Genomic DNA, 57,671 nt, shown 5'->3' with positions numbered 1-57,671 from the left:
TTGGGGAACTTAGGTATATATACAGTAGGAGACTTACTCGAATATTATCCATTTCGTTACGAAGATTATCGTATTAGAGAAATTCATGAAGTTAACCATGATGAACGAATTACATTGGCTGGAGTAATTCATAGTGAGCCTTCGGTTCGTTATTTTGGTAAAAAAAAGACAAGGCTGTCGGTTCGGGTTTTAATTAACAATGTGCTGATAACAGCAGTTTTCTTTAATCAAGGATTTATTAAAAAGCAATTGCAGGTTGGCAGTTCTATTACAATAACAGGAAAATGGGACCGCCACCGGCTTACATTGACAGTCAATGAATTTAAAATCGGTGATGTGACGAGACAAAATGAACTTGCACCTGTATACTCTGTTGGCGGAAACTTAAAAATTGCGACTCTAAAGAAAATTATCTATCAAGGGTTAAAGGAGTATGCGAATGAAATACAAGAAATACTCCCACCGTTTATACTCGAAAAATATAAACTACTTCCTAAAAAAGAAGCTGTATTAAGGCTTCATTACCCTCAATCGACAGAACTTGTAAAACAAGCTCGTAGACGCATGGTGTACGAGGAATTTCTCCTTTTCCAATTAAAAATGCAATCGTTTCGAAAATTTAAGCGTGAACAAACAAAAGGTTTACCAATGCCGACAAACCGAAAAAAAGTTGAACAGTTTATCGATTCTTTGCCTTTTCCTTTGACAGGTGCACAACAACGAGTCGTTAACGAAATCATGAATGATTTAAGTGCAGATTACAGGATGAACCGACTCCTGCAAGGAGATGTTGGGTCAGGTAAAACGGTAGTGGCAGCAGTTGCGATGTATGCTACTGTGGACGCTGGTTTTCAAGCGGCGTTGATGGTGCCGACTGAAATACTTGCTGAGCAGCATGTTAGTTCAATAAAAGAACTATTATCTCCTTTAGGTATAGAAGTTGCCTTGTTATCAGGTTCTGTAAAAGGTAAAAAACGACGCGAACAGCTTGAAAAAATAAAAGCTGGTGAAATTCATGTCGTGATTGGAACGCATGCTTTAATACAAGATGATGTTCATTTCCATAAGCTGGGTCTCGTAATTACGGATGAGCAGCATCGATTTGGCGTGGAGCAGCGCCGAATTCTTCGTGATAAAGGAGAAAACCCGGATGTGTTGTTTATGACGGCAACACCTATACCGCGGACGTTAGCCATTTCAGTATTTGGTGATATGGATGTATCGGTCATTGACGAAATGCCAGCAGGTAGAAAGACGATTGAAACGTATTGGGTTAAACATGACATGTTGGAAAGGGTATTACATTTTATTGAAAAAGAAATTAAACAGGGGCACCAAGCGTATGTCATTTGCCCATTAATTGAAGAATCGGAAAAACTAGATGTTCAAAATGCAATTGACGTTCACGCAATATTGCAAACGCATTTTAAAGAGTACAAAGTAGGATTAATGCATGGGAGACTCCACCCGTCTGAAAAAGATGAAGTGATGGAGGCTTTCAGTAAAAATGAAACACAAATTCTTGTCTCAACAACGGTTGTAGAAGTGGGAGTCAATGTACCTAATTCGACCGTGATGCTTATCTATGATGCGGAAAGGTTTGGTCTAGCCCAGTTACACCAACTTAGAGGCCGTGTAGGTCGGGGAGAGCATCAGTCCTATTGTATTTTATTAGCTGATCCTAAATCAGATGTAGGGAAAGAGCGCATGAGGATCATGACGGAAACAAACGACGGATTTACTCTTTCTGAACGCGACCTGGAACTGCGTGGACCGGGTGATTTTTTTGGTCAAAAACAAAGTGGACTTCCGAACTTTAAAGTCGCTGATGTTGTCCATGATTATCGAGCACTAGAAGTTGCAAGACAAGATGCCGTTGAATTTGTTAACTCTACTCATTTTTGGGAAGATAGAGAGTACAAGGCACTTGTTTATTATTTAGAAGAGCAAGGGATATTGAGTGGAGAAAAACTAGATTAACTATTGCTATTTAGTAGTTGGAATTATATACTACTATTAGTACCTAGTCATATATTTTGGATGGTGGCGTACATGAAAAAGTCTAAGAAAGAACGCCAAAAGCTGTTACTAGAAACGATTGAGACTAATCCTTTCGTAACAGATGAGGAACTAGCAAAGAAATTTCTAGTTAGTGTTCAAACGATTAGATTAGACAGAATGGAATTATCTATTCCTGAATTAAGGGAAAGAATTAAAGATGTTGCTAAACAGCAACTCGATGAAGTAAAAGCATTACCGATTGAAGAAGTAATTGGTGACATTATTGATCTTCAACTAGATGAAAGCGCGATATCAATCTTACAAATAGGAAATGAACAAGTTTTTTCTCGAACAAAGATTGCACGCGGTCATCATTTGTTTGCCCAAGCAAACTCTTTAGCTGTAGCAATCATTAATGATGAGCTTGCATTAACGGCTAAGGCGACCATTCGGTTTACAAGGCAAGTAAAAGTCGGGGAACGGGTAATCGCAAAAGCAAAAGTTCTAAAGCATGAAAAGGATCGAACGATTGTAGAAGTTAATAGTTTTGTTGACCAAGAGAAAGTATTCTCAGGAGAGTTTGTTATGTATAGGTCAACCCAATCTTAACCGCTTAAAAATCGAATGTTGACCTTTTATAAGTAGCTTTGTCGTAAGGTTTTCATTATAAAAAAGCAGGAAAAGCGGCAATTGATATATAAATTAGTATTGACCGATAAAGGAAAAGAGGGTTATCTAATATGAAACTCGCAATTGATGCTATGGGCGGAGATCATGCACCTAAAGCTTCTATAGATGCAGCCGTAAAAGCGTTAAAAGAATTTCCTGATCTATCTATTACATTAGTAGGAAATGAACAAGAAATTGTAAAACATATTCAACCTAACGACCGTATTACGGTCTTACATACGGAAGAAAAAATAGAAGATGATGATTCCCCTGCTACGGCTGTTCGTCGTAAAAAAGATGCCTCAATGGTATTAGCTGTTAAAGAAGTGAAGGAAGGTCGAGCCGATGCTTGTATTTCTGCAGGAAATACAGGAGCGTTAATGGCTGCTGGACTGCTATATGTTGGAAGAATAAATGGGATTGACCGACCGGCATTGGCCCCCATGTTACCAACGGTGTCTGGACAAGGCTTCTTAATTCTTGATGTCGGAGCAAATATGGATGCTAGACCTGAGCACTTAAATCAGTATGCGATCATGGGCAGCATCTATATGCAAATGGTTCGAAAAGTCAATCGACCAAGAGTAGGTTTACTCAATGTTGGAACTGAAGATGGTAAAGGAAATGAGTTAACAAAATTAACATTTCCATTGCTAAAGGAATTAGATCTTAATTTTATAGGAAATGTTGAAGCTCGAGACTTACTGAACGGTGCCGTCGACGTTGTCGTTTGTGATGGTTTTACAGGGAATATCGTTCTTAAAGCAACTGAAGGAGCAGCCGGTTCCCTTTTCACGATATTGAAAAGAGAATTGACTAGTAATATATTCAATAAGCTGGTTGCGGGACTACTAAAACCAAGTTTCCTAAAAATCAAGAAGACGATGGATTACTCCGAATACGGCGGGGCTGCATTATTTGGTTTAAAGGCGCCGATTATTAAATCTCACGGTTCATCGGACGAAGTAGCTTTTTATCATACGATTGTGCAAGCAAAGGAAATGGTAGATCACCAGGTGGTAACGACCATAAAAAATGAAGTGGCAAAGTATAATCGACAAGCTGAGTAAAAGGAGAAAAAAGATGGGAAAAATAGCGTTTATCTTTCCAGGACAAGGATCACAATTTGTAGGGATGGGACAATCTCTAATTGAAAATAAACAGGAACTCCAGCGAACTTTTAACATAGCTGATGAAAAACTAGGATATTCACTTTCTGACATTATGTTAAACGGTCCAGAAGAGATGCTTAAGCGTACTGAAAATACACAGCCAGCGTTGCTGACAATGAGCGTTGCGGTTTTAGAAGCTTTGAAAGAATATGATATTACTCCAGATTTTGTTGCGGGACACAGCTTAGGAGAGTACAGTGCTCTAGTATGTGCGAAAAGCTTGTCATTTGAAGATGCTGTACATACAGTAAGGCAACGTGGATTATTTATGGAAGAAGCGGTGCCAGCTGGGGAAGGGGCGATGGCTGCTATTCTCGGCATGGATCGAGAGGTGTTGCTAGAAGTTACAGAAGAGGTTTCAAACAATGGTGATGCTGTCCAACTCGCAAATTTAAATTGTCCAGGTCAAATTGTAATAAGCGGTACAGCTGAAGGCGTCCGCAAAGCTTCTGAAACTGCAAAAGAAAAAGGGGCAAAGCGTGTCATTCCTTTACAGGTAAGCGGACCGTTTCATTCATCTTTAATGAAGCCTGCTGCTGAAAAGCTATCAAATGTACTCGATGAAATCACAATATCAGAAGCGGAAGTACCAGTAATTGCGAATGTGACTGCTGATGTTGTGACAGGTGCTGCAGACATAAAAGAAAAATTAATTGAGCAAGTCTATTCTCCAGTTTTATGGGAAGATACTGTTCGTCGTTTACTTGATCTTGGTGTAGATACGTTTGTGGAAATTGGTGCAGGTAATGTATTAAGCGGGTTAGTACGAAAAGTTCAACGAAGAGTTAATGTTTATGCAATTAGTGACATCGAGTCAATCGAAGCGATGGTAACAAAAATGAAAGGAGAGTAGTATGACTATGTTAAACGGAAAAGTTGCTCTTGTTACAGGCGCTTCTAGAGGGATAGGAAAATCGATTGCTCTAGAACTTGCGCAAAATGGTGCTAAAGTGGCAGTCAATTATGCGGGCAGCAAAGAGAAAGCTGAGGCTGTAGTCAGTGAAATTGTCGCGAATGGCGGAGAAGCGATTGCTATTCAAGCAGATGTAGCGGATAGTGATGCAGTTCAGTCGATGGTAAAAGAAGTCATTTCTACATATGGTTCACTAGACATTCTAGTAAATAATGCGGGGATTACTCGTGATACGCTCGTTATGAGAATGAAAGATGAGGATTGGGATGCAGTTCTTAACACGAATCTCAAAGGCGTATTCCTTTGTGCTAAAGCAGTTACTCGTCAAATGATGAAGCAACGTTCAGGGCGTATTATTAATATTTCATCGGTAGTTGGAGTGTTAGGTAATGCAGGTCAAGCGAACTATGTTGCAGCAAAAGCAGGGGTCATTGGTTTAACGAAATCGTTAGCACGTGAACTAGCAAACCGCAACATTACCGTAAATGCTGTTGCACCTGGGTTCATAGAAACGGATATGACTGACCAATTGACTGATGAAATTAAAGAAAGCATGTTAAGTCAAATTCCACTATCTAAACTAGGGCAACCGCAAGAAATTGCTCGTGTTGTACGCTTTTTAGCGTCAGAAGATAGTAGTTATATGACAGGCCAAACACTTCATGTCGATGGCGGAATGTACATGCCGTAACAAATGTTTCTATTTTTATACAGAAAGGATTTGCTTTTATCCATCCTTTCATGCAAAATAGATACGATGTTATTTTGTACATAAAACAAGGTTGTTTAGCATTTGAGAGGAGGTGAACGGAAGATGGCAGAAACTTTAGAGCGTATTACTAAAATTATCGTTGACCGTCTTGGTGTTGAAGAGTCAGAGGTAAAGCCTGAATCTTCATTCAAAGATGATCTAGGTGCAGATTCATTAGATGTTGTTGAGCTTGTTATGGAACTTGAGGACGAGTTTGACCTTGAGATTTCTGATGAGGACGCTGAAAAAATTTCTACTGTACAAGATGTAGTTAGCTACATTCAAAGCCAGCAGTAGTTCATATTAAGGTTATAGAACCTATATTGAGAGGCTGACTTCGCAGGCATGTTTGGGTACCTAAAATGTACATACATAGGGAGTCATCACCTGCGAGGAAGCCTCTTACTTACATCATAGCTAAAGGCAGTTTGGAGGTAAGACATGCCAAATTCTTCAAGACATTATCGGAAAAGATATTCAAACCATCATAGTGATCGCAAAAGAGCACCACGAAGATTAACACTATCTTTAAAACAAAAAGAAAAATTTGATGCATTGCTTCAAAAAATCGGTTTAGAATTTCAGAATAATAAATTGCTTATTCAAGCTTTCACTCATTCATCCTATGTGAATGAGCATCGAATTAACTCGAGTCAAGACAATGAACGACTTGAATTTTTAGGAGATGCAGTTTTAGAGTTAGCAGTTTCTCAATATTTATATAAAAAGTTTGAGACGATGAGTGAAGGAGATATGACCAAGCTGCGTGCTGCCATTGTCTGCGAAGCTTCCTTGGCTAACCTAGCAAATGAGTTATCATTTGGTGAATTAGTCTTGTTAGGGAAGGGCGAAGAAATGACAGGCGGAAGACAACGACCTGCGCTGCTTGCTGATGTTTTCGAATCCTTTATTGGATCACTTTATCTTGATCAAGGACTTGATGCTGTATACTGTTTTCTCGATAAGACGATATACCCTAAGATTAATGACGGTGCTTTTTCGCATATGATGGATTTCAAAAGTCAGTTGCAAGAATTTGTCCAGCGAGATAATATTGGCCAAATTCACTATGAAATTGTTCAAGAACGAGGACCGGCGCATAGCCGTGAATTTGTATCAGAAGTACTATTAAATGAGCAAATCCTTGGAGTGGGAGTAGGTCGTTCAAAGAAAGAAGCAGAGCAACATGCTGCCCAGCAAGCTTTGTTGAAATTAAGTGAACAGTTATAGGAAAGGGGTTGGCTATCTAGCCAGCTCTTTTTTTGTACATTAGGAAAGTATAAAATGTTAGCAAAGCTGCTTCTCGACGAGGGTGGAAATTTAAAAGTACCAAGTATAGGGGCAACTCCGCCTCGGTCTTCGCCCCTAAGGCTCGCAATCGGCGAGTTTTTTTGCTGGATAAGTAAAAGAGGATGACGAACGTCATCCTCTTTTATGTACTATTTACGTAATTTTCCTAACTCAGAGACAATCGCATCTAATTCACTTACACTGAAATTATTTTGACGTTGAACTAAATCGTAAATATCTTTTAAATCTTCGTATTTATCCGTTTCAAAACTTTTAGCTTTTAAAGCCCCTGCATTAACAATTTGTAATTTCTTTTTGATTTCCTCTAACATAAACTCGATGTTTTCACGATTGCAAACAGATAAGTCCATTCGAGAACTCCCTTCCTTATAAAAGGTATTAATGCCGTAATCATATCATATAATAACTCATTTGTCTTAAAACATTCATTGTATAAAAACGAAGAGTCTAACTCATGTGGAAACAATTTTTTTCATAGACTTTTTGAACAACTTCTATTAGTGGTATGATAAAATAGGAAAGTTGTTATTTTTTTGTACTAGCTTGTATTAAAAGCACATTGGAACGTGGTTACAATTTAATTCAAGTGTCTAGTATAGGAAAAGAAGAAAGGCTAGCCCGTACATAGGATGGTCAGACAAGTTTATTGAATTGAGGGGGAAGGAAACATGTTCCTCAAACGTTTCGAGGTCATGGGTTTTAAGTCATTCGCTGATCGGATGACAGTAGAATTCGACTCAGGAGTGACAGCAGTAGTCGGCCCAAATGGAAGTGGTAAAAGTAATATATCTGATGGAATCCGGTGGGTACTTGGTGAACAATCGGCTAAATCATTACGCGGCTCAAAAATGGAAGATATTATTTTTGCAGGCAGTGATACGAGAAAGCCGTTAAATTTTGCAGAAATTACGTTAGTTCTTGATAATCAAGATCAGCATTTAGCGATAGATTATACTGAAGTTAGTGTGACTAGACGAGTATATCGTTCTGGAGAAAGTGAGTACCAACTTAACAAACAAACTTGCAGATTAAAAGATATAGTAGATTTATTTATGGATTCTGGTCTTGGTAAGGAAGCTTTTTCAATTATTGGACAAGGAAAAGTTGAAGAAATATTAAGTAGTAAAGCCGAAGACCGTCGCGTTATTTTCGAAGAGGCTGCGGGTGTTTTAAAATATAAAACCCGGAAGCTGAAAGCGGAAAAAAAACTTTGGGAAACACAAGAAAATTTAAACCGCGTGGAAGATATTTTACACGAGTTAGAAGGACAGATTGAACCGCTACGTATTCAATCTTCCATTGCAAAAGATTATTTGCAGAAAAAAGAAGAATTAAAAGAAGTTGAAGTTGCGCTCATGGTTTATGAAATAACCGACCTTCATGAAAAGTGGACGAAAGCACAGGAGCAATTGCAATCATTAGAGCAACGGCGTGATGAGCTCTCATATAAGATTAAAGATAAAGAGATAACTACTGAGAAACTTCAATCGGAGCTTCGTCAACTTGATACGTCTCTGAACGAGCTTCAGGACGAGTTGCTCCAAGCAAGTGAAGCATTAGAAAAAAGTGAAGGCCAGAAGGAAGTTTTAAAAGAGCGAAAAAAGAACTTTCATTATAATCGTGACCAACTTCTAAAAACAATTAATGAGCTGAAAGAAAAAAAGCAACTTCTTGATAAGACGCTAGCAAGTGAAAAAGAAGTACTTCGTAAATTGGAAAGAGAGTTTCAAACCAAAACAACAGAATTATTAGATCGTCAAGAACGGTTAGCGCTAGCCCAAGAAGATCTTGAAGGTGAACTTGATCGACTAAAATCGGATTATATCGAAATTGTGAATGAACAAGCGTCGATACGCAATGAGATTCGTTATTTAGAAGATCAGGTTGCTAGTACGAAACGTAAGGAGAAAATATTAGTTGACGATAATGATCAACTTTTACAATTAAGAAAACAAGTGTTAGACAAGAAAGGTGAGTATGAATTACTTGTTCAAACTCGGCAAAAAGAACTTCATGAAAAAGTAGATCAATTTCGAGCATTAGAAGCAAAAATAGAGAAATTAAATAAAGAGTATGATACAAGACAATCTCAGCTCTATGAAGCGTTCCGTTTAATTCAACAGGTGAAGTCCAGAAAAGATGTTATTGAGGAAATGCAAGCTGATTTTTCAGGCTTCTTCCAAGGTGTTAAAGAAGTTCTAAAAGCACGAGACAGAAATCTACAAGGAATTGTAGGTGCGGTAGCAGAATTAATAAACGTTCCAAAGCAGTATGAAACAGCGATAGAAATTGCTCTTGGAGGGGCAACTCAACATGTGGTGGTTGAATCAGAAGGGGCTGGTAGACAAGCTATTACCTTTTTGAAAAAGAATGGGTTTGGTCGAGCGACATTTTTACCATTACCTGTTATTAAAGGTCGGACAATTAGAGGCGACCTTATTCATCAAATTAACAGCCATGAGGCATTTATCGGTATCGCTTCTCAATTAGTAGGTTATGACGGACGTTATGAACAAATTATGGGTAATCTTTTAGGGCACGTTATTATTGCAAAAAATTTAGAAGGTGCTAATGATTTAGCGAGAAAAATTGGCTATAGCTACCGGATTGTAACTTTAGATGGAGATGTGGTTAATCCAGGTGGTTCAATGACTGGTGGTGCTATTAAGCAGAAGTCTACCCCGTTGTTAGGGCGCCAACGAGAATTAGAAGACTTAACAGAAAAGCTTACTGGAATGGAAGAAAAAACAATTAAGCTCGAAACATATGTTAAAGAGCTTAAGCAACAGCTGCAAAAAAGCGAAACGATGTTGCAAGAACAAAGAGAAGCCGGTGAAACTGCCCGTGAACTAGAACGCGAAGCAAGAAATCTTCTGCGCGAAGTTGAGTTAGAAGAGAAAAGTGTCAATGATCGACTCGCTTTATTTGATCGAGAGCAAGCGATGCTCACCAAAGATGAAGACGCAGCGGTACGACGATTAGAGGCGTTATCGACAGAATTAAAGCAGTCAGCTGCAACAACTTCTCTTCTGGAAAGTCAAGTCAAAGAAATTGAAGCGAAACAAAAGCTCCAGCAAACTTCTAAAGAAACGATGCAAGATGAATTAACGGACTTAAAGGTCCATATAGCGAAAGAAGAAGAACGATTGGCAAACCAACGTGATAAAGTAGAACGTTTAGTACATGAGGTTGAAGAAATAGGCACAGTATTAAGAGATAATGAGGAACAGTATTGGTTACTTGAAAATGAAATGAGTGACAGTACGAACGGTGAAGGTCATCTAGAGATGAAAATTGAAGCCAGTCGAAAGAAAAAAGACGATACGATTACTATTATTAGTAACCTGCGTCAAGAACGAACAGAGAAACAACAGTCACTAGACGGTCTAGAAGTAACATTAAAAGTTGAAAAAGGTCACTTAAAGTTAGTACTCGATGAATTCCATCAATGTGAGGTTCAAAAAAACCGCTACGATGTTCAGTTGGATAATCTTTTATCACATCTTCGTGAAGAATATGAGTTAAGTTACGAAGCGGCTCAAGATGAACATCCTTTGTTGATGCCAGCTGAAGAGGCTAAGACAAAAGTAAAGTTAATAAAGTTAGCGATTGAAGAGTTAGGTACTGTCAATTTAGGTGCAATTGAAGAATACGATCGTGTAAGTGAGCGCCATCAATTTTTACATGAACAAAAAGAAGATTTAGTAATGGCAAAAGAAAACCTTTTTAATGTTATTATGGAAATGGATGAAGAAATGACCAGACGCTTCAAGGAAACGTTTGATCAAATAAGTGCCCATTTTAAAGTCGTATTTAAGCAGTTGTTTGGTGGTGGACATGCTGACTTAGTATTAACCAATCCTGATCAGCTTTTAACGACCGGAGTAGAGATCATGGCGAGACCGCCTGGCAAAAAACTTCAAAATCTTGCACTCCTGTCCGGTGGTGAACGAGCATTAACAGCCATCGCTTTACTATTTTCTATTCTAAAAGTAAGGCCGGTACCGTTTTGTGTACTAGACGAAGTTGAAGCAGCTTTAGATGAAGCGAATGTCAATCGATTTGCTTCTTACTTAAAGGCATTTAGCGGACAAACCCAGTTTATCGTTATTACTCATCGAAAAGGAACAATGGAGGAGGCAGATGTCCTCTATGGAGTAACAATGCAAGAGTCTGGTGTATCTAAACTTGTGTCCGTTAAACTAGAAGAGACAAAAGAATTAGTTGAAAGCTAAGGAGGAATTAACATGAGTTTTTTTAAGAAATTAAAAGATAAGATTACAGGTCAAACAGAATCAGTAACAGAAAAGTTTAAAACTGGTTTAGAAAAAACGCGCGATTCATTTGTTGGTAAGATGAATGAATTAGTTGCACGTTACCGTAAAGTAGACGAAGATTTCTTTGAAGAACTAGAAGAGTTGCTGATTAGCTCAGACGTAGGTGTCGCAACAGTGATGGAGTTGATTGATAACCTAAAAGATGAAGTGCGTCTTCGCAATATTAAAGATACTTCAGAAATTCAACCTGTCATCTCAGAAAAGTTAGCAGAACTCTTACAAAAAGATGAAGAAGACGCATCGCTTAATATTCAAGAGGGTGCCATGACAGTCATTCTATTCGTTGGAGTCAATGGAGTAGGTAAAACGACGACAATTGGTAAAATGGCCCATATGTTTAAAGAAGAAGGTAAATCTGTACTCTTAGCTGCAGGTGATACTTTCCGTGCAGGTGCCATTGAACAGCTTGAGGTATGGGGTGAACGTGTAGGCGTTGATGTGATTAAACAACAAGCGGGCAGTGACCCGGCAGCTGTTATGTTTGATGCTGTACAAGCTGCGAAATCAAGGAATGCTGATGTTCTATTATGTGATACAGCAGGTCGCTTGCAAAATAAAGTTAATTTAATGAAAGAGTTAGAAAAAGTAAAGCGTGTGATTGAACGGGAAGTACCGAATGCGCCGCATGAAGTTCTGCTTGTACTTGACGCAACAACAGGTCAAAATGCAATGAGTCAAGCCAAGCAGTTTAGTGAGACAACTGATGTCAGCGGTATCGTTTTGACGAAGCTGGATGGAACAGCTAAAGGTGGAATTGTGCTTGCGATCCGTCATGAATTAGATATCCCGGTGAAGTATGTTGGTCTTGGTGAAAAAATGGATGATTTACAACCGTTTAATGCAGAGCAGTTCGTTTATGGACTTTTCAAAGATGTATTAGAAGAGAAGCTTGAAGAAGAGGAAAACCAATAAGTTGTAGTTAGATTTTAGTCTTTCAAGAAAAAAACTTGACACTCATTTTCTTTTCGTGTAGTATGATCTCTTGTAAAGGGAATTCACTTAACAAGGGGATGGTCCGTTTGCTCGATAAAACATTAAGGATGAATTACTTATTTGACTTCTATCAGTCCTTACTTACATCTAAGCAGCGACAATATATGGAACTCTATTATTTAGATGACTTCTCCCTAGGTGAAATTGCCGAAGAATTTGAGATTAGCCGTCAAGCCGTCTATGATAACATAAAACGGACGGAGGCAATGCTAGAGGAATATGAAGCCAAACTATCGCTTCTCGAAAAATTCGAGCAGCGTTCCAACTATATTGCAAAGTTAAAATCGGCAATCTTAAAACCAGAAGCGACTCCTGAAGAGATCATGAGCGTCATCGAAGCTCTTGAAAAACTAGAGTAGGAGGCGACGGCCAATGGCATTTGAAGGTTTAGCGGAACGACTGCAAAGCACGATGCAGAAAATCCGTGGTAAAGGAAAAGTATCTGAAGCTGATGTAAAAGAAATGATGCGAGAAGTTCGACTTGCATTATTAGAAGCTGACGTTAACTTTAAAGTTGTAAAAGAATTTATCGCCCGTGTAAAAGAACGTGCTATCGGACAAGAAGTACTAAAAAGCTTAACTCCTGGTCAACAAGTTATTAAAGTTGTAAATGAAGAATTAACGGCTTTAATGGGAGGAGAGCAAAGCAAGATTGCAGTTGCTAATAAGCCACCAACAGTAGTTATGATGGTCGGTTTACAAGGTGCTGGTAAAACAACAACAACGGCAAAATTAGCCAATCACTTACGAAAGAAACATAATCGTACACCGATGCTAGTAGCTGCCGATATATACCGTCCAGCAGCCATTAAGCAGTTGGAAACGCTAGGTAAACAGCTTAGTATGCCAGTGTTTTCACTTGGTGATCAAGTAAGCCCGGTTCAAATTGCTGAAGAAGCGATTAAGAAAGCGAAAGAAGAACATAATGACTATGTTATCATCGATACTGCGGGTCGTCTTCATATTGATGAAGAGTTGATGGATGAATTAAAACAGGTTAAAGAAATTGCAAAACCTGATGAAATTCTTCTCGTTGTTGATGCAATGACGGGTCAAGATGCAGTTAATGTTGCTGAGAGCTTTAACGAGCAATTAGACATTACGGGTGTTGTTCTAACAAAGCTTGACGGGGATACACGTGGTGGTGCTGCATTATCAGTTAAGTCAGTAACAAATACTCCAATTAAGTTTGCGGGTATGGGTGAAAAAGTTGACCAGCTAGAACCATTCCATCCTGAACGAATGGCTTCAAGAATTCTCGGTATGGGTGATGTTTTGACTTTAATCGAGAAAGCACAAGCAAACGTTGATGAAGAGAAAGCGCGTGAGCTTGAAAGAAAAATGAGAACGATGGATTTTACGTTCGATGATTTTCTAGAGCAGCTTGATCAAGTTAAAAGCATGGGACCACTAGATGAACTTCTAGGTATGATGCCAGGAATGAATAAAGTAAAAGGCATGAAAAATCTACAGGTTGATGATAAACAAATTGGTCGTGTAGAAGCGATTGTCCGGTCAATGACAAAGCAAGAAAAGCAAGATCCTAGTGTCATTAATGCTAGTCGTCGCAGAAGAATTGCTAAAGGAAGCGGGACGTCAATCCAAGACGTGAACAGACTTTTAAAGCAGTTTGAAGATATGAAGAAGATGATGAAGCAAATGACGAATATGGGTAAAGGGAAGAAGAAAGGAAAAATGCCTTTTAAATTCCCATTCTAAAGTCGTTTTTCATTTTTTCCTAGTTGCAAGCTAGTGAAAATTACTATAATATAAATTATTGTGTTAAATTATTTGGAGGTGTACAACGAATGGCAGTTAAAATTCGTTTAAAACGTATGGGTTCTAAAAAGGCCCCATTTTATCGTGTAGTAGTAGCAGATTCTCGCGCACCGCGTGATGGACGTTTCATTGAGGAGATCGGTACTTACAACCCGTTAACTCAACCAGCAAAAGTTGAAATTAAAGAAGAGAAAGCTTTAGACTGGATGTTAAAAGGTGCTAAGCCATCTGATACAGTTCGTAACCTTTTCTCTAAAGCTGGTTTAATGGAAAAGCTGCACAACGAGAAAAACAGCAAGTAATCAGCATTTATAATATGTGTTCATAATTTGAACAACTTTATTATGTCTGAAGAAACGAAAGGGAATGCAATGAAAGAGTTAGTTGAACATATTGCAAAAGCTCTTGTTGACCATCCCGAAAGAGTTCATGTCACAGAAACGACTGACAACCAATCGGTTCACCTTGCATTGTCAGTTCATCCTGACGATATGGGCAAAGTCATTGGAAAGCAAGGGCGCATAGCCAAAGCTATTCGCTCTGTCGTTCATGCGGCTGCTACGAATACAAACAAGCGAGTCCGTATTGATATTGTTGACGAAGTAAAAGGGTAGAGGGAAACCTCGCCCTTTTATTTTTGTATAAGCTTCTATACAATAGAAGGTGTACGTCATTTTTATTATGGTGCAAGCTTAACTTTTCTATCGGAACTAGGTATAAGAAATATATCGCTTTCGATATTCATATACAGGTGAGAAAATTGTTTTTTTCTAATAGACGAGGTGAACTATGAAAGTAATTAAGTCAGTTGCCATTAAGCAAGTGTTAACCGAAAAAAGAAAAGATCAACTGTTAAATGAACTCCACTTCGAAAAAGAACAAGTAGTTAAAGAGCTTGAACAATTGAAGTTTCAATTACATAAAAAAATAAAGCAACATACAAGTCATGAACAAAACCATACTCTAAGAAATAATTTCCAAAAAGAAATTAAGCAGCGTGAAGAAAAGTTAAGAGGTATTGACTTTAAAGTACATCAGCTTAATAAATTGGAGATTGGAACGGAATTACGGGATGGTACAGTTGAATCGATTTGTGAAGTAAAGATCGGTGATAATTGGGATGATATTTTCTCAGAAGCAGAAATTATAATTAAGGACGGAATCGTTCATGAAATAAGAAAAGGATGAAACGGTTATGAAAAATTGGTTTAAAGTAGGAAAAATAGTGAATACACATGGAATTCGAGGCGAACTGCGTATTATTTCAACAACGGATTTTGAAGAAGAGCGATATGCTCCCGGCTCAGAGCTATACATTGAACATCCCGACCTCAGGGAAATGATACCCGTCATTGTGGAATCTCACCGTAAGCATAAAAACTTCGATTTATTAACATTTGAAGGGTATACAAATATTAGCCAGGTTGAGAAATTTAAAGGCGGCACTTTAAAAGTATCTGAAGATGCCTTAGGTCAGTTAGATGAGGGTGAATTTTATTATCATGAAATTATCGGTTGTCAAGTTTACACTAATGATGGTTTGGAACTTGGCAAAATAAAAGAAGTTCTTTCACCAGGAGCAAATGATGTTTGGGTGATTCAATCTAAAGCTGGTGGAAAAGATATATTAATACCTTACATTGATGATGTCGTAAAAGAAGTGAATGTCGCTGAAAAGAAAATTACAATCGAATTACTTGAGGGGTTAATTTAAGTGAAGATTGATATACTGACATTATTTCCAGAAATGTTTACTGGTGTATTTGGTTCTTCCATTCTAAAGCATGCCGCAGAAAAAGGACAAGTTACCTTTAATGTTGTTGATTTTCGGAATTACGCAGAAAATAAACATAGAAAAGTCGACGACTACCCATATGGCGGTGGAGCAGGGATGGTCTTAATGCCTCAACCTATTTTCGATGCGGTTGATGATCTAGTTAAAGATAAACAGACAAAACCAAGAGTTGTCCTGCTCTGCCCACAAGGAGAACGCTACACACAAAAAAAAGCTGAAGAACTGGCAAAAGAAGAGCACCTCATTTTAGTGTGTGGTCATTATGAAGGTTTTGATGAACGAATTCGTGAGCATCTCGTCACTGATGAGATTTCGATCGGAGATTATGTTCTTACTGGCGGAGAGCTTGGTGCTATGGTCATTACGGATAGTGTTACAAGGCTATTGCCAGGTGTGTTAGGAAATGAAACGAGTGCTGTAACCGACTCGTTTTCTACAGGCCTGCTAGAGCATCCGCACTATACAAGGCCTGCTGACTTTAGAGGTATGAAAGTACCAGATGTGTTATTATCTGGTCATCATGAAAATATAAAAAACTGGCGTCACGAACAATCAATAGAACGAACAAAGAAACGCCGTCCCGACCTATTAAATGACTAGTTTATCATTTTATAGGAAACTTTCTCTATCACCTTGTTCTAAAGAAAGAAATATGTTATTATATTCGTTGTGGCTAAGGCCCGTGATTACGATGTTCCGCTGCAGAAGAAAGACTGTTATGAGCATCTTGGATGGAAGGAGGGGAATAGGATGAGCAATATTATCCGTGAAATCGCAAAAGAACAACTACGCACTGATCTTCCAGCGTTCCGTCCTGGAGACACTTTACGTGTACACGTTAAAGTTGTTGAGGGTAACCGTGAGCGTATTCAGGTGTTTGAAGGTGTAGTAATCAAGCGTCGTGGAACAAGTGTCAGCGAGACTTTTACTGTACGTAAAATTTCTTATGGCGTAGGTGTTGAGCGTACATTCCCATTACATTCACCGAAAATCGATTCGATTGAAGTGAAGCGTCGCGGTAAGGTACGTCGTGCCAAACTTTATTACCTACGTGCACTACGTGGTAAAGCAGCGCGTATTAAAGAAATTCGATAATTGTATGAAAAAGAAAGGGGCTTGGTTATCAAGCTCCTTTTTTTACACTAGTTGTGATATGATCTAAAGTAGGGAAGATCTTAATTCCTCATAATAGATAACTTTATATTGTGGAGGATGATTTATGAATTTCGGAAGAAGTGAAACGTACGAGTGGATAAAAGCAGTATTAATTGCGTTACTCTTAGCTGTTCTTATTCGTTTTTTCTTATTTGCACCGATTGTAGTTGAAGGAGAATCGATGGTTCCTACTTTGCATCATAGTGACCGTATGATTGTTAATAAAATAGGGTATACCATTGGGGAACCTGATCGTTTTGATATTATTGTTTTTCATGCAAGTGAAGAAAGTGACTACATAAAACGCGTCATTGGTTTACCAGGTGATACGATTGAATTTATTGATGATACACTTTATATAAACGGAGAGGCTTATGAAGAGCCTTATTTAGAAGAATTAAAACAAGAGCTTAACGGTGCAACGCTTACATATGATTTTTCTTTAGATGAAGTGACTAACTCTGTTATTGTTCCTGATGGATACCTTTTCGTTATGGGGGATAATAGACGAAGAAGTTTAGACAGTCGTGATATTGGGTTTATCCCGTATGAAGAAGTAGTTGGAAAGGCCAATTTTGTTTTTTGGCCATTTACAGATATTCGAATAGCAAAGTAGGTGTTAACGTGACGATACAGTGGTTTCCAGGTCATATGGCAAAAGCACGTAGAGAAGTAACGGAAAAGCTGAAGCTGATTGATGTCGTCATCGAGCTTCTTGATGCACGTGTTCCGATGTCATCAAGAAATCCAATGATAGATGAAATCGTTGCTCACAAGCCTCGATTGGTTTTGTTAAACAAAGCTGATTTAGCTGATCCAAGAGTAACGGATGAATGGAAAAATTACTTTACAAAGCAAGATGTAAAGGTCTTATCCATCGACAGTCAATCCGGTAAAGGAGTATCGGCGATTAGCCCAAGTTGTAAAGAACTTGCAACTCCCTTACTGGAAAAAATGAAAGCACGTGGAATGAAACCAAGAGCGATTCGTGCAATGATTTTAGGTATTCCTAATGTCGGAAAAAGCACTTTAATTAACCGCCTTGCTGTTAAAAAGATTGCAAAGACTGGGGATCGCCCAGGTGTAACGAAACAGCAACAGTGGATTAAAGTAGGCAACGAAATGGAACTTTTAGATACACCTGGGATCCTATGGCCTAAATTTGAGGACCAAGCGATTGGTTTTCGTTTAGCTGCCACAGGTGCTATTAAAGACGAATTACTTGATTTTCAAGACGTGGCTCTGTTTGTGCTGAATTATCTTAAAGACCGTTATGAAGGACAAGTAAAAGAGCGCTTTAAGCTAGATGAAATTCCAATAGAAGGACTCCAGCTTTTTGATGAAATCGGAAAAAAACGCGGTTTTTTGCAAAGCGGCGGATATATTGATTATGACAAAACAGCAGAGATCATCTTACGTGAATTACGATCAGGAAAATTAGGGAGAATTACTTTAGAGACGCCTGAAGAGTATCAATAAACTCAGGGTTCAGAGAGCGCAGTTGGTCTTCCACACGACCACCTGCGTTTTTTTCTGTCTCTTTATAGGCAGCTTCGTTTACTGGAGTACAAAAAAATATTTCACGGTTGCTAGTAAAAAATTAAAAGAATTTGACCGATATACTAAGTAAGTCATTAGAGGAGAAACGTGATTATGAGCCAACTAACCATTAAACAAATCGAGCAATTACTTTTTAAAGATGAAACTGAGCTTTCTGAGGAGCTTTTTACGAAGATTAAGACAGATGATCGAAAAGGTGTCCAAAAGTTAGTTGATCGATATGAAAAACAATTGCAAAAAGAACAGGCATTACGTGAAATGTTCCTCCACATGAGCACCTATGAGGCTAACCTTAGAAACAAAGGGATAGAATGGATTGCCGGTGTTGATGAAGTAGGTCGAGGACCGTTAGCTGGTCCTGTTGTTTGTTGTGCGGTTATTTTACCGAAAGATTTTTATTTAGCAGGACTTACTGACTCGAAAAAGCTATCGAAAGAAAAACGAGAGATTTTTTATCATGTAATCATGAAAGAAGCGGTTTCAGTCCATACGAGTGTTATTTCTGCTGCTATGATTGATAAAGTAAATATTTATGAAGCAACTAAACTAGGAATGACAGAAGCTATAGAAGGTTTAGCAGTAAAACCCGAACATCTGCTCATAGATGCTATGAAACTTCCAATTGCCATACCACAAACATCAATCATTAAGGGAGATGCAACAAGTATATCAATCGCTGCAAGCTCAGTTGTTGCAAAAGTGACGAGAGATCGATATATGGAGGAATTAGGTAAGACATACCCTAATTACGGCTTTGAGCGACATATGGGATATGGGACAAAAGAGCACTTGCTAGCGATAGAAAGGTACGGAGTTATTTTGGAAGAACATCGTATGAGTTTTAGCCCAGTAAAAGAGAGTATAGCAAAATAGTAAATATGAAGGGAGATGTACGTTTTGTTTAGTAAAATTCAAGAAGCAACTCAGAAAACACCGATCAGAAAAACTCAAACACTACATCTTTCCCAAGGTCAACTGTTTCAAGGAAGAATACTCAAATTTTTTCCGAATCACTTGGCATCCCTTCAATTAGGAAATAGGACTGTAACCGCAAAACTTGAAGTACCTCTTACAGCTGGACAAAAATACTGGTTAGAAGTTGTTCGTGCAGGAGGAGTACCGCAACTCAAAATTCTTGACGATAATGCTGTGCGGCGGGACGGTCAGCAAACACAAGCTCAAGTACTTCAACAGTTAAATATACCAGTAAACAAAGTTAATGATTTATTAATTCGCCACTTGGCAACTGAACAAATTCCTTTTACTAAAGAAGTTTTTGAAAAAGCAGCTCACTTATTGCAACAAACAGGACTTACGAATAAAGAGGGCTTACAGATTTTATCGACATTGTTGCATAGAAACTTGCCACTGACACTAGAAAGTTTTAATGCAATGCAAGCCGTGGAGCGAACACAGGGAACTTTATTACAGCAGATTGCCGAACTGCAGACACAGCTTCAAACGTTGCAAAAAGAACATCCTTCATTACGGTCTTATACGAATGGAATCGATGCCGTTTTAAAAGAAACACAAATTTCTGAGGGGAAACATCCAGTTCTTCAATTACTTCACGCAGCTTCGTCACAAGCAATGTCAAAAGATTTGAGAGAAGGAGCAGTTCAACTTTTACAAAGGACTGGTTTAATGGGTGGAAATGTTTCGGCAGATCAGTTATTTGAAAACTTTAAGGCGCAGTTAATTGATCCGTCAAACCGCCAAACCGTAAGTCAATTATGGCCATTTTTATTGCAAAGCGCTGCAGGTGGCATACCACTCGATTCTTTAGATGGTAAAACACTGTTTCAATTATTATTTTCACGCCTAAACCAACCTCATACAAAAGCAGAACAACAACAACAATTTCAATTACTGCTGCAATTATTTTCGAATAACACGAATGCCCAAACTATCACGAACAACCTATTTAATTTACAGAATACATTCGGTCAATTATCTGCTCAAGAAAGAGAATCTTTATCCCATTTGTGGAGTCAAGCTGTACAAAATGAACAGCAGGGTGAACGCTCATCTATTGCTAATCAGTTGCTTCGAATCGTTTCTGGATTAGGGTACTCACAAGAAAGAGAGCTTCTACAATTCTTTCAAGGACAAAACAGTTCTAATGATATTAAACAAGGAGAACGCCTCAAAAGTTTGTTATTACAGCTCAACCAATTACAGCTCCCAAAGACGATGAAGGACAAAGTCGATTCAGTTATTAATCGAATTACCGGGCAACAGTTACTGGCACAAGAACAAAACGGACCTATTCAGCAAACTGCATTACAAGTGCCACTTCAATTAGGAGATTGGCAAACAGAGCTTACTGTTCAATGGGAAGGAAAAAGAAAAGCTGATGGAAAAATAGATCCTGACCATTGTCGGATTCTTTTTTATTTACATTTAGCGCAATTAAAAGAAACGGTAGTGGATGTTCAAATACAAAAAAAGATCGTCTCCGTTCAAGTGTTCAATGAACATGAAAGGCCAGTCTTGTTGTTAAATGTACTTCAACCTTTATTAAAAAAGCAACTTTCGACGATGGAATATACGTTATCTTCTGTAAATTGGATCCAGTTCACAGAGCAACAGTATAAAAAGGGTACGTCAGCTCATAAGGCGTATACTCAGAGGAATGGCTATGAAGGAGTCGATGTGAGAGTATGAGAAACGAACAAAAACTTCAAACTGCGATCGCTCTTTCGTATAATGAAACACTGGACGAGGCTCCTCGAGTTAAAGCAAAGGGAAAGGGCTTTGTCGCTACAGAAATTATAGAGCGTGCGAAAGAACATCATATACCTATTCAAGAGGATCCATCGTTAGTCGAGCTGCTGAGTCAATTAGAAATCAATGAAACCATCCCAACTGAATTATTTGAAGTCGTTGCTGAAGTGTTTGCTTTTATATATCGAATTGATAAAAATCACAATAAGGACAGCGGTAGTAGTGAATAATAAAAAATAGAAATGTATTTTTATTAGTACAGTCAAGCAAATTTGCTTGGCTTCTTTTTTTGGAAATTCTCATGGTTTAATACACGTTGGACATACTATGTGGAGATAATGAAAGGAGTGATACGATGTCCAAAAGGAATTTGTTAGTCGTTCCTGAATGTGAGCAAATGTTAGAGAGTTACCGTGAAGAAATAGCCATGGAATTTGGAGTTCATCGAAGTGTTCAAGAGATGGATGCAGTCAGCCGAAGTATGACAAGAAAAGTGTTGGACAAGACAGAGGAAACTAATAGTATGGAGGATTGTGAGTAATGGGGAAGGACAGAGAATTTAACCCTAACCCAAAAACGCCATTGGATTATTGGGATGAAAATATTGATCCTGCCCAAATGTCAGGCGATCATTGGGTCCAAGAAGAGAATGCCCCTATTGAAAATAATGGGTTTGCTGATCCAACAGAATGTGAAGTAGTAGAAGAAAAAATGACTCCGCCTGGAGCTATGTTCATGCATCCGTCCATTAATGTAAGCTATGGTAATGATGGCTTAACAGGAACGAGACCAAAAACAGAGAAAAAAACAGGAAAAGACGCGAATAAGAGTGAAAAATGAAGAAAATGTGTCTAATTTATTAAAATTTGGAGGGGAAACCCCTCCAAAAAATTTTAAAAAGTGTTAAAATAAAAAAGGAATTTGACAATTCATCACGAAATATCTGTATTGGACAGACTAATTATTCTATGTCCTTTAATATGGATACAATTGATAGGAGGATGGAGAGAGAATGAATATCCACGAGTATCAAGGTAAAGAGCTTCTTCGTAAGTACGGAGTGGCAGTGCCAAACGGAAAAGTGGCTTTTTCTGTAGAAGAAGCAGTAGAAGCTGCAAAAGAATTAGGTTCTAGCGTTTGTGTTGTTAAAGCACAAATCCATGCTGGTGGCCGTGGTAAAGCTGGCGGTGTCAAGGTTGCTAAAAATCTTGATGAGGTTCGTACATACGCACAAGATATTTTAGGGAAAGTTTTAGTTACTCACCAAACTGGTCCCGAAGGTAAAGAAGTAAAGCGCTTACTTATCGAAGAAGGTTGCGATATTCAAAAAGAATATTATGTTGGTCTTGTATTAGATCGTGCAACTTCTCGCATCGCTATGATGGCTTCTGAAGAAGGCGGAACTGAAATCGAAGAAGTTGCTGAAGCAACTCCAGAAAAAATCTTTAAAGAGTATATTGATCCTGCTGTAGGTTTACAAGGATTCCAAGCTCGTAGATTAGCATTTAATATCAATATCCCTAAAGAGTTAGTAAATCAAGCTGTTAAATTTATGATGGGCTTATATCAAGTATTCGCTGATAAAGATTGCTCAATCGCAGAAATCAACCCGCTTGTTACTACTGGAGACGGTAAAGTAATGGCACTTGATGCGAAATTAAACTTTGACTCAAATGCATTATATCGTCAAAAGGATATTTTAGAATATCGTGACTTAGACGAGGAAGATGTTAAAGAGATCGAAGCTTCTAAATATGACCTTAGCTATATCGCGTTAGATGGTAATATCGGTTGTATGGTTAATGGTGCTGGACTTGCTATGGCAACGATGGATATCATTAAGCACTACAATGGTGACCCTGCTAACTTCCTTGATGTTGGGGGCGGTGCTACTGCTGAGAAAGTTACAGAAGCATTTAAGATCATCCTTTCAGACCAAAATGTTAAAGGAATTTTCGTTAATATTTTCGGTGGAATTATGAAGTGTGACATCATTGCACAAGGTGTAGTAGAAGCTACAAAACAAGTAGGTTTAGAATTACCGCTTGTTGTTCGTCTTGAAGGAACAAACGTTGATAAAGGTAAGAAAATTCTTGAAGAGTCTGGTTTAAACATCACTTCAGCTGACTCTATGGCTGATGGTGCACAAAAAATCGTATCTCTAGTGAAATAGAAAGGCGGGACGTGGAGAATGAGTATCCTTATTAATAAAGATACAAAAGTAATTGTACAAGGGATTACTGGTGCTACTGGTTTATTCCATACGCAGCAAGCGATTGAATATGGTACAAACATTGTAGGTGGAGTTACACCAGGTAAAGGTGGAACTGAAATCGAAGGTGTTCCTGTATTTGATACAGTGGAACAAGCAGTTAAAGCAACAGGCGCTAACGCAACAGTTATTTATGTACCACCTGCATTTGCTGCAGATGCGATCATGGAAGCTGTAGATGCAGAGCTTGATTTAGCAATTTGTATCACTGAAGGAATTCCTGTAAACGATATGATTAAAGTTAAACGTTACATGGAAGGTAAGAAAACTCGTCTAGTTGGACCAAACTGCCCTGGTGTTATTACTCCAGAAGAATGTAAAATTGGTATTATGCCAGGTTATATTCATAACAAAGGTCACGTAGGTGTAGTATCTCGTTCTGGTACATTAACATATGAAGCTGTTCACCAACTTTCAACTAATGGAATTGGTCAATCTACAGCTGTTGGTATCGGTGGAGACCCTGTTAATGGAACAGACTTTATCGATGTATTAAACTTATTTAACGAAGACCCAGACACTTATGCAGTTATTATGATTGGTGAAATCGGTGGAACTGCAGAAGAAGAAGCTGCTGAGTGGGTTAAAGCTAATATGACTAAGCCTGTTGTAGGTTTCATTGGCGGACAAACAGCACCTCCAGGCAAACGTATGGGGCATGCTGGTGCTATTATCTCTGGTGGTAAAGGTACTGCTGCTGAAAAGATTAAAACAATGGAAAGCTGCGGTATTAAAGTAGCAGAAACTCCATCTGTTATGGGTGAAACGTTAATCTCTGTTCTTAAAGAACAAGGACTTCTAGAAAAGTGTATTACTCATAAAAATTAATAATCATAAGAGGCTGACACATGTTTATATTGGTCAGCCTCTTTTCTGTATTCAAATTTATACGAATATAGGTGATCCAATGGACATTATAAAAAGAAGGTTAATTCACTTTACACACTGTAGAGGTGCAGGTTGGAAAACAATCTATTCTTTCATTCAACACGATCCTACGTTAGATGGAATTTATAAGTACAATCCGACTGACCTCATTCATCATTTTCGTATGAAAGAAAATCACGCAAACGCTTTTTACTTTGACGTTCATCACCTGAATATCGATAAGATCATTAAGGAACTTTCACTTCATCAAATCACTCCAATTACGCCTTTTGATACTTTATATCCTCCCCTTTTATTAAACACATATGATCCACCATGGGTACTTTATTGTAAAGGCGACATGAACCTCCTAAAATCTGCTCAGACACTCGCCGTTGTCGGTACGAGATTCCCATCACAACTTGGATTGAAAAGTATAGATAAACTTCTGCCCCCTATTATTAACGACGGTTGGACGATTGTGAGTGGACTTGCAGAAGGAATTGATACGAAAGCACATGAATTAACGATGAAGTTAAAAGGAAAAACAATCGGTGTTCTGGGATCTGGTCTTTTGCACATATACCCGAGAAAAAATTTACCTCTAGCACAATGTATGTCTAAAGAACAATTATTAGTTTCTGAATACCCTCCCCACCAAAAACCACAAAGATGGCAGTTTCCTGAAAGAAATCGAATTATTAGCGGTCTAAGTCAAGGTATATTAGTCGTAGAAGCAAAAGAGAAAAGCGGGGCACTAATAACGGCTGATCAAGGACTAGAACAAGGAAGAGAGGTTTTCGCGGTACCTGGTTCAATTTTAGAAGAACGCTCAACGGGAACGAATTCTCTAATTCAAAATGGAGCAAAGCTTGTGCTCAATTCTAGTGATATTTTAACTGAATTATCTTGTTAAATTTGGGTAAAATTGATCTATATTTCAAATTATTTTATAAGTAATGTTTGACAAATGCTAAAAATGTATTTAATAATAGGGAAGATTTATATTAATCCTCAAAGGGGGAGGAAACGAACATGGCTGATTATTTAGTAATAGTTGAATCTCCCGCAAAAGCCAAGACGATTGGTAAATACTTAGGTAAGAAATACACAGTTAAAGCGTCCATGGGACATGTAAGAGATTTACCAAAAAGTCAAATGGGAGTAGACGTAGAAGAGGGCTTCAATCCTAAATATATAACTATACGTGGAAAAGGACCTGTATTAAAGGAATTAAAAGCAGCAGCTAAAAAGGTAAAGAAAATTTATCTCGCAGCTGACCCGGATCGCGAAGGTGAAGCGATAGCTTGGCACTTAGCACACAGTCTAGATATTGATGAGACTTCAGATTGCCGAGTCGTATTTAATGAGATTACAAAACAAGCCATTAAAGATGCTTTTAAAGAACCGCGATGTATTAATATGGATCTAGTTGATTCGCAGCAAGCAAGGCGAATTCTCGATCGTCTAGTCGGATATAATATTAGCCCTATATTATGGAAGAAAGTAAAAAAAGGCTTAAGTGCGGGAAGAGTACAATCGGTTGCTGTTAAAATGATTATCGACCGGGAAAATGAAATAAAGGCATTTGTGCCAGAAGAGTATTGGAGCATTCAAGCATCATTCTCTATGGAAGACGATCAATTTGAGGCAAAGTTTTATGGGATTGGATCGAAGAAAGTAGAATTAAAAACAGAAGCCGAAGTAAATGATGTTCTTGGGAAGCTTAAGGGTAACAGTTTTATAGTTGACTCTGTTAAGAAGAAAGAAAGAAAACGAAATCCTGTTGCTCCATTTACAACATCATCTTTACAACAAGAGGCTGCACGAAAATTAAATTTCCGTGCGAAGAAAACGATGATGCTTGCCCAACAATTATATGAAGGAATTGATCTTGGAAAAGAAGGAACGGTAGGTTTAATTACATATATGCGTACCGATTCTACTCGTATATCAGAAACGGCAAAGCAGGAAGTAAAGTCTTATATCGAAGAGACCTACGGAAAAGAATATACACGTCAAGGTGAGAGAACAGTTAAGCAAGATAAGAAAGCACAGGATGCCCATGAAGCAATTAGACCGACTTCAGTATATAAAGATCCCAAAACAGTAAAAAGCTACTTGTCACGAGATCAGTTTCGCCTTTACAAGCTCATCTGGGATCGCCTAGTAGCCAGCGAAATGGCACCGGCTATTATGGATACGATGACTGTTGATTTAAAAAACGAAGATGTAATTTTTAGAGCAACGGGCTCAAAAGTAAAATTTGCCGGTTTTATGAAAGTTTATATTGAGGGCAATGATGATGGGAAAAATGAAGAAGACAAATTCTTGCCAAACCTAGAAGAAGGTAAAAGCGTAAAGAAAGAAGAGATCACACCTCACCAACACTTTACACAACCACCACCTAGATATTCAGAAGCTAGGCTTGTAAAAACACTTGAAGAACTAGGAATTGGCAGACCATCTACATTTGCACCAACCCTGGATACGATTCAGCGTAGAGGGTATGTGGCTCTTGATGAAAAGCGCTTTGTACCGACTGAATTAGGTGAAATCGTGATTGAGTTAATCCATGAGTTTTTCCCTGATATATTGAATGTAGACTTCACAGCTAAGATGGAAAATGACCTAGATGCAATTGAAGATGGGAAAGAAAATTGGATTCGTGTCATAGATGGTTTTTATAAAGGGTTTGAAAAGCAAGTAAAGCATGCCGAAGAAGAAATGAAAGAAGTTGAGATTAAAGACGAACCCGCTGGAGAAGATTGTGAAAAGTGTGGGCATGAAATGGTTTATAAAATGGGGCGCTTTGGAAAATTTATGGCTTGTTCTAACTTCCCGGAATGCCGTAATACAAAAGCGATCGTAAAAGATATAGGTGTGAAGTGTCCATCTTGTCATGAAGGAAATATTGTAGAGCGTAAAAGTAAAAAGCGAAGAATCTTTTACGGGTGCGACCGTTTTCCAGAATGTGAATTCGTTTCTTGGGATAAACCAATTGCAAGAAAGTGCCCGAAATGTGAGCACATGCTTGTTGAAAAGAAAACGAAAAAAGGCGTGCATGTACAATGTACATCATGTGATTACAAAGAAGAGACAAATTAGTGAAATGAATTGAAAGAATTGAAGTGTTAGTATATTATATTAGAGGTCTGACTTCTCTAATCGTAAACACGGATGGTATGAATAGGGTGATTCGGGCTTATACTTAAGGCACAGTATAGTAGTATCTCAGAAGAGAAGCCGAATATTGTAATAGGACATATGAATCGCCCTATAGAACGAATACTAGACTTTACAATGAAGCTTTCAATTTGGTACGGAGGGTTTAAATCTTGGACAGTATACATATTAACGTGATCGGCGCAGGGCTGGCAGGAAGTGAAGCTGCTTGGCAAATAGCTAACCGTGGAATTCCAGTCCATCTTTATGAAATGCGCCCAGTAAAGCAGACACCTGCTCATCATACTGATAAATTTGCTGAACTCGTTTGCAGTAATTCTTTGCGAGCAAATACACTTACAAATGCAGTTGGAGTCTTAAAAGAAGAAATGCGCATATTAAATTCTGTGATAATTTCTTCAGCGGACGATTGTTCCGTTCCTGCAGGCGGGGCCTTAGCAGTAGACCGTCATGAATTTGCAGATAGTGTAACGAGCAGAGTACGTAATCATCCACTGGTTACCGTCATGAATGAAGAAGTGAGTGATATTCCTGAGGGGCCAACGATTATTGCTACAGGCCCATTAACATCTGAAAGTCTTTCGCAGCAGTTAAAAGAATTAACTGGAGAAGAATATCTATACTTTTACGATGCAGCTGCTCCTATAATCGAAAAAGACTCTATTGATATGAATAAGGTGTACTTAAAATCTCGGTATGATAAAGGAGAAGCAGCTTATTTAAATTGCCCAATGACAGAAGAAGAGTTTGATCGCTTTTATGAGGCCTTAATAAGCGCGGAAACTGTACCTTTAAAAGAGTTTGAGAAAGAAATTTTCTTTGAAGGGTGTATGCCAATTGAAGTAATGGCACAACGCGGCAAAAAAACAATGTTATTCGGACCATTGAAGCCAGTTGGGCTTGAACACCCTGAAACAGGTAAAAGGCCGTATGCAGTAATTCAACTAAGACAAGACAATCAATCTGGAACATTGTACAATATTGTTGGTTTCCAAACGCATTTAAAGTGGGGTCCGCAAAAGGAAGTATTAAAGCTCATACCTGGTCTTGAGAACGCTGAAATTGTTCGTTACGGTGTCATGCATCGTAATACGTTTATTAATTCTCCAAAAGTGCTAAAACCTACATATCAATTCAAGGAAAGAGATGATCTTTTCTTTGCTGGTCAAATTACAGGTGTTGAAGGCTATGTAGAGTCAGCTGCTTCTGGACTAATTGCAGGAATTAACGCAGCGAGGTATGTTAAGAAAAAAGAATTAGCCGTTTTTCCTGAGGAAACAGCTATCGGAAGTATGGCACAATACATCACAACAGCAAATCCAAAAAACTTTCAACCAATGAATGCTAACTTTGGATTGTTAAAGCCATTGGACCAAAGAATTAAGAATAAAAAAGAACGAAATGAGACCCTTGCTAACCGAGCAATTGAAACAATTCAGAATTTTGTGAAAAAAATGTAAATTTCCTTGAATGAGCTACTAAGTTGTGGTACAATTTAGTAGCTTTTGTGAGGTGTTACTATGGAAGATACATCCAACCGAATGTTAATTGATGATTTTGTCTTTTATTTACAAGTTGAGAAAAATTGCTCAAAGCACACGATTGATAATTATTTACTTGATATTGATGATTTTTTGAAACATATGAAAGAAAATAATATTGAAGAGTTTTTGACTGTTACTTATCATACTGTAAGGCACTATTTAACAACTCTTTACGATAAACAATATGCCCGAACTTCAATTGCTCGGAGAATTTCGGCTTTGCGTAGTCTTTATCGATTTTTATTAAGAGAAGGAAAAGTGAATGAGAACCCATTCGCTGCGACTCATATTCCTAAGATAGGAAAACGTTTGCCCACCTTTATGTATGAACAAGAAGTTGAACAGCTATTTTCTTCGTTTGATGAAGAAAATGTCCTCGATCAACGTGATAAAGCAATACTAGAGTTATTATATTCTTCGGGTCTGCGAGTGAGTGAATGCTGTCAATTGAAATTAGAGGACATTGATTTTTCAATAGGTACTGTCTTTGTTATTGGTAAAGGTAAAAAAGAACGTTATGTACCAGTAGGAAGCTATGCATTAGATGCACTGCAGAACTATATTGACGATGCCCGAACTCAACTCATAGGGAAGTCAAAAACGGGTCCACATCCTGCATTGTTTCTAAACTTTCGCGGGGGACCACTAACGGATAGAAGTGTTCGAGAGATTCTAAAAAAACGTATTGAAAAAGCATCATTAACAATGCATATGAGTCCGCATAAGTTGCGTCATACATTTGCAACTCATTTGTTAAATAATGGTGCCGACTTACGAGTAGTTCAGGAATTATTAGGTCATTCACATTTATCGTCAACCCAGATATATACGCACGTAACAAAGGATCGATTAAAAGATGTATATATGAAACACCATCCAAGAGCATAAAGATACCTAGTTTTCATATATGCAGATGCAAGAGTGAGCACCAACGTTTTCAACTTTGTTTTACTTATCATTAAGAGGGGGGTTCAATATGTCAGAAGCAAACTTTCATGCAACAACGATCTTCGCTATCCAGCATAACGGGCAATGTGCCATGACAGGTGACGGGCAGGTAACGTTTGGTAATGCTGTAGTTATGAAACATACCGCAAAAAAAGTGAGGAAAATCTATCAAGGCAAAGTAATCGCTGGCTTTGCGGGCTCTGTAGCAGATGCTTTTACTCTTTTTGAAAAATTTGAGGGCCGCTTAGAAGAGTACAATGGTAACTTACAAAGGGCTTCAGTTGAACTGGCAAAGGAGTGGCGAAGTGATAAAGTTCTGCGAAGACTAGAGGCAATGCTGATCGTCATGAATAAAGAACATTTATTACTCGTATCTGGAACCGGTGAAGTAATTGAACCAGATGACGGTATACTTTCTATCGGTTCAGGAGGTAATTATGCGCTTTCTGCAGGTCGTGCATTAAAAAAACACGCACCCCATCTTTCTGCAAAAGAAATTGCAATGGCTGCACTAGAAACTGCTGGCGATATTTGTGTATACACGAATAAACAGATTGTCATCGAAGAGTTATAAAAACTTTTGAGAGCGGAGGATGTTGAGATGCAAAATAACTTAACGCCAAGACAAATTGTTGAACGTCTAGACCAATACATTGTAGGTCAAGAGTCTGCGAAAAAATCTGTAGCTGTAGCTCTTAGAAACCGCTATCGTCGCAGTTTACTCGATGAAAAGCTTCGGGATGAAGTAACGCCTAAAAACATCTTGATGATTGGTCCTACTGGTGTAGGTAAAACAGAAATTGCTCGAAGACTTGCCAAATTAGTCGGAGCTCCTTTTGTAAAGGTGGAAGCGACTAAATTTACAGAAGTCGGATATGTAGGCCGAGATGTAGAGTCGATGGTTCGTGATTTGGTCGACACTTCGATCCGTATCGTGAAGGAAGAGAAGATGAACAGCGTTCGTGATAAGGCTGAGGATCAAGCCAATCAAAGAATTGTTGACTTACTTGTACCGTCAGCTAAAAAACAAACGCAGTATAAAAATCCACTTGAAATGCTATTTGGAAATCAAGGACAACCTGTTCAAGAAACGTCGGACGCAAACGAAAGCCAAGATGTTCAACAAAAAAGACGTCAAACTGCACACAAATTAGCTCTCGGTGAACTTGAAGACCATATTGTTACGATTGATGTGGAAGAACAAACATCCGGATTTTTTGATATGTTTCAAGGGTCAGGCATGGAGCAAATGGGCATTAATATGCAAGACATGTTAGGAAATATGATGCCAAAGAAAAAGAAAAAGCGTCGAATTACGGTCCGGGAAGCACGCAAATATCTAACCGAAGAAGAAGCGCAAAAGCTTATTGATATGGATGAAGTCAATCAAGAAGCTGTTTCAAAAGCTGAACAATTGGGTATTATCTTTATTGATGAGATTGATAAAATTGCAGGTAAAAGTCAAAATAGTGCCGATGTTTCAAGAGAAGGTGTGCAACGCGATATTTTACCAATTGTAGAGGGTTCCACAATTGTAACGAAGTATGGACCTGTAAAAACTGATCATATTTTATTTGTAGGTGCAGGTGCTTTTCATATGGCAAAGCCATCAGATTTAATTCCTGAACTACAAGGGCGATTCCCAATACGAGTGGAGCTTTCTAATTTATCAATTGATGATTTTGTTCGCATTTTAGTCGAGCCGGATAATGCTTTGATTAAACAATATACAGCCTTATTAGAAACAGAAGGTATAAAAGTCAAATTTTCTGACGAAGCTATTCATAAGATTGCGACAATTGCAACAGATGTAAATCAAGATACAGAAAATATCGGGGCGAGGAGATTGCATACGCTATTAGAAAAATTGCTTGAAGATTTATCATTTGAAGCACCTGATATAACATTAGAAGAGATTGTGATAACACCAGCTTATGTTGAAGAAAAGTTAGCAACAATCGCAAAAAATAGAGATTTAAGCCAATACATTTTATAGTATGGACTTTTAGGAGGAAAAGGGAATGGATTTACTAACTAGAACTAGAAAGATTAACGAGATGCTGCAAAAGTCTGGAGGACAACACGTAAACTTCAAAGATATGGCAGAAACTTTACGCGATGTAATTGAAGCAAATATTTTTGTATTAAGTCGTCGCGGTAAATTACTAGGTTTTTCTATTAAGCAAGAAATTGAAAATGAAAGAATGAAAAAAATGTTAGAAGAGCGACAGTTTCCGGAAGAATATACAACTAACCTTTTTAGAATTGAGGAAACGAGCGCAAACCTTGATATTGAGAGTGAATATACAGCGTTTCCGGTAGAAAACAAAGATCTGTTTGGCTCTGGTTTAACAACGATTGTTCCAATTCTAGGCGGGGGACAAAGACTAGGAACTCTAGTACTCGCAAGATTAAATAAATCATTCGATAATGATGACTTAATTCTTGCTGAATACGGTGCTACTGTAGTTGGTATGGAAATCCTTCATGAAAAAACACAAGAAATCGAAGAGGAAGCACGTAGTAAAGCTGTTGTTCAGATGGCAATCAGTTCATTGTCTTACAGTGAATTAGAAGCTGTTGAACACATCTTTGAAGAACTAGAAGGAAAAGAAGGTCTACTCGTAGCGAGTAAAATCGCTGACCGTGTTGGTATAACGCGCTCGGTTATTGTAAACGCGCTTCGTAAGCTAGAGAGTGCGGGTGTAATTGAATCTCGTTCACTAGGAATGAAAGGGACCTATATTAAAGTTCTAAACGATAAGTTTCTGGCCGAGTTAGATAAGATTAAACAAGGATAATTAGAAGTAAAGAGGTTACTCACAAGCTGTACGCTCCTTCATGACCATAACGCATTAATCTAGTTAGTGTATTTATGTAAAAGAGGTCCGGCTCAAAACGAGTTGACCTCTTTTTATTTTTGGTGTGTACATATATGCCATAGCGTCGAACTTTGAAGATGTTAATGTTAATCGAATGTGAAATAGTACTTCGATCAAAATCAACAAATTATTCCAAATATTAGTGAATAGTGCTATAAGCCTAATTGACAATACTGTAAATACATTAAAAGGAAACTGAAAATCTCTTTTTTTTTATTGAAATTATATTATAATATACATAGTGTTACACAATTCGACGGATTTTCAGATGATTAAGTGGAGTTGTAAGACTTTAGTATCAATTTTCATGTAGGTCTTTTTGGTTAATTTCACCTAGAGTTCAAATGATTATTAGACATTTAGTATAAGATCGATTACAATTTACTAGCAGGATTAGGCAATAATCGAGGAAAAATGACAAGGAGCGACTAAAAATGAATTTGTTTTCAAGTCCCGCTTTTAGCACGCTTGAAAGGGCGATAGATGGTTCAGCCTTAAGGCAAAGAGCAATTTCACAAAACATTGCCAATGTTGATACACCGAATTATAAAACGAAAAATGTGAACTTCAAACATACATTAGATCAAGCTATTTCGACAAAATCCTTTGATGCTAAGAGAACGGACGAACGTCATGTGAATTTTAGCACAGGTAAACAGAGAGGAGCCTTTATTACTAGGGTGGATAACACAATGTACAATCACAATTTAAACAACGTAGATATTGATAAAGAAATGGCCGACCTCGCGCAAAATCAAATCTACTATAATGCATTAATTGACCGAATGAACGGACGTTTTAATAGTCTTCAAACTGTCATTAAAGGTGGGAAGTAAACGTGACGATATTTAATGGATTTAATATTTCAGCATCTTCATTAACAGCACAAAGGTTGAGGATGGATGTTATTTCTGCGAATATGGCAAATGCTGAAACGACACGAGCAAATTTTGTGGATGGAGAATGGCAGCCTTACAGGAGAAAAATGGTGGTCATGCAACCTAATCAACAAAACTTCTCTTCGTACTTAAACAAAGCTATGAATCAATCGAATCATCCGGGTGAAGGTGTTAAGGTTTCGCGAATTATTGAAGATCGAACACCTTTTAAATTGATGTATCAACCTGAGCATCCAGATGCGGATGCGGAAGGTTATGTTAAACTGCCCAATGTCGATCCTTTAAGAGAAATGGTAGATTTAATGAGTGCAACACGTTCATACGAAGCCAATGTAACTACACTAAACGCAACGAAAAACATGCTAATGAAAGCTTTAGAAATTGGTAGATAAGGATGGATAATATAAATGGAACTCAATAAGATTACTACCCCTTTTGCTGTGCAACGACAGCCGCTTGAAACACAAATGATTAAAAGAACTCCAGCTGAAGCGCAAAATCAGTTTAAGGTAGCCCTTAGTGACGCTATTAAAAACGTAAATCATATGCAAAGTCAATCATCAGAGGCGACGTTAAGGCTTGCTCGCGGCGAAGCTGAAAACCTTCATGAAGTCATGATTTTAGGACAAAAAGCGAGTATTACATTACAAGCTACTGTAGAAGTGCGTAACAAAGTAATTGAAGCTTATCAAGAAATCATGCGCATGCAAGTTTAAAAATTGCAAAAAGTCCGAGTATATGTTTTGGAAGGTTTCTATTGTTATAGCCTGGCTCTTACTGCAAAGTGTCATAAGTTAAGGGTACTCACTTCCATACTTATGTAAGGTAAGCTATTACCTACTTTTGCCGTTAATGTCTCGGATCTTTTTGTTCTTTTTATTGAACTTATTCTAACTATAGGAAAACTGAAAACTGCAATGATGGTAATTGTCGCATAGGTGGGAGGGCTCATGAACGATAAGCTAGTAGAATATAAAGAAAAAAGTATTAACTTCTGGAAAGAGCGAACAAGTGCTCAAAAGGGTATTTTTATCGGCTCTATTTTAATGTTAATCACTATGATTATATTATTAACTATTTTTGGAACAAGATCAAGTTTTGTGCCTTTATATAGTAATTTATCTGTACAAGAAACTGGACAAATAAAAGAAACTCTTGATGCTAGAGGAATTGCATCTGAGATATCAGCTAATGGGACGACGATTAGCGTTCCTGAGACGATGGTTGATACATTGAAAGTGGAGCTAGCTGCCGAAGGAATTCCAAGAAGCGGCAGTATCGATTACGGTTTCTTTAGAGATCGTATGGGCATTGGTATCACAGATAATGAATTCTCTTTAATGGAAAGAGCTGCAGTACAAACTGAGCTAGGAAATTTAATTAGAAATATTGATGGCGTAAATGGTGCTAATGTCATGATTACTTTACCAGAAGAAAGAATTTGGGTTTCTGATGAACTAATGACGGCATCAGCATCAATTGTTATTAATACCGCTCCTGGTTACACTCTAGAACCGAGTCAAGTGCGTGCGTTGTTTCATCTAGTATCCAAGAGTGTTCCAAATCTACCTATAGAGAATATCGTCATCATGAACCAAATGTTTGAGCATTTTGAGTATAAGGATGAAAATTCTCAAGATTTTTCTACGATGACTGCATATGAACATCAGCGGAAAATTAAACAAGACATCGAAAGAGATTTACAACGTCAACTTACACAAATGTTAGGTACGATGATGGGTAGAGATAGTGTATTAGTTTCTGTAACAACAGATATTGATTTCACACAAGAAAACCGCCAAGAAGACCTTGTTGCACCAGTGGATGAAGAAAACATGGAAGGTTTAGCGGTTAGTATTGAGCGAATCACTGAAACGTATGAAGGTGATGAGATTCCAGAAGGCGGGGTCGCAGGTACTGGAGAGGCTATTCCTGGGTACCCAGGTGTAGTAGGTGCAGGCGGTGGATCATATGAGAAAATTGAAGAACGTGTGAATAATGATGTGAACCGAATTCGCCGTGAAATTGTTGAAAGTCCATATAAAATTCGTGATTTAGGCATTCAGGTCATGGTTGAGCCGCCTGAAGGACAAGATGAACTGCCAATTGAACGATTAAATGATATTCAACAAATATTAAGTACGATTGTCCGTACAAGTATAGATGGGAATTTAGCTAGTGAACTAACCCCAGAAGACATTAACGATAAAATTTTTGTGTCTGCGCAGCAGTTTAGAGGAAAAGTGGATGTTCCACAAATGCCTGAACAAACTGTACCAACATGGTTATATGTTGTTGGCGGGTTATTAGTTGGAATTATTATTCTATTAATCTTCTTGTTAATGAAAAAGAAAAAGAGAAATGAAGAGGAAGAAGAAGCATTTTTAGAGCCAATTACTGAAGAAATACCGGATATACCAAATGAGGAAGACAGCGCTTCAGCTACTAAACGAAAACAGCTTGAGAGAATGGCAAGAGAAAAACCAGATGAATTTGCTAAACTCGTTAGAACATGGCTATCAGATGACTAGGAGGGTGATTGAATGAGTGCAAAAAAAGGAAGCTTAACAGGACGTCAAAAAGCTGCTACCCTCCTCATTTCTCTTGGACCCGATGTATCAGCACAGGTATATAAACATTTAACGGAAGAGGAAATAGAGAAATTAACGTTAGAAATTGCAAATGTGAGAAAAGTAGATAGTTCATTAAAAGAAGAAATCCTTGAACAGTTTCATCAACTAGCTATGGCACAAGATTACATCTCACAAGGTGGTATTGGGTACGCAAAAAGTGTCCTCGAGAAAGCGCTGGGAGAAGCTGAAGCGATGGAAATTATTAATCGCTTAACTTCGACCTTGCAAGTGCGACCGTTCGATTTTGCTAGAAAAGCAGACCCATCGCAAATCTTGAACTTTATACAAAATGAGCATCCGCAAACGATTGCTCTTATCCTGTCTTATTTAGAATCTGTTCAAGCAGCACAGATTTTATCTGAACTACCCCAGGAAGTTCAAGCGGATGTAGCTAAGCGAATCGCTCTTATGGACAGTACATCACCGGAAATCGTAAATGAAGTAGAAAGCATCTTAGAACAAAAACTATCAGCAACCGTTACACAAGACTATACAGCTGCTGGTGGTATTGAGGCTGTTGTTGAAGTTTTAAATAGTGTAGATCGAAGTACTGAACGAACAATTCTTGATGCTCTAGAAATCCAAGATCCAGAATTGGCGGAGGAAATTAAAAAGAGAATGTTCGTCTTTGAAGATATCGTTACTCTGGATAACCGATCAATTCAAAGGGTTATACGAGATGTTGAAAATGAAGACCTACAGCTATCACTTAAAGTGGCAAGTGATGAAGTCAAAGAAATTGTTTTTACAAATATGTCACAGCGTATGGCTGATACATTTAAAGAAGAAATGGAGTTTATGGGTCCTGTTCGTTTACGTGATGTCGAAGAAGCTCAGTCTCGTATTGTCGCAGTCATTCGTCGACTAGAAGAAGCTGGAGAGATAGTTATCGCACGTGGCGGAGGAGATGATATTATTGTCTAAAATTATCAAGTCTTCCTATGCGAGACCAGAACCCATCGGGACTAAAACAATTTCCGTAAAAAAAATAAAGCCTTTATGTTTGGATGAGGAAATTTCGACAACTGAAGCTGAGGAAGATATACACACACAAGTTGAAGAACAAGCGAAGTTGCTGCTAGAACAAAGCCAGTATCAGGCTCAACAAGTGATCCAAGAAGCTGAAAACAATGCAAAAGCTATTCGTGAACAGCTGGAACAAGAACAGCAATGCGTATACAACGAACTCGAACAATTGAAGCAAGAAGCAAAGCAACAAGGGTATGAAGATGGTTATCAGCAAGGTCTCGAGGCTGGAAGGCTTCAATATGAGAATGCACTTGTTCAAGCTGCGAATATTATTCAAGCTTCAAAAGAGGATTACGCTGAAGTTATAGAACAAGCTCAACCAACAATTATTGAACTAGCGTTTGCCATCTCGCAAAAATTAATTAATACTACTTTTAATCAAAATAGCGAAGCTTGGACTAGCCTTGTCCAAAAGGCAATCCTTGAGGTTAGAGAGCAGGATGAAGTAAAAGTATATGTACACCCTGATTGGTACGAACGAACACTTCAACATAAAAATGAGTTAGTTACCTTACTCAGTCATTCTGAGCAACTCTACATTTACCCTGACCCTCAGTTAAAAGAACATGGTTGCATTATCGAAACCCCGTTTGGGCGAATTGATGCTAGTGTAGATAGTCAACTTACTGAACTAAAACATGTACTTCTTGAAAAATTGAAGGAGGGTAAGCATGGAAGCTCGTGATCTCATTAATGTTGTTCCCCACCTCAATCCTTACAAATGGTACGGGAAAGTAACAAGGGTTGTTGGTTTAATGATTGAGTCTAAAGGCCCTCAAGCATCGATTGGAGACTTATGTTATATCCATATTGGCAAAAGTCAAACATCAAAGGTCATGGCTGAAGTAGTAGGGTTTCGCGATGAGAATGTTCTACTAATGCCGATTACTGGTACGGGTGAAATATCACCAGGCAGCCTTGTTGAAGCGACTCGATACCCTTTAGAAATCAAGGCGGGATTAGGATTAATCGGGAAAGTGATTGACGGATGCGGACAACCACTTGATCGTTCAAAATTACCGGATGGCTTGTCATCTTTTCCAACAGACAATGCACCCCCAAATCCTTTAGAGCGACCGAGGATAACCGAACCAATGAGTATTGGTATACGTTCGATAGACAGTTTATTAACGGTTGGAAAGGGCCAAAGAATTGGGATTTTTGCAGGTAGTGGAGTTGGTAAAAGTACACTGTTATCGATGATTATAAAAAACTCCGATGCAGATTTAAATGTCATTGCTTTAATTGGAGAACGTGGACGAGAAGTAAAGGATTTTATTGAGCGTGATTTGGGTGAAGACGGACTTAAGAAAAGCATATTAGTTGTTGCTACCTCCGATCAACCAGCTTTAATGAGAGTGAAAGGAGCAATGACAGCCACTGCAATAGCCGAATATTTCCGTAACCAAGGAATGAACGTTAATTTAATGATGGACTCGGTTACTCGTTTTGCTATGGCACAGCGGGAAATTGGTTTAGCGGTTGGAGAACCGCCAACGACCAAAGGTTACACACCATCGGTTTTTGCGATGCTTCCTCGTCTCTTAGAGCGTTCGGGTACAAGTCAAAATGGATCTATTACTGCATTTTATACTGTACTAGTGGACGGCGATGACTTAAATGAACCGATTTCAGATGCGGTTCGAGGTATTTTAGATGGACACTTCGTGTTAGATCGAAAACTGGCGAACAAAGGTCAATTTCCAGCGATAAATGTCTTGAAAAGTGTTAGTCGTGTCATGCATGATATCGTACCACAACAGCATCGCGTTGCTGCAGAACGGTTAAGAGCAATGCTGTCAACGTACTATGAATCAGAAGATTTAATTAATATCGGTGCTTATAAGCGAGGCTCATCAAGAGATATTGATTTAGCCATTCAAGCATTTCCAAATATTATTTCTTTTTTGAAACAAGGAATTAACGAACCAAGTCATTTAGATGAAGCAGTAACGATGTTACAACAACAATTCGGAGGAGGTGAATAGGGTATGTCATTCCGTTATACTCTTCAGAAAGTTCTTGAAATTAAAGAGCGAGAAAAACAAAATGTCGAGAACGAATATAGCAAGGCGACAAAGCAATTTGAGGAGACGGCAACTAGACTATATGATCTTTTAAAGAAAAAAGAAGACTTAGAAGCTAGATGCGAACAACAAATGAATGAAGGTATTCCTATTCACCAACTGCAACAACATCAAACAATCTTAATGAGGTTAAATGTTGATATTGAAAGACAACAACAGTCAACCAATTTAGCTCGAAATCAAATGTTTCAAAAACAGGAAGAGCTTGTTGACGCCTCTATTGAGTTAAAGAAATATGAAAAGATGAAAGAAATCAAGCATGGAGAATATATCGAAGAACAAAAGAGACTCGATAATATGCGGATGGATGAAATATCTTTACAACTATATGTAAACCGCTAAAAATAAGGTGAAGCTTATGAGTAATGAGAAAGAGTATAGTAAAATTCAATGGTTCTTCTTTGTGATTTTTATCCCAACCCTGTTTGCCATTATTTTGTTTGCAGTCATTCTTATCTTCCTTGGAGTTGACATAAAGGATAAGGCGAAAGAAATCGGTGGAAATCTCCCTATTATAGGAGAATATATCATCGATGACGTTGAAGAAGATGAAGAGAACCAAATCAACATCGATGAATTACAGGAAACAATTACTTCTCAACAAAATCGAATTGAACAATTAGAACAACAGCTTACACAAAAAGATGAAGAATTACTTCAACTGCAAAACGAAGCAACGTTTCTAGAGGAACAAGTCGTATCACAAGAAGAAGCAGTTGCAGAAGTTAGACATGATTTAAAGGAGATTGCTAAGACATATGAAGCAATGTCTACGAAGAATGCAGCCAATATTTTGTCTGAACTCCCTACATCTGAAGCTCTTCTTCACATCTCACAAATCTCTACACAATCTAGAGCTGGAATATTAGCTAAAATGGACCCGGAGAAAGCCGCAGAAATAATGTCGCGTTTAGCTAACCAATAGATTGAGATATGACTTGAAAGGAGGTGAATACATGAACATCGCAGGAGTAATAGGTCCAAGTCAATCAAATACTGGAAACGGCCCTGCTACATCTAAGAACTTATCAAGTAGTAACTCCACTTTTTCTAAGCTACTTAGCAGTAGTTTTTCTGGGGAAACATCAGCTGGGACAGGGTTAAGGACAACCGAAAACGTAGCTGATAAAGAAAGGGTAAACGATGAGCAACTATTGTCGTTAATCAAAGAGTTAGTAGAAGCACTACCGTTTGAAGACGGTTTTCTAACAGAAGAAAAACTTGATGATTCGGATGTCCAACAATTATTAGCTTTGTTACCAGAAGAACTTCAATTAGAAATCGAGAAAATCTTTCAAAGTAAACTGCCGATTGAAGCTCTATTACAGTCTGGAGATACTTTAAATAACCCAGCTGCAATGTTAACTTTCTTAGTTGCTCTAAAACGATCTTTATCTGATCCACATACATCAGCTCAAACTAAAGATATAAATCAATTTATGAAACACTTAGAGCAGTTATTAAAAGTAGGAGACAGTGTAAATACACTTGATGTGAAAGATCCAAAAGATATAATGCGCCAATTAATTCAAGCTCTTCAAAAAGAAGACCAACGAATCAATCAAAATCAAATCCTTCAGTCATTGATGCAAAGAATAGGGGTTGGAGAGCGATCAACTGAAGGTCAGCAAGGCATTAATATTAATACGGATGGACAGAATATGTCTCGTGTTCAGCAATTAGTAGTACATATTGGTGAACAACCGACAAAGGAAGCTGAACAGCGTCAATTTGTCCGTCAATTCCAAGAAATCCTTGGTCGTGGAGTATTAAAAAATCTAAATAATGGCTCACAATTATCTATTAAACTATTTCCACAACATCTAGGACGACTTGATATTCAGTTATCTCAAATTAATGGTGTAATTACTGCACGTATTCTAGCAAGTACAAGTACGGCAAGAGAATTAATAGAGTCTCAAATCCAGCAGTTAAGACAAGCCTTTTCACAACAACAACTTAATGTAGAACGCATTGAAGTCACTCAGCAGCAACAACAGTCAGCAGGCAACCTAAACAAAGATGGTCAAGGAAGACAAGCTGAGCGAGATCAAGATGAACAACAATCAGAAGATAATGAAAGAGAAAATGAATCGTTCTCACAATTACTAGAAGAAATTACGATAAATGAGAAAGTTTAGGTGTTGAGTATGAATAATACAGTAGACCCGAGTCTTTTTTATGACAACCGAGCTCGTGATGTGAAAAAAACAGGTCAAGGGGCACTAGGAAAAGATGATTTTTTAAAAATATTAATTACCCAGTTACAAAACCAAGATCCCACAAATCCAATGGACGACCGTGAATTTATTTCTCAAATGGCGCAATTTTCATCTTTAGAGCAAATGACCAACATGAATAGAACGCTTGAAAAATTTATTACCTCACAAACAGATAATAAACTCATTCAAAATAGTCATTTGATCGGCAAAGAAGTTCAATGGCAACGTGAAGGTTCTCTATCTGATCGAGACCTAGAAACAAATACGGTGAAATCTGTGCGTTTGCGCGATGGAGATGTTTCTGTTCAACTAGATAATGGAAATTGGATCTTAGTAGATCAAATTAAACAAATTAGTTCAAGTGGAAAAGAGTAAGTAATGAGGAGGTGAAGTGATGGAACCTCATATATATTCACAAAAACTAAGACCGCTGCCTAAGACAACATATCCCAAAAAAACGATAATGCCAACTGGGCAAGGTAATTTCCACGACATTTTACAAACTGAGATCAACAGTTCCAATGGAATTAAACTTAGTAAACATGCTGAAAAGCGAATGCAAGATCGAGGAATATCCATCAATCAAGACCAATGGACCGCAATTGAACATAAGTTGAGAGAAGCTAAGTCTAAAGGTATAAGCGATTCATTAGTCGTTTTAAATCATGCAGCACTTGTGGTGAACGCCAATAACAACACTGTTATTACGGCACTTGACCGAACCGAAGCGAGTGCACAAATATTTACGAATATCAATGGAACGATTCTAATCGATTAAAGGCTGGACCGAAATGGAAGCCTACGGTTGTGGAATGACGGAAGCAACCAACGAACTATGAAAATGAAGGGGAAATATACATGCTACGATCAATGTATTCCAGTATAGGTGGTTTAAAAAACTTTCAAACAAAGTTAGATGTAATTGGAAATAATATTGCTAATGTAAATACATTTGGATATAAAAAAGGCCGTACGACGTTTCAAGATATTATGAGTCAACAAATACGTGGTGCTAGTACACCTACAGATAACCGTGGTGGAACAAACCCAATGCAAGTAGGACTTGGGGGAACAATTGCGACGATTGATACGATTCATACACAAGGTAGTATGCAATCGACGGGGCGGTCTCTAGATGTTGCGGTTTCAGGTGATGGATTTTTTGTGGTGAATAATGGGAATTTAAACTCTTATACACGAGCTGGGAACTTCTATTTAGATCAAAATGGCACCCTTGTTAATGGTGATGGTCTAAGAGTACTCGGGTATGGGTTACAAGCAGGTACAACAGATCAAATAGACTACACTCAAGTCCAACCACTGCAAATTCAAGCTGGAAGTCAAATGGCTCCAGAAGCGACAACGAATATTACGTATAAAGGGAATTTTAATGCAGATGTACCTCCTGTTGGCAGTGCGAATGGGGGAACAGCATTAGTAAATGGAGCAAACCAGCTAACGCAACAACAAATCAATAATGCCATGAAAAGCGGATTTATGATTACTCATCAAGTTGTAGATTCACTAGGTGCTACTCACAATGTAAAGTTGGCTTATCAAAAGGATTCAACTGGGAATTGGACAGTAGGAATTGTGAGACCATCTATTGATCTTGCTACAAGGGAGCACAACAAAGATCCAATGACTGGTCAGTTGTTCTACACATACGAGAGATTAACGAGTGCTAATACGCCATTCCCTGGACAAACTGATGATCTTATTAAATTTGGTGCTAATGGTTATGTTATCCAAGACGATCCCAATGCAGTTAACAACAACTCGATGAAAGAAGTCAATCTAACATTGAACTTAAATACGCAACCACTTGGTGCTGGAGACTTTAATGGAGCGGAACCGCTTCAACTAACTTTTGATTTTTCTCAGTTTACCCAGTTCTCAGGATCGAATACAGCTGATGTTAACCAAGTCACTGGAAACATCGACGGATTTTTAGACAGTTTTAATATTGGACAATCTGGTGAAATTATTGGAGTCTTTTCTAACGGTCGTGTACAGCTTCTTGGTCAGCTTGCACTTGCTACATTTAATAACCCTGGAGGCTTAACGAAATCAGGAAGTAATACGTACCAAGCATCAAATAACTCAGGCCAGCCGAACATAGGAACTCCTGGGGAAGGTCGCGGATTACTCATGGGGAGTACATTAGAAATGTCTAACGTTGATATTTCAGAAGAATTCACGGAAATGATTGTTGCCCAACGTGGTTTCCAGGCAAATACGAGAATTATTACAACTTCAGATGAAATTTTACAAGAACTCGTTAACTTGAAACGTTAATCAAACTTTTCTTAACACAAGAAATAGTTAACTTCATTGCCATAAAGTAATCACTAATTAGGAGGATGAAGGCTGGTGTGATGAACCATTTAGTAAGGAGTACTACTTAAGTACCAGCCTTCAAATATAACGATGATTGAGTTAACAAGATTGAATAATAGTACATTCTTATTAAATGCGTTTTTAATTGAGCAGGTTGAGGCTTTTCCAGATACGACCATTACGCTTGTCAATGGAAAAAAGATAGTAGTGCGTGAGTCGATTAACGATGTTAAGCTTAAGACAAATGAACTATATCGAACGATTGGACTAGCTTCAATTTATAGTAAACAGGATGCGGAGGGCTCTTGATTGTTCAAAAATAAATTAGTAAATATCATGATTATTCTCCTCGTTTCCCTTACATTAATTGGAGTTGTCACATTAGTACTTATCAACTATTTATCAAAGGATGAAGCGGCCTCTGGAGAACCAACGATTGATGAAATCATTGCACATTCATATGATACTCCGGAATTAACAACAATGCTGTTAAGTAATGAATTTGCAAAAGTGCAATTTAAAATTCATGTGGATAATAGAAGGGCATTATCGGAAATTTCGAAACGTGATTTTCAAATTGAAAACATTATTATCCGTGAATTGGCTGGGATGAAATCCACCGAACTTTCTGGTTCTGAGGGGATTACAGATTTAGAAACCCAGCTCAAGTTTAAAATTAATGAATTAATGACAGAAGGAATGGTTGTCGATATTTACACACGACGACTGATAATCCAATAAAACGTATGTAATTGTTTGAGAGGTGAGGCTCTTGGCCGACATTTTGTCACAAGGTGAGATTGATGCGTTACTATCCGCATTATCTACTGGGGAAATGGATGCTGATGAACTGTTGAAAGAGGAAACAGAAAAAAAGGTAAAAGTTTATGATTTTAAAAGAGCTTTACGCTTCTCGAAAGATCAAATCAGAAGTTTATCGAGAATTCACGAGAACTTCGCAAGGTTATTAACTACCTTTTTTTCTGCTCAGTTACGGACATTTGTCCAAATATCAGTTGCTTCAGTAGACCAATTACCGTATGAGGAATTTATACGATCGATACCAAAAATGACGATTTTAAATGTATTTGAACCGTATCCATTAGATGGTCGATTTTTAATGGAAGTAAATCCGAATATTGCTTATACGATGTTAGACCGGTTATTAGGCGGTAAAGGGGTTGCGGTAAATAAAATTGATAATTTAACTGAGATTGAAACTCGAATTATGTCACAATTGTTTCAACGGACGTTAGAAAGCTTTACAGAAGCATGGACTTCTGTTGTGGAATTAGATCCAGTCATGGAGGACATGGAAGTCAATCCGCAGTTTTTACAAATGGTTTCACCGAACGAAACGGTCGTTGTCATTTCACTATCTACTACAATTGGTGAAACTTCTGGAATGATCAACTTATGCTTACCACACGTGACTTTAGAAGAAATTCTTCCAAAGTTATCCGTTCACTATTGGATGCAAACGAAGAAAAAACAACGTGAACCTGGTGAGGTTGAAGCGCTAGAAGCTACTGTACGTAAAGCACCTTTACTTATCCAAGCAGAGCTTGGACGATCGGAAATTACCATTCAAGAATTTTTACAACTTAATACAGGCGATGTAATTGAACTAGATCAAAATATTAATGAGTCTCTGTTAGTGACTGTTGGCGGCGAGCAGAAATATAAAGCTCAACCAGGAAAGTCCAAAAATCAAATGGCAATACAAATAACAGAGGTTATGGAGGAGGCACTAGAGAATGAATGACGATATGCTTTCCCAAGAGGAGATAAATGAACTCTTAAAGGGAGTTGGGATCGACGACGATGATGACCAAACCTCAGAAGAAGAGGTGAATAACCCTGATACTCTAAGAGTAGAAGATTTTTTATCTCCTGTTGAACAAGACGCATTAGGTGAAATTGGCAATATTTCTTTTGGAAGTGCTGCAACGGCGTTATCTACACTACTTAATCAAAAAGTTGATATTACAACACCAAAAGTGTCTGTAATTAATAGAGATCAGTTGGAAGATGCTTTTCCACAACCTCACGTGGCTGTATCTGTTCAATATACTGAAGGCTTTGAAGGTATGAATTTGTTAGTAATTAAAACAACAGATGCTGCCATAATCGCTGATTTAATGCTTGGTGGCGACGGTTTAAATCCGTCTAGTGACTTAGGTGAAATGCAAATTAGTGCCGTCCAAGAGGCAATGAATCAGATGATGGGCTCTGCTTCTACTTCAATGTCGACTATTTTCAATAAAAGAGTGGATATATCCCCTCCAGGTATTGATTTAATGGATATTCCTAGAGAAGAAGGAATGGACAGTATTCCAAGTGATTATATTTTAGCTAGAATATCGTTCCGATTGAAAATTGGCGAATTAATTGATTCTTCAATTATGCAACTTGTCACCGTTTCTTTTGCTAAGCAATTAGTCGACGAACTAATGAATCCATCACCAGAACCAGAAGCACAACCACAACATGAAGCACCACCTAGTCACGGTGCTGTTGTTCAAGAACCTGTTCAGCATACACCTGAACCACAACCAATACAACAACCAGTACATCAAGAAGTGCAACAACCAAGGTATGAACAGCCGGTTGCTCAATATGAACAACCACAATATGAACAAAGAGGACAGCAACATTTAGGAACGCAGTTTCAACAACGTCAAGTCGATGTTCAGCCCGCTGCTTTCTCAAGTTTTGAGCCGCCACATCTTACGCAGAACGAATCAAGTAATTTAAATATGTTATTAGACATTCCTTTACAAGTTACTGTAGAGCTCGGACGAACGAAGCGTTCTATTAAAGAGATCTTAGAATTTAGTCAAGGATCGATTATTGAGTTAGATAAGTTAGCAGGTGAACCGGTTGATATATTAGTTAATCAAAAACTGATTGCTAAAGGCGAAGTTGTTGTTATCGATGAGAACTTCGGTGTACGTGTGACAGATATTGTAAGTCAGCAAGAACGTATTAAAAACCTCCGTTAACTTTGAACGAATTTTACATGAGTAGAAAGGGATGAACGAATATGTCAGGAAGAATATTGATTGTAGATGATGCAGCGTTTATGAGAATGATGATTAAAGATATTTTAACGAAGAATGGTTTTGAGGTCGTCGGAGAAGCGGCGGATGGAGCACAGGCTGTAGAAAAGTTTAAAGAATTATCACCTGATTTGGTGACGATGGACATTACAATGCCAGAAATGGATGGAATTACTTCTTTAAAAGAAATTAAACAAATTGACCCTAACGCAAAAGTAATCATGTGTTCGGCTATGGGACAACAAGCGATGGTTATTGACGCGATTCAAGCAGGAGCAAAAGACTTTATCGTAAAACCGTTTCAGGCAGACCGTGTGTTAGAGGCAATTAAAAAGACATTAGGTTAAGAAAGGGTGACAGCCCCTTGTACCGTAACTATCTTTCAATTGTTATAAGTTTCGTCTTCATTTTAACTATAAACTTTACCGGGCCAGTTCTAGCTGAAGAAAATGGAACTGGCTCAGTATTTGACTCATTACCAGCCAATAATCCTGCTCAGAATGATGAGCAAGGAAAACCAACTACAGTAACAGAATCAGAACCAGTTACAACTGAAGATAATTCTGTATTAGAAACAGCTGAAACACCTTTTGATAGTGGAACAAGCTTTTTTATGTTGTTCATGCAGATGATCGCAGCATTAGCGGTCGTTATCGCATTGATATATATCATGCTTCGATTTGTTGGTAAGCGAACTCGCTCTTTTAGGGACCATCAAACTCTTCAAAGTATTGGCGGTGTTCCATTAGGAGCTAATCGCTCGCTTCAAATGATTAAATTAGGAGATCGTATTCTCGTCGTAGGTGTAGGGGAGACGATACAACTAATTAAAGAAATAGATGACGAGACTGAGGTCGCTAAAATTATGGAGCAACATCAAAGTGAGTTTGACCGACTTGAAGAGCCATTAACAAAAGCTTCAACATGGATTAACCAACTAGTAACAAAGAAAAATCAAGAAAATACGAAAAAAACGCTCGATTTCAGTGAGCTGTTAGATAAACAGTTACAAGATGTTTCTAAATCGCAACAACAAATCCGCGAGGCGATGAAGGAGCATAAAAAATGACAGAATTTTTACCGACATTTAATGATGATTTATCAACTACTATACAAATTCTAATACTACTAACCGTTCTGTCACTTGCACCTAGTATTCTCATTTTAATGACCTGTTTTACTAGAATTGTAATAGTTTTATCGTTTGTTAGAACCGGATTAGCTACACAGCAGATGCCGCCCAACCAAGTAATCATTGGATTAGCACTTTTTATGACATTCTTTATAATGGCACCTGTATTTGCAGAAGTGAACGACCAAGCACTTTCACCGCTTTTAGCAGGAGAGATCGACCAGGAAGAAGCATTTGATCGAGCTGTTACACCAATGAAGGAATTTATGGCAAAGCATACGCGAGAAAAAGACCTCGCTCTTTTTATGGGCTATGCAGGGATGGATAAACCCGAGACGCTTGATGATATACCGCTGACGGCATTAGTTCCCGCATTTGCTATAAGTGAGATAAAAACGGCTTTTCAAATTGGTTTCTTTATATTTGTACCATTCTTGGTAATCGATATGATTGTTGCGAGTGTCTTGATGGCAATGGGTATGATGATGTTACCTCCAGTCATGATTGCCTTACCATTTAAGATTTTACTATTCGTTATGGTTGATGGTTGGCATCTAATTGTAAAATCATTATTACTAAGCTTCAGTTAGCCCAATTAAAAAGTAGGTGAATAAGTTGAATGCTGAACAAGTCATTTCGTTGGCTGAAAGTGGAGTATGGACGGTTTTAATGGTATCTGGCCCACTGCTATTAATTGCATTATCTTTAGGGTTGCTTGTGAGTATTTTTCAGGCGACTACGCAAATTCAAGAACAAACGTTAGCTTTTATCCCTAAAATAGTTGGAGTGTTCGTCGCGTTAGTCTTTTTTGGCCCGTGGATGTTATCTCAATTACTTGAGTTTACGTATCAGATTTTTAATAATTTACATCGGGTTGTTGGGTAATGTTAGATTGGGTGAATTTTATACCAGCTTTTTTATTAGTATTTATTAGAGTACTAGCCTTTTTCACAGTATTACCGATCTTTTCTCATCGAACGATTCCTAATACAGTGAAAGTTGGACTTGCTGTATATTTAGCATGGATTATGTTTTTTACGATTGATGTGCAAGAGATCCCGGTTGATGAAACTTACTTTCTTCTCATTATAAAAGAGGTATTAGTTGGTTTACTGATCGGTCTAGTTGCGATGATCTTAATATATTCGATTCAAGTAGCTGGGGCATTTATCGATATAAAAATGGGCTTTATGATTGCTAATGTTGTCGATCCTGCAACAGGAGCACAATCACCCTTAATTGGAGGATATTTATATACATTTGCGCTCCTATTACTTTTAGTAACAGACGCGCATCACTTGTTAATAGATGGAGTTTTTTATAGTTATCAATTTATTCCATTAGACCAAGTGTTTTTACCGCTTGGCAATGAGAATGTGATTGAGTTTATTTTTGTGACCTTCAATAAAATGTTTATTATTGCATTCCAGATGGCGTTCCCGATTGTCGGTTCTTTGTTTTTGGTTGATGTTGCTTTAGGGATGATTTCACGGTCAGTCCCGCAAATGAACGTATTTGTCGTTGGGATGCCGCTAAAAATTTTAGTGGGCTTGCCATTATTAATGCTTTTCCTAAGTGTGTTTTATTTAATTGTTCAGCAGTTATTTGAAACGATTATCTTAACGATGAGAACGCTCATGCAATTACTTGGAGGTGTCTAGCAGGTGCCTTACATCCAATTAAATCTACAGTTCTTTGCAGAAGAAAAAACGGAAAAAGCAACACCGAAAAAACGTCAAGACAGCCGTAAAAAAGGTCAAGTAGCAAAAAGTACAGATGTAAACACGGCAATTATAATGTTACTCGTCTTTTTATTTCTGTGGTTCATTGGGCATATGGTTGGCGATTATTTGTTAGCGATGCTAATACACACCTTCCAAAATTACATGTTGCTGGATTTAACTGAAGTAAACCTACAAATGGTTTTAAATGAAGTCACTGTAACGTCTGCTACTGTGTTATTGCCAATCATGCTTGTGGCTTTAATAGCAGGTGTTTTTAGCAGTTACTTACAAGTGGGTCCATTATTTGCACCTGAAGCGATTAAACCTAAGTTATCTAAATTAGATCCAATAAAAGGATTTAAGAGAATTTTTTCGGTAAGAGCTATCGTTGAACTTTTAAAATCATTATTGAAGATTTCATTTGTAGGAATGGTCGTTTTTGCAATCTTATGGATTACCCTTGATTCAGTTATGATCTTATCTCAAAAGTCTGTTGCTGATGGATTTTATCAAATTGCCCAATTAACAGTCATCATGGGAATCGTAGTAGCCTTTCTTTTATTAATTTTGTCGATACCTGATTATCTATACCAAAAATATGACCATGAAAAGCAAATTAGAATGTCTAAAAAAGACATTAAAGATGAGCATAAAAACATGGAAGGTGACCCAAAAGTTAAGTCCAAACGAAAGCAAAAACAAATGGAAATGGCGATGTCTAGGATGATGCAAGAAATTCCAAAAGCTGATGTTGTCATTACGAACCCGACTCACTATGCTGTAGTATTAAAGTACGATGGGGAGAAAATGGATGCCCCTGTTGTAGTAGCAAAAGGTGTCGATTATGTTGCTTTTAAGATCCGCTCAATTGCGAAAAATCACGATATTATTATCGTTGAAAATAAACCTTTGGCTCGTGCTTTGTATGCACAGGCTAAAATTGGAGATATAGTTCCTGAGGATTTGTTTAAAGCTGTTGCTGAAGTCCTCGCTTATGTATATCGACTAAAAAATAAAGAAGTTTAGTAGTTAATGTTGGAAGAAGAGGAGAGAGTTCCCATTGTCCATTAAAGATTTATCTGTATTACTAGGCGTTATCTTAATCATAATCATGTTAATTATACCGTTACCGCCTGCAATGCTAGATGTCCTCATCATATGTAATATCTCTCTTGCTCTTGTTATTATTTTAGTAGCAATGAATACGAGAGAGCCGCTTCAATTTTCAATATTTCCGACATTATTACTCTTAGTTACATTATTTCGGCTTGGGTTAAACGTTTCAACAACGCGTTCGATCCTAGGAAATGCTGAAGCTGGAAATGTTATCGAGACGTTCGGATCCTTCGTTGTCGGTGGAAATGCACTTGTCGGTTTTGTAGTGTTCCTTATCTTGATTATCATTCAGTTTCTCGTAATTACAAAAGGAGCTGAGCGTGTATCTGAAGTAGGAGCACGATTTACATTAGACGCGATGCCTGGTAAGCAAATGAGTATTGATGCGGATCTAAATGCCGGGATGATTTCAGACATTGAAGCAAAAGAACGACGTCAGAAAATAGAACAAGAAGCCGACTTTTATGGAGCGATGGATGGTGCTAGTAAATTTGTAAAAGGTGATGCGATTGCAGGTATTGTTATCGTTATTATTAATTTAATTTTTGGCCTAGTAATCGGGATGTCGCAATTAGGAATGGGACTCGGAGAAGCTGCCAATACGTTTACTTTACTTACGGTCGGTGACGGCCTTGTCAGCCAAATTCCTGCCCTGCTTATTTCAACAGCAACCGGTATTGTTGTAACTCGTGCAACCTCAGAAGGAAATTTAGGGCACGATATTACAAAACAATTATTAGCTTATCCGATGATGCTTTATGTAGCGGGTGGAACGATCTTCTTATTAGGAGTGGTTACGCCAATAACGCCTTATGTCACGTTTCCAATTGCAGGCATACTTGTTTATGGTGGTTGGTACTTATCAAGAGCTCAAAAGAAAACTCTTGAAGAAGAAGCAGCTGCATCAGATGAAACGGAAGAAGGTAATGAGGATTTAAAATCACCGGAAAGTGTAGTTAATCTCTTGCAGATTGATCCAATAGAATTTGAATTTGGCTATGGTTTAATCCCACTAGCAGATGCTAATCAAGGCGGTGACTTACTTGACCGTGTCGTAATGATAAGACGTCAACTTGCTTTAGAGCTTGGAATGATTGTACCTGTCATTCGAATAAGAGATAATATTCAGCTGCAACCTAATGAATATGTCATTAAAATAAAAGGAAATGAAATTGCAAAAGGTGATTTATTACTTGATCACTATATGGCCATGAGCCCGGGAATTGAGGATGAATCGATCATCGGTATTGATACGATTGAGCCTGCCTTTGGATTACCAGCTTTGTGGATTGGGGAAGATATGAAAGAACAGGCTGAATTATCAGGTTATACAGTCGTTGACCCTCCATCGGTTGTTTCTACACACTTAACGGAAGTTGTTAAGCGACACGCACATGAGTTAATTGGAAGACAAGAGACGAAACAACTCGTAGAACATTTAAAAGAATCGTATCCTGCCCTTGTAGAAGATGTTACACCTAATCCTTTAGCAATTGGTGAAATACAAAAAGTCCTGGCAAATCTGTTGCGTGAAAATGTATCAATTCGAAACTTGCCTATTATTTTTGAAGTTTTAGCAGATTACGGGCCGATGTCAAAAGATATGGACTTAATCACGGAATATGTTCGCCAAGGGTTATCGAGACAGATTTCAAAGCAATACTCTACACCTGGAGAACCTCTTTATGTTGTTACTCTTAGTGGTGCAGTAGAAAAGCGAATTGCTGAATCTGTGCAACAAACAGAGCATGGGAACTTCTTATCCATGGATCCTAATCAATCGCAACAAATTCTTGAAATGGCTTCTCAAGAAGTCGATCATCTTTCGCAAATGGGACAGGTTCCAGTTATCTTATGCTCGCCTGCCGTGAGGATGTATGTTCGTCAACTGCTAGAACGATATATGCCAAACGTACCTGTATTATCGTATAACGAGTTAGAACCTGAAGTAGAGGTTCAAAGTGTTGGGGTGGTGAATATAGATTGAAAGTAAAGAAATATATTGCTGAAACGATGCCGGAAGCGATGAAAAAAATACGTGAAGACCTTGGTCAAGATGCAGTTATTTTAAATTCCAGAGAAATCGTTACCGGTGGATTTTTAGGGCTTTTCACTAAAAAAAATATTGAAGTGATTGCAGCGGTTGACCGAACACCAACGATTAAACGACCTACCCCCAAAAAGCAAACCGTTATGAGTGAGGAGCGCCCTGATTTACGAGGGGGCCTTCACTCTGAAAAAAAGTTAAATACTTCTGAACGCGACCAAGAAAAGTTGCTGAAAGAAATTGAACAACTTAAAACATTAATGTCTTCCATAACGAACAAGCAAACTACTGAAACGGATCGTGAATATCCCGAGCCTTTTCAATCGATACACGATCTGCTTGAAGACCAAGAAATAGGAAAATCACTGCGTTTAAAAACGATGAAGTATTTATTAAAAAAATGGTATGAGCGGGAAACGGACAGACCAGATAAAGAAGAAGTTCATCAATGGTTAAAAGAGTCTTTGTTAGGTGCTATACAGGATATTCCTATGGGTGGAATTTCTTTTGAAAAGCGATTTGTCAATATTGTTGGACCGACCGGTGTAGGGAAAACAACGACGATCGCCAAAATTGCTGCGCATAGTGTACTAAAAAAACATAAAAAAGTCGCTCTTATAACGACTGATACATATCGGATAGCAGCCGTTGAACAATTGAAAACGTACGCGAAAATTTTAAATATACCACTTGAAGTAGCGTATTCAATTGATGATTTTAAAAAAGCAAAGGAGCAATTTGCTCACTATGACCTCGTACTTGTTGACAGTGCAGGACGTAACTTTCGAAATCCGCTGTATGTGGAGGAACTTCATAAAGTCATTGACTTTACTGACGAAGTTGAAACGTATTTAGTTCTTGCCCTCACATCTAAATATAGAGATATGGAAGATATCTATAAACAATTCTCTCTTATTCCTATCGATAAGGTCATTTTTACAAAGATGGATGAAACATCTTTTTACGGGACGATGCTTACTTTTGTTGAAAAAAATAAAGTCGGGGTTGCTTATATTACTCATGGTCAAAATGTACCTGATGATATTATGGAAGGTAGTTCAAAAGAAATTGTCAATTCTATACTAGAGGTAAAGACAAATGAATGACCAAGCACAGACATTAAGAAAATTAATGGAGAACAACGGTGATCAATCAGATACGAAAGTGATCTCAATCGTTAGTGGAAAAGGCGGGGTTGGAAAATCAAACTTTTCAATAAACTTTTCATTAGGGTTGTCACAAGCCGGAAAGCGCGTTCTCTTATTTGATTTAGATATCGGGATGGCTAATGTCGATATCTTAATGGGTGTATCCAGTAAGTATAATATAGTTGATATGATCGAAAACGAACTGACGATTTGGGATATTATCGAGAAGGGGCCAGAAAACGTTTCTTTTGTTTCAGGCGGGTCTGGGTTCACCCAACTTTTTAAATTGAATGAACAGAAATTTGGACGATTTGTCACACAACTTGAATCTCTAATGCCACATTTTGATTATATTCTTTTTGATATGGGGGCAGGAGTTTCAGAAGATAGTATTCAATTTATTCTTTCGTCAAATGAAGCTATTTTAGTTACAACTCCTGAGCCGACTTCGATTACGGACGCCTACGCAATGCTTAAATATATTAACAGTAAAAACGATACGATACACTGCTCGCTAATTGTCAATCGAACGGAAACAGAAAAAGAAGGGGAAGTGACTGCACAAAACTTTCAAAGGGTTGTAAAGCAGTTCTTACAAAAGGATCTAACGTACCTTGGAAGTATACCCAACGATAAAGTAGTAACGAAAGCAGTTAGATCTCAAAAGCCTTTTTTACTCCTTGATCCAAAAGCTAAATCAAGTAAAGCAGTTGAATTAATGGTTAAAGTGTTTTTAGGTGAGCAAGCAACTGGACAACAGAGCAGGCATTTTCAATCGTTCGTCCAAAGATTTAAGGGCTTTTTTATAAAGAAGTAGTTGGTGTTTTAAAGCAAGAGCATCGGTTGAAATTCAGATTTGAGGGCATAGGGGAAAGGTTGTTTTAAGTGAGGGGGGGTATTTTGAAAGAAAAGATTACCGTATTAGTCGTCGATGATTCTGCCTTTATGAGAAAAGTCATCAGTGACCTGCTACAACAGGATGAGAGAATTGAAGTGATTGGAACGGCAAGAAACGGTCAAGATGCTTTAGATAAAATAAAAATCATTAAGCCTGATGTCATTACGCTCGATGTTGAAATGCCAATATTGGACGGGCTTGGTACTCTGAAGAAGATTATGGAGGAGAGTCCAATACCGGTTGTTATGGTAAGTAGTACGACACTAGAGGGTGCCCAAAACACAGTCTTGGCGATGGAATACGGTGCTGTTGACTTTATTGCTAAAACATCAGGGTCAATTTCATTAGACTTACACAAAATTAAAGATGAAATCATTAATAAGGTTATTTTAGCATCTCAATCTCAAGTTACTAATTTTATTAAGAATACTGAAAAATTGAGTGGCATTAAACGGGCAGATGTAAGACATGAAGTTCATTGTCAATTTAATAAAAGCAGTCAGAAAAAATTAATTGCAATCGGGACATCGACGGGAGGTCCGAAAGCATTACAACATGTGCTGACAAAACTTCCTGCTTCTCTAAATGCACCTATTTTAATTGTGCAGCATATGCCGCCAGGCTTTACAAAGTCATTAGCCAACCGTTTAAACACATTATGTCATATAGAAGTGAAAGAAGCAGAAGATGGGGAAATCATCAAAAACGGTGTCGCTTATATTGCACCAGGGGGCTACCACTTAACGGTCAAAAAGATAGGGACTGCATTGGTCGTACAGTTAAATCAATTGCCTCCTCGAAAAGGACATCGGCCTTCTGTTGATGTGATGTATGAGTCATTGGCTGACATACCGAACTACAGTATTTTGTCGGTCATCATGACTGGGATGGGTGCAGATGGTTCAGACGGATTAGTGAGATTAAAACAACATGTTGACTCATACTCAATTGCTGAATCAGAAGATTCATGTATTGTTTACGGTATGCCACGTTCAGCTATTAAAACCAATCAAGTTGATGAAATTGTGCACCTTCAGCAAATTGGCCAACGAATCGTGGAATTGGTTTAATGCACTAGATAGATATAATGATTTCTAGGGAGAGGTAATCGTATGGATTATATAGAGCGAATTAAGCCTTATCATTTAGATGTATTAAAAGAAATCGGTAATATTGGGGCAGGTAATGCAGCGACGGCTTTGTCTACTTTATTAAGTAAAAGTATTGATATGAAGGTTCCATCAGTTCGCGTGGTTTCATTCCAAGAAATAGCAGATTTGGTCGGTGGAGAAGACAATGTTGTTGCTGCAATTTTTCTTAGACTTGAAGGAGATGCTCCAGGAAGCATGTTTCTTCTAATTCCTGTTGCAGAAGCTGAGCAACTTATCCAACGTTTAATAGGCAACTCCACTTTTCAATTAACTGAACCTCCATTTGAAGAGTTAGGATTATCAGCTTTGCAAGAGTTAGGTAACATACTAGCTGGTTCTTATTTGTCTGCGCTTTCGGATTTTACAAAACTTAATTTACAGCCGTCTGTTCCTGCAATAAGTATTGATTTAGCAGGAGCTATATTAAGTTTTGGATTAATTGAAGTGTCTCAAGTCAGTGATTATGCAATTGTAATTGATACTGAAGTACAAGAGATGGACAATGAATTTTCCCAATCGACTGGTCATTTCTTCTTACTCCCTGATCCTAATGCTTTTGAGCAAATCTTTAAGTCTTTAGGAGTAGAGCTGGATGAATGATGTAGTGAAAGTTGGAATGGCTGATTTGAATATCGTTAAAGGACCGCGCACGATCAGAACTTCGGGATTAGGGTCATGTGTAGGGGTTGTATTATATGACGACTATTCAAATGTATCAGGTATGGCACATGTGATGCTTCCAGATTCGAAACTTGGTAGATCAGGGACATTGAATGTGGCAAAATATGCGGACACTGCAATAATTGAACTCATTGAGCAGATGAAAAACGCAGGGGCGAGAATTTACGGCTTAAAAGCAAAAATTGCAGGTGGAGCGCAAATGTTTAATTTTTCAAGTACGAATGAAATGATGAGAATAGGCCCAAGAAATGTAGACGCAGTTAAAGAAAAGCTGAAAGAACTTAGAATACCTATTGTTGCCGAAGACGTAGGCGGAAGCAGTGGACGAACGATTGAATTTAATCCAGCTACAAAAAAACTAAACATACGAACAGTAAGTCAAGGAGTTAAAGAAATATAATGCTTTTTGGCAGTTGGTTAATTAATCTGTACCTTAGCATTGCTGTTTTTATCATCGTTTTTTTAGGGGCATTAGGGAATAATTTAATAATAACTACTAGCTTTAGAGCAACGGTTGCATTTTTAATTACTTATCTTAGCACTTATTTTTTTCGTTGGTTGTGGGCGTTCTCTTTAGCACCTCCTCAAAGTAAAGAGACAGAGGAAGATCTCTTTTTACCAGGGAACGATATAAAGGAAG

The 57,671-nt window shown here is 38.0% G+C and carries 64 protein-coding genes (2 of these 64 only partly in view); 63 read left to right on the top strand and 1 reads right to left on the bottom strand.

Translation table 11 applies throughout. The features are described 5' to 3' along the window. The 7 genes from recG to rnc form a co-directional block, all read left to right on the top strand. On the top strand, positions 1-1,980 hold the 3' portion of the coding sequence (gene recG / locus N7Z68_RS06375; RefSeq protein ID WP_275117628.1) for an ATP-dependent DNA helicase RecG. 63 nt of this gene lie to the left of the window's left edge; only the last 1,980 of its 2,043 coding nucleotides appear in the window; its start codon lies beyond the left edge, outside the window; its stop codon occupies positions 1,978-1,980. Positions 1,981-2,052: 72 nt separating this feature from the next. After that, a complete protein-coding gene (fapR, locus tag N7Z68_RS06370; RefSeq protein ID WP_275117627.1) occupies positions 2,053-2,610 on the top strand; it encodes a transcription factor FapR in 558 nt (185 codons plus the stop codon). 131 nt (positions 2,611-2,741) lie between these two features. Beyond that, positions 2,742-3,740, top strand: coding sequence for a phosphate acyltransferase PlsX (gene plsX / locus N7Z68_RS06365; RefSeq protein WP_275117626.1), 999 nt, complete (start codon positions 2,742-2,744; stop codon positions 3,738-3,740). A gap of 13 nt (positions 3,741-3,753) precedes the next feature. Next, positions 3,754-4,695: an ACP S-malonyltransferase gene (gene fabD / locus N7Z68_RS06360; RefSeq protein WP_275117625.1), complete on the top strand. Its 942-nt coding sequence runs from the start codon at positions 3,754-3,756 to the stop codon at positions 4,693-4,695. Between the two features lie 7 nt (positions 4,696-4,702). Beyond that, on the top strand, positions 4,703-5,446 hold the full coding sequence (gene fabG / locus N7Z68_RS06355) for a 3-oxoacyl-[acyl-carrier-protein] reductase (RefSeq protein WP_275117803.1): 744 nt from the start codon (positions 4,703-4,705) through the stop codon (positions 5,444-5,446). A gap of 123 nt (positions 5,447-5,569) precedes the next feature. After that, positions 5,570-5,803 carry an acyl carrier protein gene (gene acpP, locus N7Z68_RS06350; RefSeq protein WP_275117624.1) on the top strand — a complete coding sequence of 78 codons (234 nt, stop codon included), beginning with the start codon at positions 5,570-5,572 and terminating at the stop codon, positions 5,801-5,803. A 144-nt stretch (positions 5,804-5,947) separates the two neighbouring features. Further along, positions 5,948-6,736 carry a ribonuclease III gene (rnc, locus tag N7Z68_RS06345; RefSeq protein ID WP_275117623.1) on the top strand — a complete coding sequence of 263 codons (789 nt, stop codon included), beginning with the start codon at positions 5,948-5,950 and terminating at the stop codon, positions 6,734-6,736. 209 nt (positions 6,737-6,945) lie between these two features. On the opposite strand, the gene N7Z68_RS06340 is transcribed toward rnc, so the two are convergent. Then, complete coding sequence (locus tag N7Z68_RS06340; RefSeq protein ID WP_275117622.1) at positions 6,946-7,167, bottom strand: DUF1128 domain-containing protein; 222 nt, start codon at positions 7,165-7,167, stop codon at positions 6,946-6,948. Between the two features lie 318 nt (positions 7,168-7,485). On the opposite strand from N7Z68_RS06340, the gene smc reads away from it, so the two are divergent. From smc to N7Z68_RS06060, 56 genes are all read left to right on the top strand, one after another. Beyond that, positions 7,486-11,052 (top strand): chromosome segregation protein SMC, encoded by a 3,567-nt coding sequence (smc, locus tag N7Z68_RS06335; RefSeq protein ID WP_275117621.1) that lies wholly within the window; start codon positions 7,486-7,488, stop codon positions 11,050-11,052. 12 nt (positions 11,053-11,064) lie between these two features. After that, positions 11,065-12,066 (top strand): signal recognition particle-docking protein FtsY, encoded by a 1,002-nt coding sequence (gene ftsY, locus N7Z68_RS06330; protein ID WP_275117620.1) that lies wholly within the window; start codon positions 11,065-11,067, stop codon positions 12,064-12,066. Positions 12,067-12,173: 107 nt separating this feature from the next. Next, positions 12,174-12,506 carry a putative DNA-binding protein gene (locus N7Z68_RS06325; protein WP_216828015.1) on the top strand — a complete coding sequence of 111 codons (333 nt, stop codon included), beginning with the start codon at positions 12,174-12,176 and terminating at the stop codon, positions 12,504-12,506. A gap of 13 nt (positions 12,507-12,519) precedes the next feature. After that, positions 12,520-13,866 (top strand): signal recognition particle protein, encoded by a 1,347-nt coding sequence (gene ffh, locus N7Z68_RS06320; RefSeq protein ID WP_275117619.1) that lies wholly within the window; start codon positions 12,520-12,522, stop codon positions 13,864-13,866. A gap of 89 nt (positions 13,867-13,955) precedes the next feature. Further along, complete coding sequence (gene rpsP / locus N7Z68_RS06315; RefSeq protein WP_216828013.1) at positions 13,956-14,228, top strand: 30S ribosomal protein S16; 273 nt, start codon at positions 13,956-13,958, stop codon at positions 14,226-14,228. A 69-nt stretch (positions 14,229-14,297) separates the two neighbouring features. After that, on the top strand, positions 14,298-14,540 hold the full coding sequence (locus N7Z68_RS06310) for a KH domain-containing protein (RefSeq protein WP_216828097.1): 243 nt from the start codon (positions 14,298-14,300) through the stop codon (positions 14,538-14,540). A gap of 175 nt (positions 14,541-14,715) precedes the next feature. Further along, positions 14,716-15,114 (top strand): YlqD family protein, encoded by a 399-nt coding sequence (locus N7Z68_RS06305; protein ID WP_275117618.1) that lies wholly within the window; start codon positions 14,716-14,718, stop codon positions 15,112-15,114. Between the two features lie 7 nt (positions 15,115-15,121). Then, positions 15,122-15,640, top strand: a complete 519-nt coding sequence (gene rimM / locus N7Z68_RS06300; protein ID WP_275117617.1) for a ribosome maturation factor RimM — start codon at positions 15,122-15,124, stop codon at positions 15,638-15,640. Beyond that, positions 15,641-16,321 (top strand): tRNA (guanosine(37)-N1)-methyltransferase TrmD, encoded by a 681-nt coding sequence (gene trmD, locus N7Z68_RS06295; protein ID WP_275117616.1) that lies wholly within the window; start codon positions 15,641-15,643, stop codon positions 16,319-16,321. Positions 16,322-16,471: 150 nt separating this feature from the next. Further along, the gene (rplS, locus tag N7Z68_RS06290) at positions 16,472-16,816 is read left to right on the top strand and encodes a 50S ribosomal protein L19 (protein WP_275117615.1); all 345 of its coding nucleotides are present in this window, start codon (positions 16,472-16,474) and stop codon (positions 16,814-16,816) included. A 124-nt stretch (positions 16,817-16,940) separates the two neighbouring features. Further along, positions 16,941-17,492: a signal peptidase I gene (gene lepB / locus N7Z68_RS06285; protein WP_275117614.1), complete on the top strand. Its 552-nt coding sequence runs from the start codon at positions 16,941-16,943 to the stop codon at positions 17,490-17,492. An 8-nt stretch (positions 17,493-17,500) separates the two neighbouring features. After that, positions 17,501-18,355 carry a ribosome biogenesis GTPase YlqF gene (gene ylqF / locus N7Z68_RS06280; RefSeq protein ID WP_275117613.1) on the top strand — a complete coding sequence of 285 codons (855 nt, stop codon included), beginning with the start codon at positions 17,501-17,503 and terminating at the stop codon, positions 18,353-18,355. A 174-nt stretch (positions 18,356-18,529) separates the two neighbouring features. Further along, positions 18,530-19,309 (top strand): ribonuclease HII, encoded by a 780-nt coding sequence (rnhB, locus tag N7Z68_RS06275; RefSeq protein WP_275117612.1) that lies wholly within the window; start codon positions 18,530-18,532, stop codon positions 19,307-19,309. A gap of 24 nt (positions 19,310-19,333) precedes the next feature. Then, entirely contained in the window at positions 19,334-21,103 is a 1,770-nt protein-coding gene (locus N7Z68_RS06270; protein WP_275117611.1) for a hypothetical protein, read from the top strand. Beyond that, complete coding sequence (locus tag N7Z68_RS06265) at positions 21,100-21,393, top strand: EscU/YscU/HrcU family type III secretion system export apparatus switch protein (RefSeq protein ID WP_275117610.1); 294 nt, start codon at positions 21,100-21,102, stop codon at positions 21,391-21,393. The genes N7Z68_RS06270 and N7Z68_RS06265 overlap by 4 nt, the downstream gene beginning before the upstream one ends. A gap of 125 nt (positions 21,394-21,518) precedes the next feature. Beyond that, positions 21,519-21,704, top strand: coding sequence for a small, acid-soluble spore protein, alpha/beta type (locus N7Z68_RS06260; protein WP_275117609.1), 186 nt, complete (start codon positions 21,519-21,521; stop codon positions 21,702-21,704). Further along, complete coding sequence (locus N7Z68_RS06255) at positions 21,704-22,003, top strand: DUF3905 domain-containing protein (RefSeq protein WP_275117608.1); 300 nt, start codon at positions 21,704-21,706, stop codon at positions 22,001-22,003. The genes N7Z68_RS06260 and N7Z68_RS06255 overlap by 1 nt, the downstream gene beginning before the upstream one ends. Before the next feature lie 172 nt (positions 22,004-22,175). Beyond that, positions 22,176-23,336 (top strand): ADP-forming succinate--CoA ligase subunit beta, encoded by a 1,161-nt coding sequence (gene sucC, locus N7Z68_RS06250; protein WP_275117607.1) that lies wholly within the window; start codon positions 22,176-22,178, stop codon positions 23,334-23,336. Positions 23,337-23,354: 18 nt separating this feature from the next. Beyond that, positions 23,355-24,263 carry a succinate--CoA ligase subunit alpha gene (gene sucD / locus N7Z68_RS06245; protein ID WP_275117606.1) on the top strand — a complete coding sequence of 303 codons (909 nt, stop codon included), beginning with the start codon at positions 23,355-23,357 and terminating at the stop codon, positions 24,261-24,263. Positions 24,264-24,342: 79 nt separating this feature from the next. After that, entirely contained in the window at positions 24,343-25,218 is an 876-nt protein-coding gene (gene dprA, locus N7Z68_RS06240; RefSeq protein ID WP_275117605.1) for a DNA-processing protein DprA, read from the top strand. Positions 25,219-25,337: 119 nt separating this feature from the next. After that, positions 25,338-27,410 carry a type I DNA topoisomerase gene (gene topA / locus N7Z68_RS06235; protein WP_275117604.1) on the top strand — a complete coding sequence of 691 codons (2,073 nt, stop codon included), beginning with the start codon at positions 25,338-25,340 and terminating at the stop codon, positions 27,408-27,410. Between the two features lie 230 nt (positions 27,411-27,640). Further along, positions 27,641-28,948, top strand: coding sequence for an FADH(2)-oxidizing methylenetetrahydrofolate--tRNA-(uracil(54)-C(5))-methyltransferase TrmFO (trmFO, locus tag N7Z68_RS06230; RefSeq protein WP_275117603.1), 1,308 nt, complete (start codon positions 27,641-27,643; stop codon positions 28,946-28,948). A gap of 60 nt (positions 28,949-29,008) precedes the next feature. Then, on the top strand, positions 29,009-29,920 hold the full coding sequence (gene xerC, locus N7Z68_RS06225) for a tyrosine recombinase XerC (RefSeq protein ID WP_275117602.1): 912 nt from the start codon (positions 29,009-29,011) through the stop codon (positions 29,918-29,920). 88 nt (positions 29,921-30,008) lie between these two features. Further along, positions 30,009-30,554 carry an ATP-dependent protease subunit HslV gene (gene hslV, locus N7Z68_RS06220; protein WP_275117601.1) on the top strand — a complete coding sequence of 182 codons (546 nt, stop codon included), beginning with the start codon at positions 30,009-30,011 and terminating at the stop codon, positions 30,552-30,554. Between the two features lie 27 nt (positions 30,555-30,581). Further along, positions 30,582-31,976 (top strand): ATP-dependent protease ATPase subunit HslU, encoded by a 1,395-nt coding sequence (hslU, locus tag N7Z68_RS06215; protein ID WP_275117600.1) that lies wholly within the window; start codon positions 30,582-30,584, stop codon positions 31,974-31,976. A gap of 25 nt (positions 31,977-32,001) precedes the next feature. Beyond that, entirely contained in the window at positions 32,002-32,781 is a 780-nt protein-coding gene (gene codY / locus N7Z68_RS06210) for a GTP-sensing pleiotropic transcriptional regulator CodY (RefSeq protein WP_216827993.1), read from the top strand. 515 nt (positions 32,782-33,296) lie between these two features. Next, positions 33,297-33,698, top strand: a complete 402-nt coding sequence (flgB, locus tag N7Z68_RS06205; RefSeq protein WP_275117599.1) for a flagellar basal body rod protein FlgB — start codon at positions 33,297-33,299, stop codon at positions 33,696-33,698. 8 nt (positions 33,699-33,706) lie between these two features. Beyond that, entirely contained in the window at positions 33,707-34,153 is a 447-nt protein-coding gene (flgC, locus tag N7Z68_RS06200; RefSeq protein WP_275117802.1) for a flagellar basal body rod protein FlgC, read from the top strand. Positions 34,154-34,228: 75 nt separating this feature from the next. After that, positions 34,229-34,477: a flagellar hook-basal body complex protein FliE gene (gene fliE, locus N7Z68_RS06195; protein WP_275117801.1), complete on the top strand. Its 249-nt coding sequence runs from the start codon at positions 34,229-34,231 to the stop codon at positions 34,475-34,477. A gap of 234 nt (positions 34,478-34,711) precedes the next feature. Further along, positions 34,712-36,292, top strand: coding sequence for a flagellar basal-body MS-ring/collar protein FliF (fliF, locus tag N7Z68_RS06190; protein ID WP_275117598.1), 1,581 nt, complete (start codon positions 34,712-34,714; stop codon positions 36,290-36,292). A 12-nt stretch (positions 36,293-36,304) separates the two neighbouring features. Beyond that, positions 36,305-37,318 carry a flagellar motor switch protein FliG gene (gene fliG, locus N7Z68_RS06185; protein ID WP_275117597.1) on the top strand — a complete coding sequence of 338 codons (1,014 nt, stop codon included), beginning with the start codon at positions 36,305-36,307 and terminating at the stop codon, positions 37,316-37,318. Then, positions 37,311-38,108 (top strand): flagellar assembly protein FliH, encoded by a 798-nt coding sequence (gene fliH / locus N7Z68_RS06180; protein ID WP_275117596.1) that lies wholly within the window; start codon positions 37,311-37,313, stop codon positions 38,106-38,108. The genes fliG and fliH overlap by 8 nt, the downstream gene beginning before the upstream one ends. Next, complete coding sequence (fliI, locus tag N7Z68_RS06175) at positions 38,095-39,411, top strand: flagellar protein export ATPase FliI (protein ID WP_275117595.1); 1,317 nt, start codon at positions 38,095-38,097, stop codon at positions 39,409-39,411. Before fliH ends, fliI begins: the two co-directional genes overlap by 14 nt. Before the next feature lie 3 nt (positions 39,412-39,414). Next, positions 39,415-39,852, top strand: a complete 438-nt coding sequence (gene fliJ / locus N7Z68_RS06170; protein WP_275117594.1) for a flagellar export protein FliJ — start codon at positions 39,415-39,417, stop codon at positions 39,850-39,852. A gap of 16 nt (positions 39,853-39,868) precedes the next feature. Next, a complete protein-coding gene (locus N7Z68_RS06165; protein ID WP_275117593.1) occupies positions 39,869-40,435 on the top strand; it encodes a MotE family protein in 567 nt (188 codons plus the stop codon). A gap of 31 nt (positions 40,436-40,466) precedes the next feature. After that, positions 40,467-41,651, top strand: coding sequence for a flagellar hook-length control protein FliK (locus tag N7Z68_RS06160; RefSeq protein WP_275117592.1), 1,185 nt, complete (start codon positions 40,467-40,469; stop codon positions 41,649-41,651). 9 nt (positions 41,652-41,660) lie between these two features. After that, positions 41,661-42,107, top strand: a complete 447-nt coding sequence (gene flgD / locus N7Z68_RS06155; protein WP_275117591.1) for a flagellar hook assembly protein FlgD — start codon at positions 41,661-41,663, stop codon at positions 42,105-42,107. A gap of 19 nt (positions 42,108-42,126) precedes the next feature. Then, complete coding sequence (locus N7Z68_RS06150) at positions 42,127-42,510, top strand: TIGR02530 family flagellar biosynthesis protein (protein ID WP_275117590.1); 384 nt, start codon at positions 42,127-42,129, stop codon at positions 42,508-42,510. A gap of 80 nt (positions 42,511-42,590) precedes the next feature. After that, positions 42,591-44,030 carry a flagellar hook protein FlgE gene (locus N7Z68_RS06145; RefSeq protein WP_275117589.1) on the top strand — a complete coding sequence of 480 codons (1,440 nt, stop codon included), beginning with the start codon at positions 42,591-42,593 and terminating at the stop codon, positions 44,028-44,030. A 132-nt stretch (positions 44,031-44,162) separates the two neighbouring features. Continuing rightward, positions 44,163-44,381: a flagellar FlbD family protein gene (locus N7Z68_RS06140; RefSeq protein WP_275117588.1), complete on the top strand. Its 219-nt coding sequence runs from the start codon at positions 44,163-44,165 to the stop codon at positions 44,379-44,381. After that, a complete protein-coding gene (gene fliL / locus N7Z68_RS06135; protein WP_275117587.1) occupies positions 44,382-44,813 on the top strand; it encodes a flagellar basal body-associated protein FliL in 432 nt (143 codons plus the stop codon). A 31-nt stretch (positions 44,814-44,844) separates the two neighbouring features. Continuing rightward, complete coding sequence (gene fliM / locus N7Z68_RS06130) at positions 44,845-45,837, top strand: flagellar motor switch protein FliM (RefSeq protein WP_275117586.1); 993 nt, start codon at positions 44,845-44,847, stop codon at positions 45,835-45,837. Continuing rightward, positions 45,830-47,077, top strand: coding sequence for a flagellar motor switch phosphatase FliY (gene fliY, locus N7Z68_RS06125; protein ID WP_275117585.1), 1,248 nt, complete (start codon positions 45,830-45,832; stop codon positions 47,075-47,077). Before fliM ends, fliY begins: the two co-directional genes overlap by 8 nt. Before the next feature lie 41 nt (positions 47,078-47,118). Further along, positions 47,119-47,481 (top strand): chemotaxis protein CheY, encoded by a 363-nt coding sequence (gene cheY, locus N7Z68_RS06120; RefSeq protein WP_275117584.1) that lies wholly within the window; start codon positions 47,119-47,121, stop codon positions 47,479-47,481. A gap of 17 nt (positions 47,482-47,498) precedes the next feature. Further along, a complete protein-coding gene (locus N7Z68_RS06115; protein ID WP_275117583.1) occupies positions 47,499-48,203 on the top strand; it encodes a flagellar biosynthetic protein FliO in 705 nt (234 codons plus the stop codon). Next, positions 48,200-48,856: a flagellar type III secretion system pore protein FliP gene (fliP, locus tag N7Z68_RS06110; protein WP_275117582.1), complete on the top strand. Its 657-nt coding sequence runs from the start codon at positions 48,200-48,202 to the stop codon at positions 48,854-48,856. The genes N7Z68_RS06115 and fliP overlap by 4 nt, the downstream gene beginning before the upstream one ends. A gap of 25 nt (positions 48,857-48,881) precedes the next feature. Further along, positions 48,882-49,151: a flagellar biosynthesis protein FliQ gene (gene fliQ / locus N7Z68_RS06105; RefSeq protein ID WP_275117581.1), complete on the top strand. Its 270-nt coding sequence runs from the start codon at positions 48,882-48,884 to the stop codon at positions 49,149-49,151. Further along, entirely contained in the window at positions 49,151-49,927 is a 777-nt protein-coding gene (gene fliR, locus N7Z68_RS06100; RefSeq protein WP_275117580.1) for a flagellar biosynthetic protein FliR, read from the top strand. The genes fliQ and fliR overlap by 1 nt, the downstream gene beginning before the upstream one ends. A 3-nt stretch (positions 49,928-49,930) precedes the next feature. Continuing rightward, entirely contained in the window at positions 49,931-51,016 is a 1,086-nt protein-coding gene (flhB, locus tag N7Z68_RS06095; RefSeq protein ID WP_275117579.1) for a flagellar biosynthesis protein FlhB, read from the top strand. 34 nt (positions 51,017-51,050) lie between these two features. Beyond that, positions 51,051-53,093: a flagellar biosynthesis protein FlhA gene (flhA, locus tag N7Z68_RS06090; protein WP_275117578.1), complete on the top strand. Its 2,043-nt coding sequence runs from the start codon at positions 51,051-51,053 to the stop codon at positions 53,091-53,093. Then, a complete protein-coding gene (gene flhF / locus N7Z68_RS06085; protein ID WP_275117577.1) occupies positions 53,090-54,259 on the top strand; it encodes a flagellar biosynthesis GTPase FlhF in 1,170 nt (389 codons plus the stop codon). The genes flhA and flhF overlap by 4 nt, the downstream gene beginning before the upstream one ends. Beyond that, positions 54,252-55,118, top strand: coding sequence for a MinD/ParA family protein (locus N7Z68_RS06080; protein ID WP_275117576.1), 867 nt, complete (start codon positions 54,252-54,254; stop codon positions 55,116-55,118). Before flhF ends, N7Z68_RS06080 begins: the two co-directional genes overlap by 8 nt. Before the next feature lie 83 nt (positions 55,119-55,201). Continuing rightward, on the top strand, positions 55,202-56,269 hold the full coding sequence (locus N7Z68_RS06075) for a protein-glutamate methylesterase/protein-glutamine glutaminase (RefSeq protein WP_275117575.1): 1,068 nt from the start codon (positions 55,202-55,204) through the stop codon (positions 56,267-56,269). Positions 56,270-56,311: 42 nt separating this feature from the next. Then, positions 56,312-56,950 carry a chemotaxis protein CheC gene (locus N7Z68_RS06070; protein ID WP_275117574.1) on the top strand — a complete coding sequence of 213 codons (639 nt, stop codon included), beginning with the start codon at positions 56,312-56,314 and terminating at the stop codon, positions 56,948-56,950. Further along, positions 56,943-57,431, top strand: coding sequence for a chemotaxis protein CheD (locus tag N7Z68_RS06065; protein ID WP_275117573.1), 489 nt, complete (start codon positions 56,943-56,945; stop codon positions 57,429-57,431). The genes N7Z68_RS06070 and N7Z68_RS06065 overlap by 8 nt, the downstream gene beginning before the upstream one ends. Next, positions 57,431-57,671 carry the 5' portion of a hypothetical protein gene (locus N7Z68_RS06060; RefSeq protein WP_275117572.1) on the top strand. Its footprint extends 92 nt past the window's final position, so the window shows 241 of its 333 coding nt (coding positions 1-241); it begins with the start codon at positions 57,431-57,433; its stop codon lies beyond the right edge, outside the window. Before N7Z68_RS06065 ends, N7Z68_RS06060 begins: the two co-directional genes overlap by 1 nt.

It is taken from the genome of Alkalihalobacterium chitinilyticum (assembly GCF_029028005.1).
GTDB lineage: Bacteria > Bacillota > Bacilli > Bacillales > Bacillaceae_F > Alkalihalobacterium > Alkalihalobacterium chitinilyticum.
The sequence above is the reverse complement of the archived record's forward strand: the minus strand, read 5'-3'. Positions and strand labels throughout refer to the sequence as shown.

What these genes read in the sequence shown, in the direction of transcription:
- N7Z68_RS06065 (WP_275117573.1), top strand. Translation starts at nt 56,943, where the DNA reads ATGAATGATGTAGTGAAAGTTGGAATGGCTGATTTGAATATCGTTAAA.
- ftsY (WP_275117620.1), top strand. Translation starts at nt 11,065, where the DNA reads ATGAGTTTTTTTAAGAAATTAAAAGATAAGATTACAGGTCAAACAGAA.
- rnc (WP_275117623.1), top strand. Translation starts at nt 5,948, where the DNA reads ATGCCAAATTCTTCAAGACATTATCGGAAAAGATATTCAAACCATCAT.
- fliR (WP_275117580.1), top strand. Translation starts at nt 49,151, where the DNA reads ATGTTAGATTGGGTGAATTTTATACCAGCTTTTTTATTAGTATTTATT.
- sucD (WP_275117606.1), top strand. Translation starts at nt 23,355, where the DNA reads ATGAGTATCCTTATTAATAAAGATACAAAAGTAATTGTACAAGGGATT.
- N7Z68_RS06140 (WP_275117588.1), top strand. Translation starts at nt 44,163, where the DNA reads ATGATTGAGTTAACAAGATTGAATAATAGTACATTCTTATTAAATGCG.
- N7Z68_RS06310 (WP_216828097.1), top strand. Translation starts at nt 14,298, where the DNA reads ATGAAAGAGTTAGTTGAACATATTGCAAAAGCTCTTGTTGACCATCCC.
- fliF (WP_275117598.1), top strand. Translation starts at nt 34,712, where the DNA reads ATGAACGATAAGCTAGTAGAATATAAAGAAAAAAGTATTAACTTCTGG.
- rpsP (WP_216828013.1), top strand. Translation starts at nt 13,956, where the DNA reads ATGGCAGTTAAAATTCGTTTAAAACGTATGGGTTCTAAAAAGGCCCCA.
- rimM (WP_275117617.1), top strand. Translation starts at nt 15,122, where the DNA reads ATGAAAAATTGGTTTAAAGTAGGAAAAATAGTGAATACACATGGAATT.
- N7Z68_RS06165 (WP_275117593.1), top strand. Translation starts at nt 39,869, where the DNA reads ATGAGTAATGAGAAAGAGTATAGTAAAATTCAATGGTTCTTCTTTGTG.
- fliI (WP_275117595.1), top strand. Translation starts at nt 38,095, where the DNA reads ATGGAAGCTCGTGATCTCATTAATGTTGTTCCCCACCTCAATCCTTAC.
- fabG (WP_275117803.1), top strand. Translation starts at nt 4,703, where the DNA reads ATGTTAAACGGAAAAGTTGCTCTTGTTACAGGCGCTTCTAGAGGGATA.
- N7Z68_RS06150 (WP_275117590.1), top strand. Translation starts at nt 42,127, where the DNA reads ATGGAACCTCATATATATTCACAAAAACTAAGACCGCTGCCTAAGACA.
- smc (WP_275117621.1), top strand. Translation starts at nt 7,486, where the DNA reads ATGTTCCTCAAACGTTTCGAGGTCATGGGTTTTAAGTCATTCGCTGAT.
- lepB (WP_275117614.1), top strand. Translation starts at nt 16,941, where the DNA reads ATGAATTTCGGAAGAAGTGAAACGTACGAGTGGATAAAAGCAGTATTA.
- N7Z68_RS06080 (WP_275117576.1), top strand. Translation starts at nt 54,252, where the DNA reads ATGAATGACCAAGCACAGACATTAAGAAAATTAATGGAGAACAACGGT.
- N7Z68_RS06260 (WP_275117609.1), top strand. Translation starts at nt 21,519, where the DNA reads ATGTCCAAAAGGAATTTGTTAGTCGTTCCTGAATGTGAGCAAATGTTA.
- topA (WP_275117604.1), top strand. Translation starts at nt 25,338, where the DNA reads ATGGCTGATTATTTAGTAATAGTTGAATCTCCCGCAAAAGCCAAGACG.
- plsX (WP_275117626.1), top strand. Translation starts at nt 2,742, where the DNA reads ATGAAACTCGCAATTGATGCTATGGGCGGAGATCATGCACCTAAAGCT.
- fabD (WP_275117625.1), top strand. Translation starts at nt 3,754, where the DNA reads ATGGGAAAAATAGCGTTTATCTTTCCAGGACAAGGATCACAATTTGTA.
- fapR (WP_275117627.1), top strand. Translation starts at nt 2,053, where the DNA reads ATGAAAAAGTCTAAGAAAGAACGCCAAAAGCTGTTACTAGAAACGATT.
- N7Z68_RS06265 (WP_275117610.1), top strand. Translation starts at nt 21,100, where the DNA reads ATGAGAAACGAACAAAAACTTCAAACTGCGATCGCTCTTTCGTATAAT.
- xerC (WP_275117602.1), top strand. Translation starts at nt 29,009, where the DNA reads ATGGAAGATACATCCAACCGAATGTTAATTGATGATTTTGTCTTTTAT.
- ffh (WP_275117619.1), top strand. Translation starts at nt 12,520, where the DNA reads ATGGCATTTGAAGGTTTAGCGGAACGACTGCAAAGCACGATGCAGAAA.
- fliP (WP_275117582.1), top strand. Translation starts at nt 48,200, where the DNA reads ATGACAGAATTTTTACCGACATTTAATGATGATTTATCAACTACTATA.
- fliJ (WP_275117594.1), top strand. Translation starts at nt 39,415, where the DNA reads ATGTCATTCCGTTATACTCTTCAGAAAGTTCTTGAAATTAAAGAGCGA.
- acpP (WP_275117624.1), top strand. Translation starts at nt 5,570, where the DNA reads ATGGCAGAAACTTTAGAGCGTATTACTAAAATTATCGTTGACCGTCTT.
- hslV (WP_275117601.1), top strand. Translation starts at nt 30,009, where the DNA reads ATGTCAGAAGCAAACTTTCATGCAACAACGATCTTCGCTATCCAGCAT.
- fliY (WP_275117585.1), top strand. Translation starts at nt 45,830, where the DNA reads ATGAATGACGATATGCTTTCCCAAGAGGAGATAAATGAACTCTTAAAG.
- cheY (WP_275117584.1), top strand. Translation starts at nt 47,119, where the DNA reads ATGTCAGGAAGAATATTGATTGTAGATGATGCAGCGTTTATGAGAATG.
- rnhB (WP_275117612.1), top strand. Translation starts at nt 18,530, where the DNA reads ATGAGCCAACTAACCATTAAACAAATCGAGCAATTACTTTTTAAAGAT.
- flgD (WP_275117591.1), top strand. Translation starts at nt 41,661, where the DNA reads ATGAATAATACAGTAGACCCGAGTCTTTTTTATGACAACCGAGCTCGT.
- N7Z68_RS06160 (WP_275117592.1), top strand. Translation starts at nt 40,467, where the DNA reads ATGAACATCGCAGGAGTAATAGGTCCAAGTCAATCAAATACTGGAAAC.
- fliE (WP_275117801.1), top strand. Translation starts at nt 34,229, where the DNA reads ATGATTAAAAGAACTCCAGCTGAAGCGCAAAATCAGTTTAAGGTAGCC.
- flgB (WP_275117599.1), top strand. Translation starts at nt 33,297, where the DNA reads ATGAATTTGTTTTCAAGTCCCGCTTTTAGCACGCTTGAAAGGGCGATA.
- N7Z68_RS06340 (WP_275117622.1), bottom strand. Translation starts at nt 7,167, where the DNA reads ATGGACTTATCTGTTTGCAATCGTGAAAACATCGAGTTTATGTTAGAG.
- fliG (WP_275117597.1), top strand. Translation starts at nt 36,305, where the DNA reads ATGAGTGCAAAAAAAGGAAGCTTAACAGGACGTCAAAAAGCTGCTACC.
- N7Z68_RS06305 (WP_275117618.1), top strand. Translation starts at nt 14,716, where the DNA reads ATGAAAGTAATTAAGTCAGTTGCCATTAAGCAAGTGTTAACCGAAAAA.
- N7Z68_RS06070 (WP_275117574.1), top strand. Translation starts at nt 56,312, where the DNA reads ATGGATTATATAGAGCGAATTAAGCCTTATCATTTAGATGTATTAAAA.
- N7Z68_RS06145 (WP_275117589.1), top strand. Translation starts at nt 42,591, where the DNA reads ATGCTACGATCAATGTATTCCAGTATAGGTGGTTTAAAAAACTTTCAA.
- dprA (WP_275117605.1), top strand. Translation starts at nt 24,343, where the DNA reads ATGGACATTATAAAAAGAAGGTTAATTCACTTTACACACTGTAGAGGT.
- codY (WP_216827993.1), top strand. Translation starts at nt 32,002, where the DNA reads ATGGATTTACTAACTAGAACTAGAAAGATTAACGAGATGCTGCAAAAG.
- hslU (WP_275117600.1), top strand. Translation starts at nt 30,582, where the DNA reads ATGCAAAATAACTTAACGCCAAGACAAATTGTTGAACGTCTAGACCAA.
- rplS (WP_275117615.1), top strand. Translation starts at nt 16,472, where the DNA reads ATGAGCAATATTATCCGTGAAATCGCAAAAGAACAACTACGCACTGAT.
- sucC (WP_275117607.1), top strand. Translation starts at nt 22,176, where the DNA reads ATGAATATCCACGAGTATCAAGGTAAAGAGCTTCTTCGTAAGTACGGA.
- N7Z68_RS06255 (WP_275117608.1), top strand. Translation starts at nt 21,704, where the DNA reads ATGGGGAAGGACAGAGAATTTAACCCTAACCCAAAAACGCCATTGGAT.